The organism is bacterium, assembly GCA_026708055.1.
In the GTDB taxonomy this organism is placed as follows: domain Bacteria; phylum Actinomycetota; class Acidimicrobiia; order Acidimicrobiales; family CATQHL01; genus VXNF01.
Map to the genome: position 1 here is coordinate 1 of JAPOVS010000060.1, position 57,671 is coordinate 57,671.

The 57,671-nt window shown below is 69.4% G+C and carries 54 protein-coding genes (1 of these 54 running past the window's edge); 31 read left to right on the forward strand and 23 right to left on the reverse strand.

Annotated features, from left to right (window positions below; translation table 11 throughout):
* From OXG55_13415 to OXG55_13440, 6 genes are all read left to right on the forward strand, one after another.
* The coding region (locus tag OXG55_13415; protein ID MCY4104237.1) for a hypothetical protein at positions 1 to 360 on the forward strand (360 nt) is incomplete at its 5' end.
* A gap of 521 nt (positions 361 to 881) precedes the next feature.
* Positions 882 to 2,300 (forward strand): putative DNA binding domain-containing protein, encoded by a 1,419-nt coding sequence (locus OXG55_13420; protein MCY4104238.1) that lies wholly within the window; start codon positions 882 to 884, stop codon positions 2,298 to 2,300.
* 216 nt (positions 2,301 to 2,516) lie between these two features.
* Positions 2,517 to 2,645: a hypothetical protein gene (locus OXG55_13425; GenBank protein MCY4104239.1), complete on the forward strand. Its 129-nt coding sequence runs from the start codon at positions 2,517 to 2,519 to the stop codon at positions 2,643 to 2,645.
* A gap of 196 nt (positions 2,646 to 2,841) precedes the next feature.
* Complete coding sequence (locus tag OXG55_13430) at positions 2,842 to 3,156, forward strand: hypothetical protein (GenBank protein MCY4104240.1); 315 nt, start codon at positions 2,842 to 2,844, stop codon at positions 3,154 to 3,156.
* Positions 3,157 to 3,164: 8 nt separating this feature from the next.
* Entirely contained in the window at positions 3,165 to 3,608 is a 444-nt protein-coding gene (locus OXG55_13435) for a putative toxin-antitoxin system toxin component, PIN family (GenBank protein MCY4104241.1), read from the forward strand.
* Between the two features lie 113 nt (positions 3,609 to 3,721).
* Positions 3,722 to 3,943: a ribbon-helix-helix domain-containing protein gene (locus OXG55_13440; GenBank protein ID MCY4104242.1), complete on the forward strand. Its 222-nt coding sequence runs from the start codon at positions 3,722 to 3,724 to the stop codon at positions 3,941 to 3,943.
* 51 nt (positions 3,944 to 3,994) lie between these two features.
* Here OXG55_13440 and OXG55_13445 read toward each other — a convergent pair whose 3' ends face one another.
* Together OXG55_13445 and OXG55_13450 are read right to left on the reverse strand one after the other, a co-directional pair.
* Entirely contained in the window at positions 3,995 to 4,996 is a 1,002-nt protein-coding gene (locus OXG55_13445; GenBank protein ID MCY4104243.1) for a nuclease-related domain-containing protein, read from the reverse strand.
* Positions 4,997 to 5,046: 50 nt separating this feature from the next.
* On the reverse strand, positions 5,047 to 5,985 hold the full coding sequence (locus OXG55_13450) for a nucleotidyltransferase domain-containing protein (GenBank protein MCY4104244.1): 939 nt from the start codon (positions 5,983 to 5,985) through the stop codon (positions 5,047 to 5,049).
* 283 nt (positions 5,986 to 6,268) lie between these two features.
* On the opposite strand from OXG55_13450, the gene OXG55_13455 reads away from it, so the two are divergent.
* Both OXG55_13455 and OXG55_13460 read left to right on the forward strand, forming a co-directional pair.
* Complete coding sequence (locus OXG55_13455; GenBank protein ID MCY4104245.1) at positions 6,269 to 6,574, forward strand: transposase; 306 nt, start codon at positions 6,269 to 6,271, stop codon at positions 6,572 to 6,574.
* 269 nt (positions 6,575 to 6,843) lie between these two features.
* On the forward strand, positions 6,844 to 7,140 hold the full coding sequence (locus tag OXG55_13460; GenBank protein MCY4104246.1) for a hypothetical protein: 297 nt from the start codon (positions 6,844 to 6,846) through the stop codon (positions 7,138 to 7,140).
* A gap of 44 nt (positions 7,141 to 7,184) precedes the next feature.
* Here the strand turns inward: OXG55_13460 and OXG55_13465 are convergent, their stop codons facing one another.
* The 10 genes from OXG55_13465 to OXG55_13510 form a co-directional block, all read right to left on the reverse strand.
* Positions 7,185 to 7,325 (reverse strand): hypothetical protein, encoded by a 141-nt coding sequence (locus OXG55_13465; protein MCY4104247.1) that lies wholly within the window; start codon positions 7,323 to 7,325, stop codon positions 7,185 to 7,187.
* Positions 7,326 to 7,553: 228 nt separating this feature from the next.
* Positions 7,554 to 8,888: an amidohydrolase family protein gene (locus tag OXG55_13470; GenBank protein MCY4104248.1), complete on the reverse strand. Its 1,335-nt coding sequence runs from the start codon at positions 8,886 to 8,888 to the stop codon at positions 7,554 to 7,556.
* The gene (locus OXG55_13475; protein MCY4104249.1) at positions 8,885 to 10,057 is read right to left on the reverse strand and encodes an NAD(P)/FAD-dependent oxidoreductase; all 1,173 of its coding nucleotides are present in this window, start codon (positions 10,055 to 10,057) and stop codon (positions 8,885 to 8,887) included. The genes OXG55_13470 and OXG55_13475 overlap by 4 nt, the downstream gene beginning before the upstream one ends.
* Entirely contained in the window at positions 10,057 to 10,881 is an 825-nt protein-coding gene (locus OXG55_13480; protein ID MCY4104250.1) for an alpha/beta hydrolase, read from the reverse strand. The genes OXG55_13475 and OXG55_13480 overlap by 1 nt, the downstream gene beginning before the upstream one ends.
* A 66-nt stretch (positions 10,882 to 10,947) precedes the next feature.
* Entirely contained in the window at positions 10,948 to 11,358 is a 411-nt protein-coding gene (locus OXG55_13485; GenBank protein ID MCY4104251.1) for a RidA family protein, read from the reverse strand.
* A 28-nt stretch (positions 11,359 to 11,386) separates the two neighbouring features.
* Entirely contained in the window at positions 11,387 to 12,742 is a 1,356-nt protein-coding gene (locus tag OXG55_13490; protein MCY4104252.1) for an amidohydrolase family protein, read from the reverse strand.
* Complete coding sequence (locus tag OXG55_13495) at positions 12,739 to 13,143, reverse strand: RidA family protein (protein MCY4104253.1); 405 nt, start codon at positions 13,141 to 13,143, stop codon at positions 12,739 to 12,741. The genes OXG55_13490 and OXG55_13495 overlap by 4 nt, the downstream gene beginning before the upstream one ends.
* 2 nt (positions 13,144 to 13,145) lie before the next feature.
* Complete coding sequence (locus OXG55_13500) at positions 13,146 to 13,991, reverse strand: alpha/beta fold hydrolase (protein MCY4104254.1); 846 nt, start codon at positions 13,989 to 13,991, stop codon at positions 13,146 to 13,148.
* A gap of 3 nt (positions 13,992 to 13,994) precedes the next feature.
* Entirely contained in the window at positions 13,995 to 14,738 is a 744-nt protein-coding gene (locus tag OXG55_13505; GenBank protein ID MCY4104255.1) for an SDR family NAD(P)-dependent oxidoreductase, read from the reverse strand.
* A gap of 11 nt (positions 14,739 to 14,749) precedes the next feature.
* Positions 14,750 to 15,874 (reverse strand): amidohydrolase family protein, encoded by a 1,125-nt coding sequence (locus OXG55_13510; protein MCY4104256.1) that lies wholly within the window; start codon positions 15,872 to 15,874, stop codon positions 14,750 to 14,752.
* A 107-nt stretch (positions 15,875 to 15,981) separates the two neighbouring features.
* On the opposite strand from OXG55_13510, the gene OXG55_13515 reads away from it, so the two are divergent.
* Positions 15,982 to 17,124 carry an NAD(P)/FAD-dependent oxidoreductase gene (locus OXG55_13515; GenBank protein MCY4104257.1) on the forward strand — a complete coding sequence of 381 codons (1,143 nt, stop codon included), beginning with the start codon at positions 15,982 to 15,984 and terminating at the stop codon, positions 17,122 to 17,124.
* A gap of 153 nt (positions 17,125 to 17,277) precedes the next feature.
* On the opposite strand, the gene OXG55_13520 is transcribed toward OXG55_13515, so the two are convergent.
* The 4 genes from OXG55_13520 to OXG55_13535 are packed head-to-tail and all read right to left on the reverse strand — an operon-like array spanning position 17,278 to position 22,127.
* The gene (locus OXG55_13520; protein MCY4104258.1) at positions 17,278 to 18,384 is read right to left on the reverse strand and encodes an ABC transporter permease; all 1,107 of its coding nucleotides are present in this window, start codon (positions 18,382 to 18,384) and stop codon (positions 17,278 to 17,280) included.
* A complete protein-coding gene (locus OXG55_13525) occupies positions 18,368 to 19,426 on the reverse strand; it encodes an ABC transporter permease (GenBank protein ID MCY4104259.1) in 1,059 nt (352 codons plus the stop codon). Before OXG55_13525 ends, OXG55_13520 begins: the two co-directional genes overlap by 17 nt.
* 56 nt (positions 19,427 to 19,482) lie before the next feature.
* Positions 19,483 to 21,048, reverse strand: a complete 1,566-nt coding sequence (locus tag OXG55_13530; GenBank protein MCY4104260.1) for an ABC transporter ATP-binding protein — start codon at positions 21,046 to 21,048, stop codon at positions 19,483 to 19,485.
* Positions 21,045 to 22,127 carry a BMP family ABC transporter substrate-binding protein gene (locus OXG55_13535; protein ID MCY4104261.1) on the reverse strand — a complete coding sequence of 361 codons (1,083 nt, stop codon included), beginning with the start codon at positions 22,125 to 22,127 and terminating at the stop codon, positions 21,045 to 21,047. Before OXG55_13535 ends, OXG55_13530 begins: the two co-directional genes overlap by 4 nt.
* Before the next feature lie 139 nt (positions 22,128 to 22,266).
* On the opposite strand from OXG55_13535, the gene OXG55_13540 reads away from it, so the two are divergent.
* The 7 genes from OXG55_13540 to OXG55_13570 all read left to right on the forward strand — a co-directional run bounded on the left by OXG55_13540 (position 22,267) and on the right by OXG55_13570 (position 30,208).
* Complete coding sequence (locus tag OXG55_13540) at positions 22,267 to 23,484, forward strand: ROK family transcriptional regulator (protein ID MCY4104262.1); 1,218 nt, start codon at positions 22,267 to 22,269, stop codon at positions 23,482 to 23,484.
* A complete protein-coding gene (locus OXG55_13545) occupies positions 23,481 to 24,758 on the forward strand; it encodes a M20 family metallopeptidase (protein ID MCY4104263.1) in 1,278 nt (425 codons plus the stop codon). Before OXG55_13540 ends, OXG55_13545 begins: the two co-directional genes overlap by 4 nt.
* Before the next feature lie 10 nt (positions 24,759 to 24,768).
* Positions 24,769 to 26,046: a substrate-binding domain-containing protein gene (locus OXG55_13550; GenBank protein MCY4104264.1), complete on the forward strand. Its 1,278-nt coding sequence runs from the start codon at positions 24,769 to 24,771 to the stop codon at positions 26,044 to 26,046.
* A 39-nt stretch (positions 26,047 to 26,085) separates the two neighbouring features.
* The gene (locus OXG55_13555; GenBank protein ID MCY4104265.1) at positions 26,086 to 27,084 is read left to right on the forward strand and encodes an ABC transporter permease; all 999 of its coding nucleotides are present in this window, start codon (positions 26,086 to 26,088) and stop codon (positions 27,082 to 27,084) included.
* Between the two features lie 181 nt (positions 27,085 to 27,265).
* The gene (locus OXG55_13560) at positions 27,266 to 28,471 is read left to right on the forward strand and encodes an alanine racemase (GenBank protein ID MCY4104266.1); all 1,206 of its coding nucleotides are present in this window, start codon (positions 27,266 to 27,268) and stop codon (positions 28,469 to 28,471) included.
* Positions 28,468 to 29,226, forward strand: a complete 759-nt coding sequence (locus OXG55_13565; GenBank protein MCY4104267.1) for an ATP-binding cassette domain-containing protein — start codon at positions 28,468 to 28,470, stop codon at positions 29,224 to 29,226. Before OXG55_13560 ends, OXG55_13565 begins: the two co-directional genes overlap by 4 nt.
* Before the next feature lie 214 nt (positions 29,227 to 29,440).
* Positions 29,441 to 30,208 carry a glucosamine-6-phosphate deaminase gene (locus tag OXG55_13570; GenBank protein MCY4104268.1) on the forward strand — a complete coding sequence of 256 codons (768 nt, stop codon included), beginning with the start codon at positions 29,441 to 29,443 and terminating at the stop codon, positions 30,206 to 30,208.
* Positions 30,209 to 30,607: 399 nt separating this feature from the next.
* Here the strand turns inward: OXG55_13570 and OXG55_13575 are convergent, their stop codons facing one another.
* A complete protein-coding gene (locus tag OXG55_13575; GenBank protein ID MCY4104269.1) occupies positions 30,608 to 31,861 on the reverse strand; it encodes a methyltransferase domain-containing protein in 1,254 nt (417 codons plus the stop codon).
* Positions 31,862 to 31,989: 128 nt separating this feature from the next.
* Between OXG55_13575 and OXG55_13580 the strand changes: the two genes are divergently transcribed.
* From OXG55_13580 to OXG55_13590, 3 genes are all read left to right on the forward strand, one after another.
* A complete protein-coding gene (locus OXG55_13580; GenBank protein MCY4104270.1) occupies positions 31,990 to 32,178 on the forward strand; it encodes a hypothetical protein in 189 nt (62 codons plus the stop codon).
* 117 nt (positions 32,179 to 32,295) lie between these two features.
* Positions 32,296 to 34,683, forward strand: a complete 2,388-nt coding sequence (gene cutA, locus OXG55_13585) for an aerobic carbon-monoxide dehydrogenase large subunit (protein MCY4104271.1) — start codon at positions 32,296 to 32,298, stop codon at positions 34,681 to 34,683.
* A gap of 10 nt (positions 34,684 to 34,693) precedes the next feature.
* Positions 34,694 to 35,923, forward strand: coding sequence for a DUF1116 domain-containing protein (locus tag OXG55_13590; protein ID MCY4104272.1), 1,230 nt, complete (start codon positions 34,694 to 34,696; stop codon positions 35,921 to 35,923).
* Positions 35,924 to 36,109: 186 nt separating this feature from the next.
* Here OXG55_13590 and OXG55_13595 read toward each other — a convergent pair whose 3' ends face one another.
* From OXG55_13595 to OXG55_13620, 6 genes are all read right to left on the reverse strand, one after another.
* Positions 36,110 to 37,273: a M20/M25/M40 family metallo-hydrolase gene (locus tag OXG55_13595; GenBank protein ID MCY4104273.1), complete on the reverse strand. Its 1,164-nt coding sequence runs from the start codon at positions 37,271 to 37,273 to the stop codon at positions 36,110 to 36,112.
* A 169-nt stretch (positions 37,274 to 37,442) separates the two neighbouring features.
* Positions 37,443 to 38,666 (reverse strand): LLM class flavin-dependent oxidoreductase, encoded by a 1,224-nt coding sequence (locus OXG55_13600; protein MCY4104274.1) that lies wholly within the window; start codon positions 38,664 to 38,666, stop codon positions 37,443 to 37,445.
* Between the two features lie 11 nt (positions 38,667 to 38,677).
* Positions 38,678 to 39,244 (reverse strand): hypothetical protein, encoded by a 567-nt coding sequence (locus tag OXG55_13605; protein MCY4104275.1) that lies wholly within the window; start codon positions 39,242 to 39,244, stop codon positions 38,678 to 38,680.
* Between the two features lie 37 nt (positions 39,245 to 39,281).
* Positions 39,282 to 40,880, reverse strand: a complete 1,599-nt coding sequence (locus OXG55_13610) for a GMC family oxidoreductase (GenBank protein MCY4104276.1) — start codon at positions 40,878 to 40,880, stop codon at positions 39,282 to 39,284.
* A gap of 158 nt (positions 40,881 to 41,038) precedes the next feature.
* Positions 41,039 to 42,067 (reverse strand): LLM class flavin-dependent oxidoreductase, encoded by a 1,029-nt coding sequence (locus OXG55_13615; GenBank protein ID MCY4104277.1) that lies wholly within the window; start codon positions 42,065 to 42,067, stop codon positions 41,039 to 41,041.
* A 43-nt stretch (positions 42,068 to 42,110) separates the two neighbouring features.
* A complete protein-coding gene (locus OXG55_13620; protein ID MCY4104278.1) occupies positions 42,111 to 43,025 on the reverse strand; it encodes an ABC transporter permease in 915 nt (304 codons plus the stop codon).
* A gap of 276 nt (positions 43,026 to 43,301) precedes the next feature.
* On the opposite strand from OXG55_13620, the gene OXG55_13625 reads away from it, so the two are divergent.
* From OXG55_13625 to OXG55_13680, 12 genes are all read left to right on the forward strand, one after another.
* Positions 43,302 to 44,111 (forward strand): alpha/beta hydrolase, encoded by an 810-nt coding sequence (locus tag OXG55_13625; protein ID MCY4104279.1) that lies wholly within the window; start codon positions 43,302 to 43,304, stop codon positions 44,109 to 44,111.
* The gene (locus OXG55_13630; GenBank protein MCY4104280.1) at positions 44,111 to 45,253 is read left to right on the forward strand and encodes an LLM class flavin-dependent oxidoreductase; all 1,143 of its coding nucleotides are present in this window, start codon (positions 44,111 to 44,113) and stop codon (positions 45,251 to 45,253) included. The genes OXG55_13625 and OXG55_13630 overlap by 1 nt, the downstream gene beginning before the upstream one ends.
* A 125-nt stretch (positions 45,254 to 45,378) precedes the next feature.
* Positions 45,379 to 46,491: a BMP family ABC transporter substrate-binding protein gene (locus OXG55_13635; protein ID MCY4104281.1), complete on the forward strand. Its 1,113-nt coding sequence runs from the start codon at positions 45,379 to 45,381 to the stop codon at positions 46,489 to 46,491.
* Between the two features lie 64 nt (positions 46,492 to 46,555).
* On the forward strand, positions 46,556 to 48,091 hold the full coding sequence (locus OXG55_13640; protein ID MCY4104282.1) for an ATP-binding cassette domain-containing protein: 1,536 nt from the start codon (positions 46,556 to 46,558) through the stop codon (positions 48,089 to 48,091).
* Complete coding sequence (locus OXG55_13645) at positions 48,088 to 49,128, forward strand: ABC transporter permease (GenBank protein ID MCY4104283.1); 1,041 nt, start codon at positions 48,088 to 48,090, stop codon at positions 49,126 to 49,128. The genes OXG55_13640 and OXG55_13645 overlap by 4 nt, the downstream gene beginning before the upstream one ends.
* A 145-nt stretch (positions 49,129 to 49,273) precedes the next feature.
* A complete protein-coding gene (locus tag OXG55_13650; protein MCY4104284.1) occupies positions 49,274 to 51,346 on the forward strand; it encodes a hydantoinase/oxoprolinase family protein in 2,073 nt (690 codons plus the stop codon).
* Entirely contained in the window at positions 51,343 to 53,196 is a 1,854-nt protein-coding gene (locus OXG55_13655) for a hydantoinase B/oxoprolinase family protein (protein MCY4104285.1), read from the forward strand. Before OXG55_13650 ends, OXG55_13655 begins: the two co-directional genes overlap by 4 nt.
* A gap of 303 nt (positions 53,197 to 53,499) precedes the next feature.
* The gene (locus tag OXG55_13660) at positions 53,500 to 53,925 is read left to right on the forward strand and encodes a MarR family transcriptional regulator (protein ID MCY4104286.1); all 426 of its coding nucleotides are present in this window, start codon (positions 53,500 to 53,502) and stop codon (positions 53,923 to 53,925) included.
* Complete coding sequence (locus OXG55_13665; protein ID MCY4104287.1) at positions 53,922 to 54,998, forward strand: ABC transporter permease; 1,077 nt, start codon at positions 53,922 to 53,924, stop codon at positions 54,996 to 54,998. The genes OXG55_13660 and OXG55_13665 overlap by 4 nt, the downstream gene beginning before the upstream one ends.
* A complete protein-coding gene (locus OXG55_13670; protein ID MCY4104288.1) occupies positions 54,998 to 55,825 on the forward strand; it encodes an ATP-binding cassette domain-containing protein in 828 nt (275 codons plus the stop codon). Before OXG55_13665 ends, OXG55_13670 begins: the two co-directional genes overlap by 1 nt.
* 51 nt (positions 55,826 to 55,876) lie before the next feature.
* A complete protein-coding gene (locus OXG55_13675) occupies positions 55,877 to 57,109 on the forward strand; it encodes an ABC transporter substrate-binding protein (GenBank protein ID MCY4104289.1) in 1,233 nt (410 codons plus the stop codon).
* A 43-nt stretch (positions 57,110 to 57,152) separates the two neighbouring features.
* Positions 57,153 to 57,671 carry the 5' portion of an ornithine cyclodeaminase family protein gene (locus OXG55_13680; GenBank protein ID MCY4104290.1) on the forward strand. It continues 498 nt past the right edge of the window, so only the first 519 of its 1,017 coding nucleotides appear in the window; its start codon is at positions 57,153 to 57,155; its stop codon lies beyond the right edge, outside the window.

Below are 57,671 nucleotides of genomic sequence, written 5' to 3' on the forward strand. Positions count from 1 at the left end.
GGATCGCTCGCGGGTTCGGGCCTCGGGGCGGCTATCCTCGCCGCGATGAGCATTCTCGCCGTGGATTCGTTGCCGCCAAGCCCGTTGGCGGCCCTTCGGGAATTGGTGTCCAGCGAAGCGCATCTTGACCGGATCCGGCGCGACCAGATCGCAGCGGCGCTCTCCGAGGGCGCAAGTTGGGATGATGTCGGCGACGCGCTAGGGGTCAGCGCCCGAGAGGCGTCGGAGTACTACTGCGCCGATGTGTGGCGGCGACTCGAGGCGAACGCGGCGCGAAATGCTGATATCTCTGACGAGGAAGCAATGGGGATCGCAGTTACAGAGGTACGAGCGGTCCGGCGCGGACTCCACTTGACCTAATCGCCGCCATGCGCGCCTCCCTCGGCGACGGGTTGCATGCTGCCGACCCGGTCGAAGAGCTGATCGGCTGGCTCGATGTGGAACCCGATGACGACCTCGACGCCGTGATCTACGGGCTCGACGGGTGAGGTTCGCCGACACTTCCTAACGACGTGTGACCAACGTCCGCGGTGGCGGAGCGTTCGGTCCTTCGATGTCAATCCGACGAGGCGGTCTTCAGCACACTGGAGGTCAGCGGCGGTGCCGTCTGGTCGAGGTTCCCCATAGGAGCATCCTCATTGGCGTAGCCAGCTCACCGCCGGGGTCGTACACCTCGCACCCAATGACCTGACTAGGACCGGTCCTACTGTAAGCAGCGTTCAGAGCAGGCCATTGGCAAGCGCTCTGACCTGGGATTCTTCAATGGCCACTTACTCTAAAGTCTTTAGAGTAAGTGCATGTGGACAATGGACGTGGTGCACGGCGCAGTCGGCCGGCCCTGGTTGCGACGCGTGTTGCTGTAACTAATTTATAGTAGTTCCATGACCACGGGCGCGGTGGAGCGGGCACTCGGGGGGCGCTCCGACAGTCGTGGGAGCGAACTCCTCCGCCTTCCCGAAGACCAATGGTTCGACCGCAAGAGCGCCCGCGTCGGTGAGCGGGAACTCGCTGACACCCTTATCGCATTCGCCAACGCGGAGGGCGGAACGGTGGTCGTCGGGCTGTGGAACGGCGTCGTGGAGGGGATCGCCGCGGCGGGTCCGGCCAAGTTGGCCAAGTGGCAGCAGGCGGCGATCGACTTCACGGTGCCCCCGGTACCTCACAAGGCCCGACTCGTGGAATGCTGCAATTCCCGGGGCGAGGGAGACCGGCTACTCGTCGTGGAGGTGAATGTCTCAGAGCAGGTCCACGCCAACCGGAAGGACGACGTTTATCTGCGGGTCGGGGATGAGAACCGCCGACTCGCCTACTCCCAGCGGCAGGAGTTGCTCTATGACAAGGGGCAGGCGTGCTTCGAGGCAACGCCTGTCGCCGGTGCCGGAATGGAAGATCTGGATGGCGGTCTCCTGGCCGACTACGCCGAGGCCGTCAACCATCCCGACCCGGAGCGGCTGCTCGACGCCCGTGGCCTGCTGAGCGCCGCTGGGGATGTCACCGCGGCGGCCGTGCTGCTCTTCGGGACCCATCCGCAGCGCCGGCTGCCCGAGGCGTGCGTCCGTGTGCTCCGCTACCGGGGCGCCGAACGCGGCACCGGGGCCCGCCAGCAACTCCTCTCCGATGTCCGCATCGAGGGTGCGATCCCGCGGCTCCTCGAGGAGGCTCGCCAGGCGATCGCCGATCTCCTGCCTGCCCGTCGTGCACTGGCGGGCAGCGGGCGCTTCGAACGGACACCGCTCGTTCCCACCGATGCCTGGGTCGAGGGCGTCGTGAACGCGGTGATCCACCGTTCCTACAGCGTGGGCGGCGACCACATCAGGGTCGAGATCTTCGACGACCGCATCGAGATCGAGAGTCCCGGACGTTTTCCGGGCGTCGTGGACGTGTCGGATCCGCTGCACATCTCCCGGTTCGCGCGCAATCCGAGGATCGCCAGGGTCTGTGCCGACCTCCGCTTCGGGCAGGAACTCGGTGAGGGCATCCGGCGCATCTTCGAGGAGATGAGACTCGCCGGCCTGGCCGAACCGGCCTACACCCAGACCGCCGGCAGTGTCCGCCTGACGCTCTCCTCGGTCCTCGTGGACAGGGCCCTGGAGGAGCGGCTCCCCCGGTCTGCCCGGAGCGTCCTCCGACTGATCCGCGAAGCCGGCCGCCTGAGCACCGGAGAAGCGGTCGAGGCGACCGGCAGCTCTCGCCCTGCTGTGCTGCGACAACTCCAGGCGCTCGAGCGGGAGGGGCTCATCGAGTGGGTGGGCAAGTCGAAGAAGGACCCGCGGGCTTACTGGAAGCTCCGAGTGGGCTGAGACTTTAGAGCGGCGGTCGGATGCGACAGCGGCCGCGAATGCGATCTGATCTGCCGCCGCGCCGGCCGACTCACCGCCATCGAGATCAAATCGGGCGCGACCGTCGCGTCGGACTGGTTCAAGACACTCGTCAGAATCTCCGAGGACCTGCCGGCGGTCACATCCAAGGCCGTCGTCTACGGCGGAACTGAACGCCAACAGCGAACCGCCGCCGACGTGGTCCCCTGGGCCGGCTTCGCGGACTACCTCGGACAGATCGACGCCGCCCCGTACCCGCCGCCCGCGCCGGGCCACGGCGAAGGACCGACGCCTCCGGAGCCCCCGCCCGGCGACCTCACCCTCTGAACCGACTCGCCTCGGCGGTTCCAGCGGCGCGGCCCGCGCGTCGGCGACGCCGCGGCATGAGATATATCTCGCCCCGAGAAGCTAGCTGCTAGCCGCCGCGGACGAAACCCCAACCCGCGCCGCGCCCGTCCGGCCGCGCTGCGTGGCAGCTGGATCGCTCGCGGGTTCGGGCCTCGGGGCGGCTATCCTCGCCGCGATGAGCATTCTCGCCGTGGATTCGTTGCCGCCAAGCCCGTTGGCGGCCCTTCGGGAATTGGTGTCCAGCGAAGCGCATCTTGACCGGATCCGGCGCGACCAGATCGCAGCGGCGCTCTCCGAGGGCGCAAGTTGGGATGATGTCGGCGACGCGCTAGGGGTCAGCGCCCGAGAGGCGTCGGAGTACTACTGCGCCGATGTGTGGCGGCGACTCGAGGCGAACGCGGCGCGAAATGCTGATATCTCTGACGAGGAAGCAATGGGGATCGCAGTTACAGAGGTACGAGCGGTCCGGCGCGAACTCCACTTGACCTGATCGCCGCCATGCGCGTCATCCTGGACGCGAACATCTTCATCTCCGCCGCGATCGCTGCTGGGCCGCCACTGAAGGCGTTGAGTGCGTGCATCGAGCGGCCCGACATTGACCTCATCGTATGCCCGACGCTGTGGCGCGAGGTTGGGCGCTCCCTCCTTACGAAACCAGGGCTCCTGAAGCGCATCCCGCCCGACGAGACGCGCGAGTTCATGCGCCGTATCAAACCACTCGTTCATCTCGTCCCCGATCCCGTTGCGGTGGAGGAGTTCACCGAAGACCCCAAGGACAACTACCTGATTTCCCTTGCTCGGGAACAGGGTGTAGCCCTCATCGTGAGTGGGGACAGGGACCTGCTTGATTGGACCGAGCAGAGGCCACCAGTCGTGCCCCCCGCCGCGTTCGTCGTATCCCTTGAACCGGACGTCGACACCCCTCCAGACTTGACCCCGTGAGTCGCTGGGCTCGGTCGCGACGCGTGAGCGCCGGCACCCGGAGCGTCCGTTCGCGCGCTGCGAGCCGGGATCCTCCCGGCTCCGGGGCGGTCCTTATGGTGTACATCTCAGAGATGCGGCGTATCCAGCTCTATGTGGACGCGGATATGGATGATGCGCTCACCGCTCAGGCGGCAAAGCGTGGCACGAACCGCTCGGCGCTGGTCCGCGACGCCGTGCGCGCCTCCCTCGGCGACGGGTTGCACGCTGCCGACCCGGTCGAAGAGCTGATCGGCAGGCTCGATGTGGAACCCGATGACGACCTCGACGCCGTGATCTACGGGCTCGACGGGTGAGGTTCGCCGACACTTCCTTCTGGTCGGACTCCATCCCATTCAGCGCTCAGGCTACATCCAGATCGGCTCGGAGGAGCCGCACCTTTGGCAGTTGAGCAAGTATCGACTCCCATCTTTGCGAATCTGTACCTGCTTGTCCCGTCTTGCGCAGGCTCCACAGGCAGAGCACTCCGTGGGCATCGGCGTGTTCGCCTGGCACGCATTGCATTTCCAGTAAAAGCTGTAGCGCTTTCGAGCCGTGAGGTCCTTTGAACCGCAGTGCCTGCATGTCGCATGTGCCCGCCGTGCAGGCGAAGCACCAGAGCGATCAATATGCCTCTCGGCAAGAAATCCGGCCACCTGCTCGGCTTCCTGTTCCTCCATTCTCCACCTGCTGCCGTAGTCTCCGTAGACTCTTCTCTTATTCGATTTTGCACCCTGGCGATGCCGCTCAAGTTCCTCGCTCATCTTCGCGGGCACTAGATCGGCTTTGGTCACGAACATCCGAAATGGCTCTTGGGGTTCCTTCCACTCGTCGAGCCGCTTGATCATTCCCCCGTCGGACACAGCAACAATGAGTTGGATTGGCGCTCTTTTGAAGCCCTGCTGATCTGTCCCGTGGATGAATCTGCCGATCGTGCGTAACCCCACGGGGAATCTTCCAAGCAAGTCTTCCCGATTGCGTTGCAGGAAGGCTCGAAGGAAGTCGCGCTGCAACTCAGCTTGCCGGATCGGCGACGGCATTCCCGTCTCCCTGCTGCCCCACACGCGAGTCCACTCATCTCCTCCCGAGCCATCAGGGCGCACTCGCACCTCTCCTGAAACCGCCTTGCTCTCGATGATGAAAAACCCGAAGCGATGTACGAGCAGATGATCGATCTGGCACACCCCCGCGGAGCCATCGTGTTCTGGCTGGTCGGGATCCTCGAGCCGCAGGCCGTGCAACACGAAGACATCCGGGTCTTCAGAGAAACTTCGGTGCAGGTAGTGCGCCATTTGCCGCTCAGCCGTGACGCCAGCCTGTTGGCGCGGATCGCTCGGCCGACCACATTGTTCGTATGGCTTGACGATCATCTGAGCTTCTCGGCGTTCATCTCGGCGAGCATCCTGGGGTGAAGCGGCGGTCAGACGGGCTCGCCGGTGAGTAGGTCGGCGGTGTTGAGGCGGTCTTGGATCGTCGTGAGGATGGCGTGCGTCTCGGCGGCGAGGCCGGTGGCCACACGGCGCGCCTCGAATTCGGAGACGGCGATGTGTGCCACCGAGCATGCGGCGCCGGCGAGCCGGCGGGCCAGGTCGGCGGCTTCGTCGACGGTGACTTCGGGCCGGTCGGCGGCGTAGGCGCCCGCGCGGCGCCACATCGACACTTCGTCGTATGCGAGGCCGGCCAGGGCGCGGTCCACGGCAGGCCTCCGCGCCGGGATGTCGTCGAGCAACTTGTCGACGTCGTGAACATACCGGACCGGTTTGCCGTCCAGGGCGGTGAGCGCCTTGAGCGAGTGCTCGACCACCATCGCGGCCTTGGCGCACACATCGATCAGCCGGGCCCGTTGAAGCCGCTCGCATTCCTCGATCCGTCCCGCTTCGGCTGCGCCGGTCTCCCAGTCGCTGGGCTTCAGACAGTTCCGCAGCAGGCTCATCTCCCGATGCGCGTCGTCGAGGCGCTGCGCGGCCTCCTTGTCGTTCGTGTCCGGCAAGCCGATCTCCTTGTCCCAGTTCACGTTCCCGGCAGGACGGTCTACCAGTGCCACTGCGCTGGGGGCTATTCCCGCCTCGAACGAGGCCGACACCCGAGCCACGCGGCGGGCCCACTCGGGGCGGTCGGTGACATGCACATCCACGCTGTGGCCGCACGCCTCTCCGGCGGTGCGCGCCAGTTCGCCTCGGAGCGCCCACCTCCGGGCGTAGTCCAAGTCGTCGAAGATCGCCACGAGGTCGATGTCACTGTGGAGACGCTGGTCGCCCCGCGCCACCGAGCCGAACAGCAGCACCTTCCCCGCGCCGGCGGCCACGAGCGCATCGGCGGCACGTCGCGCCGCCACCTCCGACGGGACGGCAACGTCCATCCCGCAACTCTATCGCCCGGCCCGATTCGCCCGGGACCTGACGCCATCGCGGTGGCGGAGCGTTCTGACCTTCGAGGTCAATCTGACGAGGTGGTCTTCGCGGAGGCACTCGCAGACGCTCGGGTGATCGTCGCCGAGAACGTCGTCGACTACTGGCCCCTGGGTCCGCCGCGTTGCGAGCCGGCCGTACCTCTCCGACCCTCATGTTCACCAGCAACCGCACCTATCCGACAGCAACCTGAGGTTCTCCCTGCTGGCTTGGCATCTCGATTAGGGGGTGGTCATGTCTGTGATGCGGGAGCACACCCCGCCGTCGGGGGGGACTCGGCGGCGGTTCGCGAAGGAGTTCAAGGCCGACGCGGTGGCGTTGATCCTCGACGGTGACCGGTCGATCGCGTCGGTGGCGCGGGGTCTCGGGATCGGGGAGACGAATCTGGGGAGCTGGGTTCGCCGGGCCCGCATCGATCGGGGCGAGAAGCCGGGGCTCGCGAGTTCTGAGCGCGCCGGGTTGGCGCGGCTGCGCCGGGAGGACGCGCGGCTGGGTATGGGGCGTGAGTTGCTCAAGCGAGCGGCGGCCTCCTGGGTCTAGGAGTCGGGGCAGTGACCCGTTGTCGGTGGGTCGCTGCCCGGAGGGCCGAAGGGTTCCCGGCAACGATGGTGCGCCGTGTCGCGCAGGTGGCCCGCCGGGGGTTCTACGCCTGGTGTGGCCGCTACAACACCCAGCGGCTCCACTCCAGCCTCGCCTACCAGACCCCGACAGAATGGGAGGACCACCACCGGCCGACACACGAACCAGACCAGCCGCATCAACCACGTGTCAACCCAACGGGGGGAAGCTCAGAGCACTAGGTATTACGTATGGAGCGACACCCGGGGATCGTGTTCCGCATCGGACCCGCTGGGCGTCGAGCCGGCTTGGCTGGGGGTCCCGATGTCTGGGAGGTCGTGCAGGCGTGTCTCGGGGACGACGCTGACGATCCGCTGACGCCCGCGGCAGTCGCCGAGCAGATGGGGTTGACGGCCGACCAGGTCGGCGTGGCGTTCCGGTACGCGGAGTTCAGGGACGAGATCGACGCCCGGATCCGCATGGTGGCCGAGGACGCGGAGCGAGCTGAGGCGGCGTGGCGAACTGAGCGGGAACTTCTCGGTAGATGAGGCTGCTGATCGACGAGATGTGGCCGCCCAAATGACGGGTTAGTTCATGTGCCGGAGGATGGCCGCAGACTGCTCGGCAGGTCTCCTTGGGGCTCGTAGTTCTCGAGCGCCCGCTGGGCGGCGCTGTGCCATTGCTTGATGAATCGCTGCTCAAGAACACTCGTCTTCTCGGATACGTAAGTCATGAACCAACCCAACAAGCCATCTCAGGCATGCAGCGATCCCGGCGAGTGACGACGCCAGCCGAGTTCCTCCAGCGTCCAATGACCCTTCGCGCCGTTCCCGAGCATCGAGGTGCGCGCCGATGCCGCTGCGCAATCGGGTGAATCGCCGGAAATCGTGTTACAAATCCGCTCGACCACCTCAGAGTCATACATGGTCGCGGAGTCCGTCCGCTGAGACCGGCCGCGGGGTCAGTCGGTGTTGACGTGGAGGCCGTCGTAGTAGACGTGTTGCTTCTCGAAGCGCTGCTGGATGCGGTCGGGCATGGGGGTGAGGTCGACTTGGCGGCCGGCTTGCATGACCATCTTGAGCAGCTTGCGGCGGCCGAGCACGGAGATGTCCTTGGAGGGGTCGCCGTCGACCACGATGACGTCGGCGAGCTTTCCGGGCTCCAGGCTGCCGATCTCGTGCTCCCAGCGGGGGAGCGTGACCGCTGCCTTCGACGTGCCGCACGAGATCGCCTCGATCGGCGTGAGACCGCAGTGCGTGACCAGGATCTCCATCTCCTTGTGGTGCCAGTGGCCGTAGGGGGTCAGTGAGAAGCCGGACTCCGATCCGGCGATGATGGGAACCCCGGCGTCGTAGGCCTGCCGGATGTTCTCGGCGCCCTCGTCGATCTCCCGCTTGAGCCCGTCGCGCGAGGCGGCCGACATCTCCGCGTCGAGCGCGTCGAGCGCGTTCACCAGCAGCGGCAGCGTCGGGCAGATCGGGATCTTCTTCTCGGCCACCACCTCCAGGCCCTCGTCGTCCATGAACGAGGCGTGCATGATCCAGTCGAAGCCCGCCTTGGCGGCGAACGTGACCGACTCCGCAGAGCGGGCGTGAATCGTGCACTTCCTGCCCAGCCGGTGTACCTCGTCGGCGAGCAGTTCCAGTTCGTCGAGGCGGAACGAGCAGCCGACCAGCGGGTTGTAGTAGCTGGTGGCGTCGCCGGAGCCGGCGACCTTGACGAAATCCACGGTGTCCTTGATCTGCAACCGCACGGTCTCGAGGATCTCGTCCTTGTTGCGCACCAGGACGCTGGCGTTGCCGACCGGGTTCTCGATCCAGTTGGGGAAGGCGTCGCCGAGCCCCTGATGGGTCGTGATCTCCGGTCCGGCCACGCAGAAGCGCGGCCCCTCCACGAGCCCGGCGTCGACGGCGTCGCGCACGGCGATCGGCACGCGGTACACCGCCGCGGGATCCGAAGCGCTCGTGACGCCGGCGCGCAGGACCTTCCCGGCGTTGTAGCCGGCGAGGATGGCCCGCCACTCGGCGGAGCCGTACATCGCCAGCTCCTCCTCGCTGCGCGGCTCGCCGTAGGAGATGTGGCAGTGCGCATCCACGATGCCGGGCAGGACCGAGCCGTTCCCGGCGTCGATCACCTCGGCCGCGTCGTTCTGCTTCCATTGCTCGGGCAGGTCGTCCTTCGGGCCGACCCAGGCGATGCGGTCGCCGAGCACCGCCACAGCGCCGTCCTCGATGGCCGGCGCGCCGGTGCCGTCGATCACCCGCCCGTAGAAGAGGTACTCATCGGATCCGCTCATGGCGAGCCCCCCAGGTGTTCCGTGCCCGTCGGGATGTGCGCACTGGTCTTGCCGAGGTTCACATAGACCCACTTCCGGCGGCCCATCCACGCTACGAAAGGCGATCGTACCCGCTCGAATCCGGGCGGGCAGGTTGTCGAGAGCAGCCCCCAGAACGCCGACCAGCGCTGCGTGTGCTCGACCAGCGGCCGCTCGCGCGCCTCCCATTCGGCCAGACCCCGCTCGACGTCGTCCCGGTGGCGATCAGCCGAGACCGCCAGCGACAGCATGTTGGACATCGCCAGGCACGCTCCCTGGCCGAGGTTCGGCGGCTGTGAGTGGGCGGCATCCCCGCCGATCGCCACGCGCCCCTTGTGCCAGGACTTGAGCCGCACCATGGAGAACGAGTCCCAGCGTGCCTCGGTCTCGGGTGTCACCCGCCGGAACCAGGACTCGAGCCGGGGGAACGACGAGATCCAGGTGTCGTGATCGATCGGAACCCGACGGGCCTTGGTGTCGTCGTTGCGGGCGCAGACCGCGAAGTACACCCAGTCGTGGTGGCAGGGCGTGTACAGCACCCTGCGGGTCCTCGACCAGTACTCGATGCAGCGCTGCGTCTCGGGATCAACCCGCTCGGCCTCGGTGCGGGGGATCAGCATCCGGGTGGCGCCGTCTCGCAGGATCCGCTTCTGGCGCCCCAGTCCGACCGAGTCGCGGATCTGCGAGTGAAGGCCGTCGGCGCCGACGACGAGGTCGGCCTTCACGGTGCGGCCGTCCTCGAAGGTGAGTTCACCCGTCGGTGTGGCAGCGATCGCTCTGGCGCCGGTCACGAGCTCTGCGCCGAGGTCGGTGGCTCGCTGCGCCAGCGCGCTGTGCAGCAGCGGTCGCAGCATGGTCGTCAGCCGATCCCCGGGCTCGTGGGAGTACTTGAAGCTCTCGACCGTCCGGGCCCACTCGTCCCGCACGTCGAACCGGTGGACCGGGTGCGACGTCGGCATCAACTCGTCGTAGACGCCCAGCGCCTCCAACGTCCGGAGGCCGTTCTCCCACACGTAGAGCCCGGCGCCCAGTTCCCGCAGCGTGGGGGACTGCTCCCAGACGCGTGTCCGCCACCCCCGCTCGGCGAAGGCGATGGCGCAGGCCAGTCCCGCCAGGCCGCCCCCGGCGATCTCGACGGACGGTCCGGACATCAGGAGGCGCGCTCGATGAAACGCCGCTGGATCCCGTTGAACGCGGCCGATTGCTCGAGCGAGGCCATGTGGCCCGCCCTGGGCAGCTCCACGAACTCCGCGCCGGCGACGGCCTCGGCCACGGCACGGCCGTAGGCGGGGAGTGTCACGAAGTCCGACTCGCCGACGGTCACCAGTGTCGGCATATCCAGTGAGCCGAGTTCGTCAGTGACATCGTGGGCGAGACCGGCGTCGTACTGGCCCATGTGCGATCCCGTTCCCATCCGTCTGATCAGTTCCGCCACCTCGCCGAGGGCACCTGACGTGAACCCGTGGCGGGCGAAGTGCTGCGGCGACACCAGGAAGAACGCGTCGCGCATCCAGAGGTCGGGGTTGTTCGCCGCCGCAGTGGCCTGGCGAGCCTGGAGCCAGGCGCGGATGTGCGGGGCGGCCGAAGTCGCCGCCCAGGTGCTGTGCAGGGAGAGCGAGGCGACCCGCTCCGGTTCGGAGGCGGCAAGGGCCAAAGCGATGGCTGAACCCAGCGAGTGTCCTGCTATGTGTGCGTCGGGCCAACCGACCTCGTCCAGGACGGCGACGACGTCGCCGGCCATGGCGTCCGGGGTCCAATCCCCGTCCGGGAGCGGATCGGACCGGCCCGTACCGGCATTGTCGACGAGGAGGCAGGTCGCCCACTCGGCGAATGCCGCTGTCTGGGCAAGTGTCCAGTAGGTGCCCGGCAGGCCGGTCCCCGCCACGAGGACCAGCCGCGCCGGGCCGTCTCCCGCGAGCTGATAGGAGATCGCCCGGTCGCCGCGCCGCGCGTAGTCGGCCGTGTTGTCGGTCACCTGGTTGTGCCCCGTGCCGGCGGCCGCGATCGCGCCGCGCCGCGCCGGGCGTCGTGCGCGCTGTTGTCAGTCACTCTGGGGGATGATCGCCACGCCGTCGACCTCCACCGTGAGCCCCTCGAGGGCGAGCGCGGTGACGCCGAGAAGTGTCGAGGCCGGGTACGGCGCCTTGAAGTACTGCTTCCGGATCGCCAGGATCCGCTCACGGTCCCGCAGGTCGGTCAGGTAGAGCCGGAGTTGCACTATGTCGTTGAGCGTCGCACCGACCGTGGCGAGGGTGGCGGCGATGCCGTCCAGCGTGTAGCGCATCTGCGCCTGCGGGTCGCCGGGAGCGACGACCGATCCGTCCGGCGCGAGTGCGGTGTGGCCCGCGATGTACACCGTGTCGCCGACCACGCGGGCGAACGAGTACAGGCCGACGGTCAGCTGGCCTTTCGGTGAGGCGACGACACCGTCGACGCATTCGAGTTCGGTCATCTGCTTCTCCCTCGACTTCTGGCTCGTCTCATAGGTCCGTCACGAAGCCCTGCTTGAGGGACTCGTCGTAGCGGAACCGGCCCTGGAGGTAGATCTTGTTCTTCTCCCAGGAGTACTCCCTGCGCTCGGGGATCGGCGTCTCCCGGTCGACGGGGGAGCCGCCCTTGAGGATCATGGCGATCTTGGACGGCGACTGCAGCACGCGGATGTCGGCGACCGGATCGGCGGCGAGCACCAGGACGTCCGCGAGCTTGCCTGCCTCGAGCGTGCCGATGCGGTCGGCCCACTGCGGCACGGTCACGGCGGCCGCGCCGGTGCCGGCGTGGATGGCCTCGAGGGGCGACAGGCCGAGGTGGGTCACCAGGATCTCCATCTCGAAGGCGTGCCACTCGCCGAAGGGCACCAGCGACCAGCCGGTCTCGGACCCCGAGATGATGGTCGCCCCCTGCCTGAAGGCGCCGCCGAGGTTCTCGCTGGCGGCGTCCACCTCGCGCTTGAAGACGTCCAGCGAGCTGGCGCCGGCATCGCCAGCGGAGGCCAGCAGGTTCACCAGCAGCGTCAGCGCCGGCACGATCGGGATGTCCTTCTCGAGGATCAGGTCCAGACCTTCGGAGTCCATGTACGAGGCGTGCTGGAGCCAGTCGAATCCGGCTGCGGCGCAGGCCCGGACCGACTGCGAGGTGCGGGCGTGCACGGTGCACTTCCGCCCCAGCCGGTGGGTCTCCGACGCCATGAGCGTGAACTCGTCCTCGGTGAAGGCCATCCCCTCCACCGGCCCGGAGGTCACCGCCGAGTCGTTCGACCCGGAGACCTTGATGACGTCGACGCCGTCCTTGACCTGCAGGCGGATCTCCTCGACGATCTCGTCGGGGCTCTTGACGAGCACCCCTGCCTGGCCGGGGGGGAACTCCATCCAGCTGGGGAAGGCGTCCTCCAGACCCTGGCGGCTGGTGATCTGCCGGCCGGCGGCGGCCATGCGGGGGCCCTCCACGATCCCCGCGTCGATGGCGTCGCGCAGGCAGGCCGAGATGTTGAACGTCGTGGCGGGGTCCGAGAGGCTCGTGACGCCGGCGCGCAGCACCTTGCGCACGTTCCAGGCGGCCAGCATCGAGCGGTACTCCACCGGCGTGTAGAGGGCCAACTCCTCCTCCGATCGGGCCTCCCCGAATGAGGTGTGGACGTGGGCGTCGACGATGCCGGGCATGACCGTGCGGTCGGGGCCCGTCACGTGGGTGAGTTCCATTGCCGCGTACTTCTCGGGCACGGCGGCCGCGTCACCGACCCACTCGATGGTGTCGCCGACGACGATCACCGTCCCGTCGGCGATTGGGGCCCCGCCGGTCCCGTCGACGACCTGGCCGTCCAGTCGGTATCCGTTGCTCATGGCTGCGCTCCTTCGGGGATGCCGGCGATGGCTTCGATCTCGACGAGCATGTCCGGAATGGCGAGCGCGCTGACCTCGAACAGCGTGCTGGCCGGCTTGGCGTCGCCGAAGAACTCCTTGCGGACGGGGTTGATGGCCGCCCGGTCATTGATGTCGGTCAGGAAGACCGTGACCTTCAGCACGTCGCCCATGTCCGCTCCGACGGCTTGCAGGGCGTCGCGGATGTTCTGCAGTATGACCCGTGTCTGGGTGACCGGGTCGCCCTTGCCGACCACGTTGCCGTCGCTGTCGAAGGCAGCGGCCCCCGACACGAAGAGCAGGTCACCGAAACGGACCGCGTCGGTGTAGTGGCTGATCGGCTCCGCGGCGCCCTCGACTCTGATCTCCTGTCTCGTTGCCACGGTCAGCTCCTTTGTTTGTTGGATTCAGCTTGTTCGGTGGATTCCACATCGCTCAGAAACTCGTCGATCACCTCGTTGAGTTCCGCGCCCCGCTCGACCCACATGAAGTGTCCCGCCTTGGGGATCACGTGGCGCCGCGCCCCCGGGATCGCCGCGGCGACGGTCTCGTTGTAGCGGGGCAGCGTGATGAGATCCTCGTCGCCGTAGACCACCAGCGTGGGGCAGGTGATCCCTCCGAGGCGGTCCGTGGTGTCGTGGCGCATGTCGGCGTCGAAGTGCCCGATGTAGGCGTGCACGGGCTGGGCGCTGGAGTTGGCGGCGAAGCACGCCTCGACCTGCGCCTGGACGTCGGGCTCGAGGTCGATGACCGTGTGTCCCGACATCCAGAACGAGAACGCCCGGAAGACCTCGATCGGCGCCTCGGAGCGGAGCGTGAGCAGCCGGGCCTCGAACCAGCGGCGGATGTGGTGCTCGCGGACGGTCGAGGACCACGTGGATATCAGCGTCGCCGAGCGGACGAGTTCGGGCCATCCCAGCGCCAGTTCCTGGATGATCGCCGAGCCCAGGCTGACGCCGGCGAAGTGGGCCGGCGGCAGGTCGAGATGCTCGACGAGGCCGACGACGTCGCGGGCGAAGGTGCGCACCGAGTAGCCGTCCTCGGGCGAGTCGCTCTTGCCGGCGCCGCGCAGATCGAAGGTGACGCACCGGTAGCGCTTCTCGAAGTGCGGGGTCTGCCAGACGTCCCACACGCCACCGCCGATGCCCGTGCCGGCTACCCAGACGAGCGGATCCCCCTGACCTCGCTCGGTGTAGTGCAGCCTGATCCCGTTGACGTTCACGTACGGCATGGTTCACCCGATCGCTCGTCCACCGTCGACATTGAACTCGGTGCCGGTGATCCATGTCGAGGACTCGGACACCAGCAGGGCCACCATCCCGGCGATGTCGTCGGGCTCACCGACCCGCCCGAGCGGGAAGATGGAGGTGAGCTCGTCCAGCATCCGGTCGTACACCTCGGGGTCCATGCCGGCGTCGATGTAGATGTCGCTGCGCACCAGCGACGGCCGGACCACGTTGACCCGTACGCCGTGGGGCGCCAACTCGGCGGCGAGCGCCTTGGACAGCCCCTCGATCGCCCCCTTGGTGGAGGTGTAGCCCACGGCGTTGGCGAGCGGCCGCTGGGTCAGCATCGAACTGAAGTTGACCACGGCGCCGCGTGTCGCCTTGAGGTCGTCGAGGCACTGCTGGATCATGATGAGCGTTCCCTCCACGTTGGTGCGGAACTGCTCACGCAGCGCATCGAGGGTCAGATCCTCGATGGACTGCTCGATGATCGTCCCGGCCGAGTTGACCAGGCCGTACACGGGCCCCAGCGACGCTCGGATCTCCGTGAGGCAGGCGGCCACCCGGGTGGGCTCGCGCACGTCACAGCTGAAGGCCCGGATCCGGCCGCTCGTGGTGTAGCCGCGGAGCTTCCCGGGGCGCCGGCCGAGGGCGGCGACGGGATGACCCGCGTCGGCCAGGACTTCGCAGCACCGGCGCCCGATACCGGTTCCTGCGCCGGTGACAACGACAACCCCGCCTTCGGTTGCCATCGAATCGCGGTTCAGACGGTCACGGGCAAGTCGATGCTGTAGAGCTCGGCCGCGGTCTTGTAGGCGATCCTGTCGATCGTCTCCTGGGCCAGGCCCGCCACGCGGTCCTCCACGATGCTGCGCGAGTCCGGGAACGTGCAGCGCACGTGGGGGAAGTCCGACCCCCACGAGAGGCTCATGTCCTCGCCCAGCAGATCCACCACGTGACGCATGTAGGGGTCGTCGATGGCGGTGTGGTAGCAGCGCTTGAGGGCGAGGTCGCGGACCGGGGTGTTGAGATCGCGCAGGCCCCAGTCCGGCGGGTAGTCGTTCTCCAGCTGGTCGAGGCGGTACATGAAGTTCGGCAGCCAGGCCACCTCGTACTCGCCGAGCTGGACCTTCAGTTCGGGGAATCGGTCGAGGACGCGGCCGAAGACGAACTCGTTGGCCAGGGTCGGCTGGACCTCCTGCAGCACCGCGATCGTCATGGCGGCGGCGTCGCCGATCTCGTCGGTGCCGAGCGTGAAGGGGTCGCGCTCGTTGCCGGTGATGATGTGCAGGATGATCGGGTTGTCCGTCTCGACCGCCGTCTGCCAGAGCGGGTCGTAGGCGGGGTCGCGATAGGGCGGGGCACCGGGCACGTTGGCGCAGAAGATCATGGTGCCCTTCATCCCCCGGGCGGTGGTGCGTTCGACCTCGGCGCAGGCCCAGGCAACGTCGTCGGTGGGGACCATGGCGGTGGCCAGGAACCGGTCCGGGTGGGCGCCGGCGAACTCGGCGGCCCAGTCGTTGTAGGCCCGTGCGCAGTCCCGCCGCAGGTCGGGATCGGTGATGCGCATGCCGTAGAGCATCCAGGTGGAGTTGAGGATCTCGAAGGCCACCCCGTCGATGTCCAGCGCCTTCACGCGTGCGTCGGGGTTCGCGCCGGCCTGCAGAACCAGGGCGTTGATCTCGGGATCATCGTTGGTCTGGTCGATGATGCCGCCGCCGATGGGGATGTATTCGAGCCCCGTGAAGAAGAGCGGACCGCCCTCGACGTCGGTGATGAGCCGCGGCAGCACCTCGTCGTCCCAGGTCGAGCCCAGCGCCTTCTGCCACAGGTCGTAGGGCTCCACGAGGTGGGAGTCGGCCGAGATCAGGTGCTCGAACATCGTCATGAACTTCCCCTCCGCTCGCTGGTTCGGATGGGCGATTTGCGCCTCACCGGCGGCAGACGCTATCCCTAATCCGCATCGCTGGTGAGTGTCAAACCGGGCATGCGGAGATCGCCGGTGCGGGCTTGGCCGGTCTGGCCACGGCGATTGCATTGGCTCATCGCGGTTGGACCGTGCGCATGCACGAGGCCGCTCCGGAGTTGCGCGAGATCGGCGCCGGGCTCTACATCTGGGAGAACGGGCTGCGCGTGCTCGAGGCCCTCGACATGTACGACAAGATCGAGGCGCGGGCGCATCGGGTGCCGGCCTTCGACGTGGTTGACGAGCGCTACCGGTTGGTGCATCGCATGGAGTTCTCCACCAAGCCCGGCGAGCGTCTGTTCATCGTGCTGCGCCCGGAACTGCATCGGGCACTCGTGGACTACGCGCAGTCGCTCGGCGTCGAGATCCAGACGTCATCCCGTGTGCTGAGCGCCGACCCTTCCGGGAGTATCCGACTCGAGGACGGCGCACGCCACAAGGCGGACCTCGTCGTCGGCGCCGATGGGCTCAACTCGGCGGTCCGAGACTCGCTGGGGATGCTCAGGCGCAAGCGGGATCTCATCGACGGCGCAATCCGCCTTCTGATCCCGCGGCGGGCCACCGAGCGGGTTGACCCCCATTTCCAGCGCTGCATCGAGTACTGGCGCGGCCCGCGGCGGATCCTGTACACGCCGGCCGGACCGGACGACGTCTACCTCTGCTTCACTTCCCAGGCGTCCGATGAGGCGGCCACACAGATCCCCCTCGACCTGGACATGTGGCGGCCGAACTTCCCGCGCCTGGCCGATGCGCTGGAGCGGGTGACCGACAAGACGCCGGCCCGCTGGGATCGTTTCTCGATGGTCAAGGTCAAGGCCTGGTCGCGGGGCAGGGTGGCGATCCTGGGCGATGCCCTGCACGCGCAGCCCCCGAACCTCGGCCAGGGTGCCGGTCTCGGCATGCAGGGAGGCTTGGCGCTGGCGCACGCGCTCTCGCAGTCATCCGATGTGGAGTCCGGGCTGGCGCTCTGGGAGCAGACCGAGCGGGAGATCGTGGCGCACACGCAGCGGTGGACCTGGCTCTGGGGACTGTCCTCGGCGGCGTTCCCCCATCAGATGCAGCGGGCGCGGTCGCGGTTCGTGAGTTGGCTGGCGAGCCGTGAGCGGGTCGGGCGCAATGTCAGCCGCACCGCCTTCCACGTCCCGACGGGCGGCCTTCCCACCGGCGGCTAGCCACGTATCCGTCGTTCCTGCGAAGGCCGGAACCCAGTTCGGTCCGAGAGTGCGGATCGTGCGACTGGATGATGGATTCCGGCACCCGCCGGAATGACGGGAGGGGGTTCCGTGGCGCCGAACGCCGGCTTCGCCGACCTGCTCAGCGTTCGCCTAGCCGCCCCGGACGAACGGGATTCCCAGCGCCGCGGGTTGGCGGACCCGGACGATGAGGCCTCCGAGCACGGCGATCGTCAGGGCGTAGGGGAACGCCAGCCACAGCAGCGACGGCAGGCTCACCTCGGGCTCGAATATCACCAGCAGGAAGACGCCGACGAACGACACCAGGGCGACGGTCAGTTCGGGCGTGAACATCCGGTGCTCGGCCGCGAGGTAGGCGGGCCGGCGGCGCTCCAAGGTCAGGCGCTGCACGATGAACGCAAGGATCAGCGCGGCCAGCACGATCCAGACGCTGCGCGGCACGAAGGTCTCGGCCTGCAGGCGCAACTGCAGGGCGTCGGCCGCGCCGAACAACGCAGCGGCGGCCGCCACCCCGAGCGGGCGCCATCCGCCCACGATCACCGCGGCGAGCGCCAGGAACCCCCGCCCGGCGGTCATGCCGTCGAGGAAGGTGCCGACGAGGCCGATCGACAGGAAGGCGCCGCCGAGCCCGGCGAAGCCGCCGGCGATCAGGACGCCCTGCCAGCGAAGTGCCCGCACGCTCACGCCGGCGGTCTCGTCGGCCTCGGGAAGCTCGCCTGCCGCCCGCATCTGGAGTCCCCACGTCGTCTTGTAGAACAGCACCCACACGACGGGCACCAGCAGCAGCGCGATGTAGACGAGCGGGATCTGGCTGAACAGCGCCGGCCCGATCACCGGGATCTCCTTCAGGCCGGGTATCTCGAGCCGCGCCATGCGGTCGATGAAGAGATCCGGCTGGTTCTGCGAGTACTTCTGGAAGGCGAAGGCGGACAGGCCGGCGCCGAGGATGTTGAGCGCCACCCCCACCACGATCTGATCGGCGCCCGCCTGGATGGATGCGAACGCCATGATGACCGCCAGGAGCACGCCCGCCAGGACGCCGGCGAGCACGCCGAGCCACGGGTTCCCGAGTTCGCCGCCCGCCCAGAAGCCGGCGAAGGCCCCAACCAGCATCATGCCCTCGAGCCCGATGTTGAAAACACCGGCGATCTCGGAGATCAACTCGCCAAGGGCGACGAGAATCAGCGGGCTGGCGATCAGGATCGCGGCGCGCAGGAACTCGCTATCGAACGGCGTCATCTTCCCGCTCCACTGCGGCCCGCCGGGTCGTGGCCCGGGCGTCCATCCAACGGGTGAGGATCACGGACGTGGCGACGAGGACGACGATGATGCCCTGAGTGATGAAGATCATCTCCGAGGGCACGTCGGCGCGGACCTGCATGACGCTGCCGCCCGTGTCCAGGATGGCGAACAGGGCGGCGGCCGCCACGCAGCCGACAGGGGAGTTCCGGGCGACGAGGGCGACCACGATGCCCGTGAAACCGATGTTTCCGGCGAACCCGCCGGAGAGGACGTTGCGTTCACCGCCGATGACGAGACCGGTGCCGCTCAAGCCGGCCAACGCCCCCGACAGAACGAAGCTGACAACGATCGTGCGGATGGTCTGGACGCCCGCATGGCGCGCCGAGGTGGGATTCTCGCCCGCCAGCCGGAGCTTGTAGCCGAACACGGTCCGGTTCAGGACGAAGACGATGATGACGACCGCCGCGACCGTCAGGAAGATCTCCATCGTGAAAGGCGTCCTGTCGACGAGAGCCGGCCATCGGTACTCCGACGGCAGCGGCCGGGACTGGAATGCGGAACTGGACAGGTCGTGGAGCGGCCCGCGCACGATCCAGAGCAGCACCTGGGTGGCGATGAAGGTGAGCATCAGGGTCGAGACGATCTCGTTCACGCCGCGCTTGGCCCAGAGAACGGCGGCGATGCCGGCGAAGAGCGCGCCTGCGAGCATGCCGGCGAGGGTCGCCAGGATGAGGGCGAGCGCCGGTGGCAGCGAGGGGCCCTCCAGGGCGATGTACGCCGAGACGATGCCCCCGGCGATCATCTGGCCCTGGAGTCCCAGGTTCACCTTGGCGCCGCGGAACGCCACGATCCAGCCGAGCGCGATGAGCACCAGGGGGGACATGCGCGCCGCGGTGATGGCGATGCGCTCGCGGGTGCCGAGCGAGCCGTCGAGCAGAGCCAGGAGAGCGTCGACGGGCGATCCGCCGGTGGCGGCGATGATGCCCAGCGAGATGGCGACACCGGCGATCACCAGGACGATCGCCAGCAGGACGTTCACGGCGGGGTCGCGGACCCGCCCGGAGGTTAGAAACCGATGGATTGCGGCCGAGGAGGTCAGCGCTCCACCGCTTCCAGCATGGCCTTGTCCTCCTCCTCGATCGCCTCCCCGCCCATCAACAACCCGAGTCGTGCGTACGTGGCCTCGTTGCGATCCAGCGTGGCCAGGAACCTCCCGTCCACCATCACGGCAACCCGGTCCGAGAGCAGCAGGATCTCCTCGATCTCGGTGGAGAACAGGACGATGGCGCAGCCGCGCTCACGCTCGGCCTGCATGCGGGAAAGCACCGTCTCGGTCGCACCCACGTCGAGGCCTCTCGTCGGCTGGGAGGCGATGAGCAGCGGCGGCCGGCGGCACAACTCACGTGCCAGCACCGCCTTCTGCTGGTTGCCGCCGGAGAGATGCCGCATCTTCACGCGGGAACCGGGCGTGCGAATGTCGTACTCGCCGATCAGGTCGGAGCAGAACTGGTCCACGGCCGGATCGTTGATGATTCCCCAGCGCTGCATCCGGCCGAGCGCCAACTCCTTCATGACGAGGTTGTCGCGGACCGAGAGCTCCAGCGCCAGTGCCGTGTGGTGGCGATCCGCAGGGATCGCCGACCCGCCGAGGCGGTAGAAGTCCAGCGGCGACATCACGGTGAACCAATCATCGCCGTATCCCAGCCGACCGCTGGTCGGGGCCCGCAGGCCGGTCAGCACCTCGGCCAGCTCCTGCTGGCCGTTGCCGTCGACGCCGGCAATGCCGAGGATCTCCCCCGCCCGGACCTTGAGGGAGATCCCGTCGAGAGCCAGACGGCCGTCCTCGGAGACCAGGCTGATGTCCTCGGCCACCAAGGCCACCGGGCCGCGTTCCCGCTCGGTGACCTGCACGTCGAACATCACGTCCCGGCCGATCGTCATCCGGGCAAGTTCGGCCTTGTCGGTGTCGGCGACATTGACGGTTCCCACGACATGTCCCTGGCGCAGGACCGTGCACCGGTCGGCGATCCCCATCAGCTCGTCGAGCTTGTGGGTGATGAGGATGATGGAGTGGCCCTGGCCGGCGAGGTTCCGGAGTATCCGGACGAGGTGCTCCCACTCCAAGGGTGTGAGCACCGAGGTGGGCTCGTCGAGGATGAGGATCTCGGCGCCCCCGTAGAGCAGCTTGATGATCTCGACGCGCTGGCGGGCGCCCACCGAGAGATCCTCCACGAGGGCGTCGGGATCGACGTCGAGATGGTAGGCCTCGGACATCTCGCGCACGCGGGTGCTGATCCCCCCGATGTTGGCGAAGATGCCCTTCGAGCCGATGCTGCTGAGCGCCAGGTTCTCGGCGACCGTGAGGGTCGGTGCGAGGGCGAAGTGCTGGTACACCATGCCGATCCCGAGGTCCTGGGCATCGGCCGGCTTGCGGATGCGAGCCGGCCGGCCGTCGACCTCGATCGAACCCTCGTCGGGGTCCAGCATCCCGCTGACGATGCTCATCAGCGTGGACTTGCCCGCGCCGTTCTCCCCGAGGATCGCCAGGATCTCGCCGCGACGCACGTCGAGCGAGATCCCGGCGTTCGCCGTGACCCCCGGGAAGTGCTTTGTTATTCCGGTCAGTCTGAGCCGGATGCTGTCGGTTTGGTCCGAGGTCACCTCGCGGTGACTTCGGAGGGCAGCTGCAGCGAGCCGTCCTTGATGGCCGCGACCGTGTCCTCGGCCAGCGCAACCAGCTCAGCGTCCTGGTAGCCGGAGCAGAGGTTGAAGAACTGGATGGACTCGTCCTCGAGGCCGTACGCCGCGGTGCGGGGCGGCAGCGTGCCGTTGGCGAAGTCGCCGATGGCCGCGGTCACCATTGCGGGGATGTCGGAGACGTTGTTGCCCACGATGTTGTCGCCGCGATCGCACCGGTCGACCACCGGGCTGAACAGCAGCACCTCGCCGGCGGCCTCGTCAGCAGCCTGCTGGAGGCCGACGAAGCCGGCGTCCACGAAGCCGTAGAGCACGTCCACGCCGGAGGCGATCTGCGCTGTGGCCGCCTGCTGGGTGCCGGGCACGTCGGAGTAGCTGGAGACGACGGTCTCGACGACCTCGATGTCGGGGTTGACCGACTGGGCGCCCTGGGTGTACCCGGCGAGGGCGGTGCGCTCGATCGGGAACGTGGGGCCGGTGATGTAGCCGATCTTGCCGCTCTGGGAGAGTGTCCCGGCGATGACGCCCATCGGGTAGGTGGCCCAGCCGTAGACCGTGACGTAGCCGTAGACGTTGTCGGGCACGTCGCCCTGTGCGAAGAAGCCCGATGTGATGATGTAGGTGGTGTCGGGGTTCTCCTCGGCGATGGGCAGGAGTGCGCCGAAGACGGTGATGTCGGCAACCACGAGATCGTGCTGCTCGGTGAGGTTGCGGATGGCGTCACCCGCAGCGGTCTCGTCGCCGAGATTGTCGACGATCGACGGGCTGCCGCCGTAGGCGACGACGCCCTCGTAGACGCTCTGGAAGTACGCCTGGTCGTTGCGCGGTCCGCCGAGTGCCAACCCGAACGAGATCCCCTCGTCGGCCGGCGGTGGCGGGGGCTCGGGTGCGGGCGGCGGCGGTTCGGCGGGAGCCGGCGCCGGCGGCTCGGGTGCGGGCGGCGGTGCAGACGCCTCCTCGTCGTCGCCACAGGCAGCGGCGACCAATGCCAGGATCGCCAGGAGAGCAATCAATATCTTGCTAGTAGTTCTACGCTTGTTCACGCGTTTTCCTTTCATTTTGCAGCCAGGTCAGGCCTGTCCCCTCGGAAGCCTGCGGCAGTCTAGGGCGAACGGTTTCGGGCGATCAAACGGCGGGAAGGGGGCCTTGACAGAAATAGTTAGTAAGCTAAACTGACAAATAATGCGAGGCCGATCGGACTCCAGCCTGCTGCGGCTGATCAACAGCCGGAAGATCGTCGACACAGTGCTGGCGGTCGCCCCGCTCGGCATCTCCCGGGCCGAGGTGGCTCGAGCCACGGGCTTGTCCAAGCCGACCGTCTCGGCACTCGTGGGTGACCTGGAGGCCGCCGGTCTCATGCGGATGGCCGATCCCGGCAGCCCCAGCGGGGACATCGGTCGCCCCGCGGCGCTCTACGAGATCATTCCTGACTCCAGCCTCGTCATCGGGGCCGACATCGGTGCCACGAAGATCATCGTCGGAGTGGCCGACCTGCTCGGTCGGCCGATGGCGGAGGAGATGATCGAGACTCCTTCGGACGCCGCGGCCGCCGCCGACGCGGTCTGCGACGCCGCGCTGCGGCTGCTCGAAGACTCCGCCGGCGGTTCCGGACGACTCCGCAACGCCTGCGTCGGCGTGCCGGGCGTGTACCGCGCCGACACCGACAGCGTGGAGATGGCGCTGAACCTGCCCGGGTTCGAGGGCCTCAACTTCCATGCGCACCTGACGGATCGGTTGGGCGTGCCGGTGCAGATCGACAACGACGTGAACCTGGCGGCGGTCGGCGAGGCCGACGCCGGCGCCGATCAAACCGATTTCGCCGCCGTCTCCATCGGAACGGGCATCGGGTCGGGACTCATCATCGGCGGCGATCTCTACCGTGGCGGCACCGGTGCCGCCGGCGAGTTGGGGTCGCTGATCCTCCCGACGACCGACGGGATCGCGGGTGCCGGAGGACGCGTGACGCTGGAGGACGTCGCCTCCGCGCCGGCCATCCGGCGGATCTTCGACCGGGCGGTGCGCAACGGCCGATCCTCGGCGCTGGACGGCGGCGCGGAGGTCGCCGACATCTTCTCCGCCGCCGCCGCCGGCGACGAGGCGGCCGGCCACGCCCTGTCGACGGCAGCCGGTGCCATGGCCGATGCCGTGACCCACTTGTGCCTCATCAACGACCCGGCACTGATCATCTTCGGTGGTGGCGTCGGGGCCAACCCCGTCTTCGTGGAGGCTGTGGCCGCCGAACTCGACGGTCTCCTGGCGCACCCGCCGGCGTTGGCGCCGTCGACCCTGGGACGGCGTGCCACGTTCCTCGGGGCGATCTCGCTGGCATTGCGCTCGCTGCGGGAGTCACTGGTCGAGCAGGCGTTGGACGGCCGCGAGATTCGGGGGGCACGCCGGTGAGCGAAGCGGCCGCCGCAGCAGCCGTCGCCGGGGCGGTCGACGCCGAGAGCCTCGTGGACCTCGTGCGCGAGGCCGTTCGCATCCCCAGCGTCACGGGAGCCGAGGCCGACTTCGCCACCTGGGTACGTGACCAACTCTCGGCCGGAGGCTGGGAAGACGTGTGCACCGCTGACGCCGTCCCGGGGCGCCCCAACGTGTACGCAGGCGCCGGCGCCTCCGGCGAGGGTCGGTCACTGGTGCTCGCCGGCCACCTCGACACGGTGGCGGTCGACGACTGGCACCAGGAGTGGTCCGGAACCGACCGCGCCGATCCCTTCGGCGCTCACCTCATCGACGGCGAGATCTGGGGTCGCGGCGTGGCCGACCAGAAGGCCGGCATCTGCGCGGTCATCGAAGCCCTGCGCGCCGTGCGCCGTCGCGGGTACCGGCCCGGTGGTCGGGTCACGGGGCTGTTCGTGTGCGACGAGGAATCGGGCCGGCCCGGCACCGGCGTGTCGGCGGGGATGCGGGCGGCGATGAGCGACGTGTTCGGCGGAGCGGGCGAGGACGGTCCGGCCGACTTCGCCATCTACACCGAACCCACCACCTCAGCGGTCTACACGGCGCAGATGGGCTTCTGCATCGCCGACATCGCTCTCATCGGACGTTCGGCCTATTTCGGGACGCCCGAGTTGGGGGTGGACGCCCTGCGCGCCGGTCACACCTTGCAGACCGAACTGTGGCAGTACTCCGCCGAGCTCGGATCCCGGGGTGGCCACGAGCTGTTGGGAGAGGCGTTCCTGCTGGTCACCAGGGTTTCGGCGGGAGGCAACATCGCCGTTCCGGGCCGCTTCGAGTTGTCGCTGATCCGCAAGATCCTGCCTGGGGAGGACCTGGCTGAAGCGGCCTCCGAGATCGCTGCTATCACCGATGAGGTCGCCGAGCGCCACGGGGTGACGGCCGAGCTTGCGTTCACCGCGCCCCGTGACCACCCGGTCGGCGGCACCCCCGACGAGGTGCCGTCCAGCCACCCCGGCGTCGCCGGGCTGTGCCGCTCCATCGAGGCGACCACCGGACGATCCGCCCGTGTCGAGGGCGCGCCCTACTGGTCGGAGAAGCCTTTCCTGCGCGCCCTCGGCATTCCCGGCGTCTACTTCGCGCCGGGCGACATCGCCAACTGCCACACGCCGTTCGAGCGTCTCGAGATCGACGAACTCATTTCTGCAACCCGCAGCCTGGCGCACTTCGTGGCGTCGTGGTGCGGCGTACAGAAGCTGCAGACAACACCTGGTTAAGGAGGGGTGAATGAAAGCGAAATCCACACGACTGCGACTGCTGACGGCTGTTGCGCTGCTGGCCACGATCGGCCTGCTCGCCGCGGCCTGCGGGGGTGACGACGGGGCCGCGACGCCGGCCCCGCAACCAGCGCCCGCGCCGGGGCCGGAGCCGGTTCCCGAACCGCCGCCACCCGCGCCGGAGCCCCCGGCGCCCGCACCTGAACCGCCGGCACCGGCCCCGGAGCCGCCGGCGCCGGCGCCCGAGCCCCCGCCACCACCCGAGCCGCCTCCCGCGCCCGCCTTCGAGCCGCCGGTGACGCAGGGTCCCGGCGGTGAGGAGGCCACGTCGTCGGCGGAGATCAGCCTCACCGACGCCGAGGCCGACGAGGTGCGCGCCGGGGGCTACACCGCGGCCCTGCTGTGGCACACGGCGGGGGCGTTCACCGACGCCGTCAGTCAGGGCGCCCGCGACGCCTTCGCCGACCTGGGCATCGAGGTGATCGCCGAGACCAACGCCTCTTTCGACGCCGCACAGCAGGCCAACGACGTCGAGACCGTGATGGCCCAGAGCCCCGACATCATCATCAGCCTGGTGCTCGACCCGGTCTCGGGGGCCGAGGCCTTCCGTCCCGCCGTGGACGCCGGGGTGCAGCTGGTGTTCCTCTCCAACGTGCCCGAGGGCTATGTGCAGGGGGTGGACTACGTGGGCCTGGTGACCGACGACTTGGCTGCCATGGGCATCGCTGCCGCCGACCTGCTGGCCGACGCGCTCGGGGGCGAGGGCGAGGTGGGGTTCATCTTCCACGACGCCCCGTACTACGTCACCAACCAGCGCGACCAGGCCTTCAAGGCCTGGATCGAGGGCAACTACCCCGGTATGGAGATCGTGGCGGAGCAGGGTCTGGCCGACCCGGCTGCGGCGGAGGAGATCGCCTCCACACTGCTGACGCGCCACCCCGACCTCGACGGTATCTACGCCCCGTGGTCGGCGGGCCCCGCCGACGGCGTGCTGGCCGCCCTGCGTGCCGCCGGCGCCGCCGACGTGGCGGTGGTGACCCTGGACCTGGACACCAACGTGTCGCTCGACCTCGTGGAGGGCGGCAACATCGTCGGCATCGCCGCCGACGAGGCCTACGATCTGGGCCGGACGATGGCGGTCGAGGGCGCCTACGGGCTGCTGGGCAAGTCCGCCCCGCCGTTCGTGGTGGTGCCTGCCATCGCCGTCACGGCGGACAATATCGTCGAGGCGTATCGGCAGTCGCTCGCCACCGATCCGCCGCAGGTCGTGCTCGACGCGCTCGGGTGACAGCCTGAACCCACCTGCCCCGGCGCGCGGTCTGCTCGGGTGAGCAGTCCCCGCGCCGGGCGCGCCCGCCGGGTTGCTTCCCCCGGCAGCCGGCGGGCGCGCCAGCGCGACCGGGACCTGCAGCAGTACGTCGTCTACTTGGCCTTCGCGCTGATCCTGGCGGCCTTCGCCGTCATCCTGCACAACGACGGCTTCCTGAGCTCGGCCAACCTGCTGAACATCGGCCGCCAGGCTGCGCCCATCGCGGTCATGGCCGTGGGCATGACCTTCGCCCTGGCAGCGGCCGAGATCGACCTCTCGGTGGGTTCGGTGGTGGCGCTGTCGTCGTTGGTGGCTGCGGAGGTGGTGACCGCCGGGGGGTTCTGGGCCGGGACGCTGGCGGCGGTCGGCGTGGGGGTGGCCGCCGGGCTGGTGAACGGGCTGATCGCCGTGAAGGTTCGCATCCCGTCGTTCCTGGTGACCCTGGGCATGCTGGGGGTGATCAGCGGCATCGCCCGCAACATGAACAACCTGCAGTCCTACCCCATCCGCAACGACACGTTCTCCGCCGTCTTCGGTGCCGGGTCGGCCGGTCCGGTGTCGTCGCTGCTGATCTGGACCGTGGTGGCACTGGTCGTGGGTCACGTGGCGCTGCGGCACCTGCGCTGGGGGCGGCACGTGCTGGCGACCGGCGCCAACCGGGAGGCCGCCAACGCCCTCGGCATCCGCACCGACCGGGTGCGCATCGGGGCTCTGGTGGCGAGTGCCACGGCGGCGGCCTTCGCGGGCGTGCTGCTGGCGGGACGGCTGGCCATCGGCCGTCACGACTTGGGCGAGAACGACCTGCTCACGGTGATCGCAGCGGTGGTCATCGGCGGGACGAGCCTGTTCGGCGGGCGCGGCTCGGTGGCCGGGGCAGTGGTGGGCGCGGCCATCATGGCGATGCTGAACAACGGCCTGATCCTCATGGGACTCCGCGTGGCCGACCAGATGATCGCCCGCGGCGTCATCATCGTGCTGGCCGTCGCGCTCAGCATGCGCGAGCGCCGCGAGACTTGAGGGGCCGACGGATGCTTCGGATAGCGGCCGCTGCCATGCCGTCCGGCCTCGCCACGTCGTTCGACCTCGTCGTTCCGGCGAAGAGCCGGCCCCGGACTCGATCCGGGGCCGGAATCCAGGGGCCGGCGACCCGGATGGCGCCCGCAGTGGCCGGGCCGGCGGGGATCCCGGAAGTCCGCTGATGTTCCTGAATGTGCTGCTGCGGCGGAACCGGGCCTTCCTCGAGGCTGCGGTGGCGCTGCACCGGGCGGGCGAGATCCCCGCCGGCAGCTACGTGCTGGACATCGATGCCATCGCCGCCAACAGCGGTGCCTTCTGTGCCGAGGCGCACCGGCGGGGCCTGACCGTCTTCGCCATGACCAAGCAGGTTGGCCGGGCGCCCGGCGCTCTGGACGCCATGGCCGCCGGCGGTGCGGACGGGTTCGTGGCTGTGGACATGGCCTGTGGTCGAGCCATCGTGGCGAACGGCCACCGGCTGGGCCACTTGGGCCACCTCGTGCAGGTGCCTCAAGCCGAGGCGCCCGAGGCGGTCGCGCTGGCACCGGACTTCTGGACGGTCTTCAGCGCCAACAAGGCCGCCGAGGCCGCTGCCGCGTCGGTGGCCGCGGGCCGTACCCAGGACCTGCTGGTGCGGGTCTGCGCCGACGGCGACGAGTTCTACCCGGGCCACGAGGGCGGCGTCCCGCTGGGCGAGCTCAGCGCGTTCATCGGTCGGCTGGGCGAACTGGCGGGGGCGCGTTTCGCCGGGCTGACCACGTTCCCGGCGCTGCTGTTCGACCCCGCCACCGGCGGTGCCCGCACCACCCGCAACGTCGAGACCCTGGCGCGGGCCGCCGAACTGGCGCGCCGGTGCCTCGGGCCCGACGCCGCCGTGGTGATCAACGCCCCCGGCACCACCTCCATCGCCGTGCTGGACCAGCTCGCCGGCGCCGGTGCCACACAGGTGGAACCCGGCCACGGGCTCACCGGCACGACCCCGCTGCACGCTGTGGCCGATCTGCCCGAGCGCCCGGCGATCTGCTACCTCAGCGAGGTGTCGCACCTGCACGGCGGCGTTCCGCTGTGCTTCGGCGGCGGCTTCTACATCGATCCGGTCTTCGAGCCCTACAGCCCGAAGGCACTGATCGCCGCCGACCCGGCCGGCCTCGGCGAGGCGCCCGTGGCGATGGAGTTCCCCGATCCTGCCGGCATCGACTACTACGCCCGGTTGCACCCGCCACCGGGACGGCTGGTCGCCGAAGGTGACACCGTGATCTGCGGGTTCCGGGCGCAGGCCTTCGTGACCCGGGCCGCCGTGGTGGGGATCAGCGGGGTGGCGGCGGGCGTGCCGGCGGTCGCGGGCTGCTGGGACACCCTCGGCCGGACCCTGGAGAGGGGGAACCGATGAGCGCGCCCGCGCTGGTGGCCGAAGGGATCTGCAAGGCTTTCCGGGCGGTGCAGGCGCTGGAGGACGTGTCGATCGAGTTGCGGTACGGCCGGGTGACCGCCCTGCTGGGCGACAACGGGGCCGGCAAGTCCACGCTGGTGAAGTGCCTGGCGGGGGTGTACCAGCCCGACGCCGGCGCCCTCAGCATCGACGGCGTCCGGCGGGCGATCCCGACGCCCGATGCGGCACGCAGCCTCGGCATCGAGACCGTGCACCAGACGCTGGCCGTCATCGACACGCTCGACGTGGCGGCCAACCTGTTCCTGAACCGGGAGTACCTGCGGGGCGGTCCGATCGGCCGGCGCCTGGGGCTGCTGGACCACAAGCGCATGCGCGCCGAGTGCGAGGAGACGCTTGGTCGCCTGGACATCCGCATCCCCTCGCTGCGGCGGGCCGCCGGTCAGCTCTCGGGCGGCCAGCGCCAGGCCGTCGCCATCGGCCGGGCCGTGGCTTGGGGCCAGCGCATCGTGCTGCTCGACGAGCCGGCCGCGGCCCTCGGTGTCGAGCAGACGGCCCGGGTGCTGGATCTGATCCGCAATCTGCGCGACGGCGGCGTGGCCGTGCTGCTGATCACCCACAACATGGAGCGGGTCATCGACGTCTGCGATCACGCCGTCGTGCTGCGCCAGGGCCGCAAGACCGCCGAGGCCGCCGTCTGCGATGTCACGAAGAGCGATCTGGTGGCCTTCATCACCGGCGCGAAGACCACCGAGTGATCGGCACCCGCACGCGGCGCCGCGGCATGGGTCCGATCGCACCGGACGCCCGTGCCGCCCCGATCGGCTCCTCGCCGGCCGCGTCCGGAATCGTCGGTCTCCCTCGGCGGCTGAAGGTGCCCTGCACGGCAGCGGCACGGCCTCGTCGTAGACCGCATCGATGTCGTCGGTCTCCCTCGGCGGGGGAGAGTGCCCTGTGTGGGGCTCCGAGGTTGTGAGCGACCGACCGGTCTCGGAGAGCCTGCGCTTGCTCGTTGCACACGATGCCGGCGAGTTGTCCGCACTCGGGGCTGACTTGGTGCAGGACTGCCTGGCGAGGTCGGCGGCGCCGCTGCTGGGGCTCGCCACAGGCGGCTCGGTGGCGGGGCTCTACCGCGAACTGGTCCGGCGCCACCGCCAGGAGGGTCTGAGCTTCGCCGGAGCGCGGGCGTTCCTGCTGGACGAGTACCTCGGGCTGGCCGCCGACCATCCGAAGGCCTACCGCAACGTGATCCGGCGGCTGCTGGCCGATCACGTGAACTTGGCCCCCGGCGCGGTGACCGGACCCGACGCTGCGGCCGCCGACCTCGGAGCCGAGTGCGCTCGCTACGACGGACAGCTGGCGACCGGTGTCGATCTGCAGATCCTGGGCATCGGCCGCAACGGCCACATCGCCTTCAACGAGCCCGGTTCGTCGCTGACCGGGACCACCCGCGTCGTGACGATCAGTGAGCAGACCCGGCGCGACAACGCCCGCTTCTTCGGTCACCCCGACCAGGTGCCCCGACGCGCCATCACCCAAGGCATCGGCACGATCCTCCGGGCGGCGCAGCTGCTGCTGATCGCAACAGGCGAATCGAAGGCCGCCGCCCTGCACGCTGCGCTGGAAGGTCCGGTGAGCCCGGCCGTCCCGGCCTCGGCCCTCCGACTGCACCCTGCTGTCACCGTCATCGCCGACCAGGCCGCCGCCTCGGAACTTCCCGGTTGCCGCCACTCGCACTGAGCCTGCAGGGTCGAGCGGGCAACGCCTGGCTGTCGCTGGCCAGCCGCGGGCCCGGTGGCCGGTGCCGGGGTTCCGCCGGCGCAGTGGATCCCGGCTTTCGCCGGGATGACGAGGTGGGTGCAAGTGTCACTGGGGCCCGGCGGCCGGTGCCGGGGTTCCGCCGGCGCAGTGGATCCCGGCTTTCGCCGGGATGACGAGGTGGGTGCAAGTGTCACTGGGGCCCGGCGGCCGGTGCCGGGGTTCCGCCGGCGCAGTGGATCCCGGCTTTCGCCGGGATGACGAGGTGGGTGCAAGTGTCACTGGGGCCCGGCGGCTAGTGCCGGAGGTGCCGCTGGGCGGTGGATTCCGGCTTTCGTCGGGATGACGAGAGTGCGTGCGCGGTCAGTGGTGTTCAGCGTGCTATTGCAGGGAGGCCGCGGCGCGGAGGTGGGCGGTGAGTTCGGCGAGCGAGGTGCGGGCGTTGAGTCCGCTCGTGGACGGCATCACGTAGGCGGGGCGGCCGCCGATGCGGCGGGGCTGGGGGCCGGGGGTGGCCCGGCGGTCCACGGCGGCCCGCCAGCCGGCCAGGCCCACGAAGCACACCACGCCGGGCTCGAGGCGCTTCACGAGGCGCTCGAGGCGGGCGAGGCCCTCGGAGTACTCGGCTGCGGTGAGCTCGGCGGCCTGGCGGGTCGGCCGCTTGACCAGGTCGGTCATGCCGATGTTGTGGGCGGCGAGGGCGTGGCGGGGGTCGCGGTCGCGGCTCACCAGGCCGGCGGCGAGGGCTGCCCGCCAGAACCTGTTGGAGCCGCGGGCGAAGCCCACGCCAACCTCCGCGGCGTGGAGGCTGGGGTTGAGGCCGCAGACCAGCAGGCGCATGCCCGGGGCCACGGTGTCGGCGAGGGTGTGCAGCCGCGTGGCCGCCACCAGCAGCACCCTGTTGCGCTGTTCGACGCTCTCGACGGCCAGCCCGGCGCCCACCAGCACGTCCCGCAGCCACCCCTCGGGCCAGCGGGAGAAGCGCCGCCCCGGGAAATCGTCGTCGGCCCGCTCGTCCCACTCGGTGTCGCCGGCGAAGAGGTGAAGCTCGACGGCGGCTCCGGGCACCAGAACGCGGTGCAGGTCGGCCAGCGCCAGGGGCACCTCGGCCCGGGCCAGGTGGATGTAGGAGCGCGAGGCCCAGGCCGCCCGCAGGCAGCGGTCCCGCAGCGGCAGGGCGCGCAGGTCGGCGGCCACCCGCAGAGGGGCGGTGTCCCCGGTCGGTGCGCCGACCTCGGCCAGCATCGCCCGGCTGGCGTCCAGCGCCAGAGCAGGTTGCGGTAGGCCGTCGAGATGCCAGCCGGGCCCGCAGCCCAGGTCAGCGACCGGACCGGCACGCCGCGTGACGCTCTCGCCGGTGCCGGCGGGTGACGGTTGACGCCGAGAGCGTGGGGGCGAGGGGCCGGCGCGCCGCGTGACGCTGTCGCCGATGCCGGTGCTCCCCGGGTCGTTTCCGCCCGCCGGATCACTCGCAGCGTCACCGTCGCCGGGGCCGGGGCCTGCTTCCCCGCCGCCGGAGATCCGCGTCACCCGGGCCGCGAAGCGCTCCAGCCGGTCGCCGTACTGGCGCGTCCGCCGCTGCATCCAATCCTTCGCACGGGACTCATAGACCGCAACGCTGGGTTCATTGCCCATGTCTCACCCTGGTCCGATACTGTGGCATTCCAGACAGACAGCCACCGAACCGGGTGGTCGCCGGCCTGTGGGGGCAGGCAAGAACCGGCGCTCCGCACGGCACCGGCGCAAGGGAATAAGATCGGATCATGACAGAAACCGCCGCCCCCGTCACCACCGAAGAATCCACCAACCACGCTCAGGCGCTCGCCCTCATCGACGGCAAGCTGGGCGAGATCGGCGTGCGCGAGCTCGTGTCGCGCACCGAGTTCACGAACGTGCTGTTGGATCTGCGGCTGCTCCTGTCGGAGGATCCGGAGGCGGTTTCGGTCAACTGACCCGCCGGGCGAATCCGGGGGCGCCGGCGAGGAGGACGCGTCCGGATCCGCCGTCGTCATCGGGCGCGAGGCGGATGGCGGCAGGGCCACTGGGTAAGGCGAGAACGGGGGGCACCAGTGACGACGCGGCTGATCGGCGAGCGTGTTGAGCGTTCGGAGGATCGGCGCATCCTGGTCGGTCGCGGCACTTTCATCGACGACATCGAGCCGGCCGGATGCCTGCACGTGGCGATGGTGCGGTCTACCTGCGCCAACGGTCGCATCCTCGCTATCGAGACCTCCGCAGCGGCGGCCCGGGACGACGTCGTCGCCGTCTACACGGCCGCTGATCTCGGCGAACTCGGCCGGCAGCACCTTCCGCTGCTCATCCCCAACCCCAATCTGACCGAGCCGCGCACCCAACTCCCGCTCGCCTCCGACTATGTGCACTTCTTCGGCGAGGCCGTGGCGATGGTGGTCGCGACCAGCCGGTACGCCGCCGAGGACGCCGCCGAGTTCGTGGCGATCACCTACGAGCCGCTGCCCGCTGTCGTGGGTCCAGTGGCGGCCTTCGAGGGGGACGACCTCGTCCATGCCGACATGTCCGGCAATGTGGCCGCGCACTTCGTCCAGGAGCACGGCGACGTCCAGGCGGCCCTCGCGGCTGCGCCCCGCACGCTCGTGCAGCGGTTCTGGGTGGAGCGCAGCGCGGCCACCCCCATGGAGTGCCGCGGCGTCGTGGCCATACCCGACGAATTCGGGCACCTGCTCGTCTACGACACCTCCCAGGCCCCCAGCACCGTCCGGGCGGGCCTGTCCACCTACTTGAACCTCGCCGAGCACGAGGTGGACGTGGTGGCTCCCGACGTGGGCGGGGGGTTCGGGGTCAAGCTGCCCGTCTTCTATCCCGAGGAGATCCTGGTCCCGTGGGCGGCCTTGCGGCTCCGCAGCCCGGTCAAGTTCATCGAGGACCGTGTCGAGCACTTCGTCGCCTCCAACCACGAGCGAGCCCAGTGGCACGAGGTGCGGGTCGGCTTCGACACCGAGGGCCGCATCCTCGCTCTGCACGACGAGTTCATCCACGATGCCGGCGCCTACTGCCCCTACGGGATCATCATCCCGATCGTCACCGCCTCCCGCCTGCCCGGCCCGTACAAGCTCCCCAACTACGGCAGCGAGATGCACGTCGTGTACACCAACACGGTGCCGGTCACGCCGTACCGGGGTGCCGGTATGCCGCAGGGGGGATTCGTGATGGAGCGGGTGATCGACCTGATCGCCCGGGACCTCGGAATCGACCGGGCCGAGGTTCGCCGGCGGAACTTCATCCAGCCCGACGAGTTCCCCTACGTCGTCGGTCTGATGGACGAGGATGGCCTCACCACCACCTACGACAGCGGCGACTACCCCGCTGGTCTCGACAAGCTGCTCGAGGCGATCGACTACGAGGGGTTCGCCGCCGAGCAGGCCGCCGCTCGCGCCGAGGGGCGACGGATCGGCATCGGTCTGGGGTGCTACGTGGAGGGAACCGGCAGCGGACCCTACGAGGGGGCCCGCGTCCACGTGGAACCCACGGGCAAGGTCTTCGTCACGACGGGCATCTCCACCCAGGGTCAGGCGCACGCCACGATCCTCGCCCAGGTGGCGGCCGAGGTCCTCCAGGTTCCGTTCGAGGACGTGGTGGTGCGCACGGGGGACACCCGCCAGTTCAAGTGGGCGACGGGGACGTTCGCCAGCCGCATCGGCGTCGTCGCCTCCAACGCGGTCGCCCAGGCGGCCCAGCAGGTGCGGGACAAGGCCGCCGAGATCGCCGCCCGCATCCTCGAGGCGAACGAGGCCGACATCGTTTTCTCCGACGGCCACGTTTCGGTCCGGGGTTCGCCCGACGTCCGGGTGCCACTCCGCCAGATCGCCGTGCTCGCCAACCCGCTGCGCTACGCGTTCAGCAAGGAGGCTCTGGCGGCCACGCAGTTCGTCGGCGACGGCGGCGAGGCCGAGGCGCCCCCTGTTTCGGAGGTCGCGCCCGGCCTCGAGGCGACGGCCTACAACAGCCCGCGGCACGCCACGTTCGCCAGCGGCGCACACGCCGTCGTCGTGGAGGTCGAGGTCGAGACGGGCGAGGTCCGCCTGCTGCGCTACGCGATCGTCCACGATTGCGGGCGCATGATCAACCCGGCCGTCGTGGAGGGGCAGGTCCACGGGGGGACGGCGCAAGGCATCGCCGGGGCACTCTACGAGCGGATGCACTACGACGGGGACGGACAACTCCGGAACGCAGGATTCGCGGACTTCCTCATCCCGTCGGCGGCAGAACTGCCTACGTTCCGTGTGGAACATGTCGAGACGCTCTCGCCCTTGAATCCTCTCGGTGTCAAGGGCGTCGGGGAGGCGGGCTGCGTCCCCGCGGCGGCTGCGATCATCGGAGCGGTGTCCGACGCCGTCGGCATGGAGATCACCGAGAGCCCGCTCAGCCCCGAGCGACTGGTGGAGTTGATCGAGGAGTCGAAGCTGCGGGTCCGTCCGTGACTCCACGGCGATGATCGGACCGGCCACAGGGGCCGCACTCGAGGCGCTGGATTCGACGCAGGTGCGTGCGATCGGCGTCCGCCCGGCGCGCGACGTGACCGGCGCGGTCGGTGAGCGCCGGTACCTGCACGCCGGCCCGCCGCTGGGCGGCGGGGACATCGTCGGTCCCCTCCGCGGCGCCCTCATCGGGGCGCTGATGCTCGAAGGGGAGGCCGAGTCTCCCGAGGCGGCCGCCAGGATTCTCGACGGGGGCGGCTTGGCGCTGGCCTCCTGCCACGACAACGGCGGGGTCGGGGCCATGGCGGGGGTGGTCACGCCCTCCATTCCTGTCGTCGTGATGGAGACCGATCAGGGCTCGCGGGCGTTCTCGCCGCTGAACGAGGGACTGGGCAAGGCGCTGCGCTTCGGCTCCTACGATCCGGCGACGCTGGATCGGCTCCGCTGGATGGGTGCGGTCGCCGGCCCTGTGCTGGACGCGGCGCTCGGCGCCGTCGACGGGCTCGACATGGTCGAACTCTGGGCCGAGGGATTGCGCCGGGGCGACGAGTGCCACAACCGCAATGTGGCCTCCAGCGCCGCCGTGCTGGCCCGGCTGGCCCCGTCGATCGTGGCCGCCGCCGATCGCCAGGATGCGGTCGACGTTCTGTCCCATGTGGCCGCCAACCCGCACTTCTTCCTGGCCCTGTCCATCGCGGCGGCCAAGGTTGTCGCCGACGTGGCGCAGATGACGGGTGATCCGGGCGTCGTCACGGCGATGTCGTCCAACGGCGCCGACCTGGGCATCAGGGTCAGCGGTGCGGGCGACCGCTGGTTCCTGACCAACTCGGTGATCGGCGAGCCGAAGCTGTTCGAGGGCTACGAGCCGGCTGACGCCTCTCCGGTGCTGGGCGACTCGTTCATCGCCGAGACCGTCGGCCTGGGGGCCTTCGCCCTGTCGGCGTCGCCGGCCATCGTCTCGTTCGTGGGGGGCGATCCGCTGACCGCCTCGGACACCGTGGAGGAGTTGCGGGGCATCTGCCGGGGCGCCAGCTCCCGGTTCCTCATCCCAGCCGAGGGCTTCGGTGGGACGCCCATCGGGATCGACGTCCACAAGGTGGCGGCCACGGGGATCGCGCCCCTGGCAAACGCCGGACTTGCCCACCGCGAGCCCGGGCGGGGCCAGGTCGGCGCCTGCCTGATGCGCCTGCCACTGGAACCGTTTATAGAGGCGGCCGCTTTCCTGGATAGGCACGCGAACTAGCGTGACGAACCAGTTCGGCCGTCATTCCGGGCAGGCCGGAATCCAGCGCTGCGAGCGGTCCGGGTGGGGCTGCCGGTGGCGCTCCGGCGGCCTCTGGAAATGGCACGCCTGCGCTCGCCCCCGGCAGCCCCACTCTCGCGATCCGGCAGTCGCCGGCAGTCGACTGCTCGGGCGACCGGCAGCCTCTCAGGTCAGAAGGTCCAGGGCCGTCGCCGTGTAGACCTGCGCGGACAGCGCCACGGCGTCGAGGGCGACCGATTCATCGATCGTGTGCCACATTCCCTGCTCGCCCGCTCCTAGCATGACGGCGGGGATGCCGCGGCTCGAGAACAGCCCGGCGTCGATGCAGCCGTGGGAGTAGGTGAGTGGGGGACCGGGGTGCCCGGCCGCCGCGAACGCCGCCCGGAGGGTGTCCACGAAGGGGGAGTCGGCGGAAACCTCTGACGGGTACATCAACGGGCCGGGCTCGACGTCGATGTCCCAGCCGTCGATTCCCTCGACTGCCCGGCGGATGTCCGCCAGGGCCTCTTCGGGATCGTCGCCAGGTAGGAGTCGCCGGTCGACGGTGATCTCCACGAGATCGGGAACGGTGTGCGTGGCGTTGGGGCTGCTGTGCACGGCCGTGGGGGTGAGGGTCGGTCGCCCGAGATGCGGGTGGTCGCCGGCGAGCGCGATCCCATCGAGGACGGCCAGCACGCGGCGGGCACCCTCGATGGCGTTCTTGGTGCGCCAGGGCATGGAACTGTGTCCCGCCAGCCCCGCCACGCGGATGGTGGCGTCGACTCGCCCCTTGTTGGCCACGCAGATGGCGTTGTCCGTGCCGATCCCCACGATGCACGCCGCCGGCGCCGTCCGCTCCTCGTAGCCGGCCAGAAAGCTCCGGGCCGTATCGTGCCGCCCGGTCTCACCCGCCGGCGACACGCACAGCACCAGCGGCCCCGCCAGGTCACTCTCCCTCGCCGCCACGGCGCCGACGGTAAGGATCGCCGCAGCCAGCGCCCCCATCTGCTCACTGGCACCACGCCCGCGCACCCGAGTCGCGCCGTCCGCACCCACGATCCGGCTCGCGACGAACGGATCCACCATCCGGCCCGCGGGATGCGTCATCGCATAGCAGAACAGAACCAGCCCCCGCGCCTCACCACCCCCGACCTCGCAGATCACATTGCCGGCCTCGTCGGTTGTCGTGTGCAGCCCGAGTTGCTCCAGTTGGGGGACAACCACCTCCTGCAGGAACGCCCGGATCTGCGGGTCGTCCTCGAAAAGGTCCGTCTGCTCCGAAGGCGTCTCCAGCAAAGGCCGCAAAACCCGCTCCACGCGGCCCTCGCCAAATGCGGAAATGTCGGTCATTTCAGATCACTCCCAATGACGTGAGGCGCGTCTGCCGGGACCCGCGCGCGAGGGTGGGGATGCCGGGGGCAAGCGCAGGCGTGCCATTTTCAGAGGCCGCCGGAGCGCCACCGGCATCCGCACCCGGACACCCGCGGACCACCGGCAGCCCCACCCGGACAACCGCGGGCTAGCGGCGCAGGCCCATCTTCTTGAGGCGGGGGAAGATCTCGTCCTCCATCTGCTGCAGCCCCAGGAACGGGTCGAAGAACGAGATCAGGGCGCTCTCGATTCCGGCCTCGTACAGCTCTCGCAGCTGCTCGGCCACGGTGTCGTAGCTGCCCACGAACTGGTGGGCGCCGATGCCCAGACCCATGCGCATGAAAAGGTCCCGACCGATGCCGCCATAGGGGTCGGCGCTCTCCTCCTCCGCCTCGATCCACCCGAACGTCGACGAGATGTGCTGCCGCTTGGCCGACTGGATGAAGTTCATCGTGGCCTGGTGGTCGATCTCCTCGGCGATCCATTCGGCGGTGGCCTGCGCGGCTGCGTCGGTCTTGTCGATGATGGGCCACAGCTGCGTGGCCACGAGCACCCTCCGGCCGTAGGAGGCTGCCTTGTCGTGGATGTCCTTGGCGACGGTCCGGTAGTTCTCGATCTGGGGCTGGATCTGGAAGATCCATTCGGCGTGCCGGCAGGCGAAGTCGATGCCGACCGGGGACTGCCCGGCCTGCATCAGCAGCGGGCGCGGCTTGCGGGTCGGCTTGGGGTTCACGTAGGCGCCGTAGCACTGGTAGTACTCGCCCTCGAAGATGATGGGCACGTCGGAGGCCCACAGCGCCTTGACGAGGGTGAAGAACTCATCGGCGCGCCGGTAGGACTCGTCGTGCTCGGGCGGCTCGATGTGGCCGAACGCCGCATATTCCTTGGCCGAGTAGCCGGTCACCATGTTGAGTCCCCAGCGCCCGTCGGAGATGTGGTCGACGGTGACCCCGAACTTGGCGAAGTGGAACGGGTGGAACTCGTAGTTGCTGTGTGCCGTGGAGAACTGGAGCATGCGACTCGTGATGGAGGAGGCGGCTGCCGCTGCGGTGAGTGATTCCAGGCAGGTCTCGTTCCAGTCGGTGTCGCCCCCCTGGCCGATCCAGCGGGCGAACGGCACCTGGTAGTCGAAGCCTATCCGCTCGGCCTCGGTGATCAGTTTCGAGGCCAGCGGCCACTGCCAGTAGTTCTGGTACCGGTCGGGGTCGGCCAGCACGGCCTTGGAGCCGGTGGAGCCCCCCTGGATGTTCCAGGCGAACAGCCCGAGCTGGAGGGGCTGGCCCAGATGGGGGTCGGGCTGCCCATTCGGTTCGTACGGACCGGTGAGTTGTTCGATCTTCTGTGGCTTGGTCCCGTAACGAGTCGTGACCACGATGTCCCCCTTTAGTTCTGCGAGTTCTGCGTTTCGTCCGGTGGAGTTGTTCGGTAGATCGGGCCCCGGTCGATCACCTCGTCGAGGAGTCCCTCCTCGATGTAGGCCGGAAGCTCCCCGATGTCGATGCGGAGTGCCTCCTGACCCGCGTAGTGAAGCAGTTTCCTGACTTCGGTGCTGATGTAGTAGCCGCCGAGCACCAGGACCATGAGCGCACCGAAGCCGTCGGGATCGGTGGCGGCGAGTTGCTCGAGCACCTCGGGGCTGGGAGGGTCGGCGCAGGCGGTCACGGCGCGCCGGCAGTCGGCGGCCAGGTCGGGTCGGGCCCGCAGCGCCTTGTCCAGGAGTTCCCCGGCGATCCCCACGGAGCTGGCCGCGGGCATCTCCCGGTAGGCCGGCACCAGCACGTCGGCGATGCGTGCCAGCCGGGCGCGGAACGCCTCGTCGAAGTCCTCGGGGCGCCGCGGGTCGGTCACGGCAACCGCCGCGGTGGCTGCCGGCGCCTGGATTCCGGCTTGCGCCGGAATGACGACGTGTGCGTCGTCGTGGCTTGGGAGTGCGGGGGGTGAACCGACCACGGCGATCGTCTTCGTCCGACTGGCGAGCGCGGGGTCCTCATGGCACCCGCTGCTGCCGGCGCGTCTCGATCAGGCGCTCCGTGGCCCGGAGGGCCAGCGCGGAGATCGTGGCGGTGGGGTTGACACCCCCGGAGGTGACGAAGACGCTGCCGTCGATCACGTACAGATTCTCGACGTCGTGGCTCCGGCACCAGCGGTCCACGACGGAGCACTCCGGATCGTCGCCCATCCGGGCCGTGCCGAGGAGGTGCCAACCGGTGCCCCGCACCTGCGGGGTGACGACCGTCTCGTAGGCGCCCGCCTCGCTGAGCGACTCGGCGGCCCGGGCCGCCTGGAAACTCAGCAGCCGCCGGGAGTTCTCCGACACCCGGTACTGGATCCGGGGTGCCGGGACGCCGTCGGGGTCTGCCAACTCACCGTCGAGGGTCACCCGGTTGGCGTCGTCGGGCAGGTCCTCGCCGATGATGCCCCACATGATCGAGTGGCCGAGGTTCGTGCGGACCCGCTCGTGCAGCGCGGTGCCCCAGACCGGGTCGCCGCCGAAACCCAGGGCGGCGCCCAGCGGCCCGCCCGTGGGTTGCAGCCCCCACTTGGCGCCGCGCACGAAGTCCCGTCGGGGGTCGGTCTCGTAGAACTCCATGCACTGCAGGCTCTGGCCCCAGTGCCCCTGCCAACTCGGCCAGTGGCGGTCGAACAGCCCGATCACGGTGCCGAACGGATGCATCATGAGCCGCTTGCCGACGAGGCCGGAGCGGTTGGCCAGGCCGTCGGGGAAGCCGGTGCTCGTCGAGAGCAGCAGCAGGCGGGGTGTCCCGATGCCGTTGGCCGCCACGAGCACGACCGATGCCGGCTGGTGCCGCTCGTGGCCGTCGCGGTCCACGTAGATCGCGCCGGTGGCGAGGCCGCGGGCATCGAGCGTGATCTGGCGCACCCGGGCACCGGTCACGAGGCGCGCACCGAAGCGCTCGGCGTCCGGCCAGTGGGTCTGGTCGGTGGAGCCCTTGGCGCCCTCCCCGCAGCCCCAGGCGCAGGTGCCGCGCTGGACGCAGGGCCGCCGCCCCCGGTAGCGCCGGGAGGCGATGGCGTTGGTGCCGGGCCACCAGTGCCAGCCGAGACGGTTGTGCGCCCGGGCGATGTCGGTGGCCACCTCGGGTAAGGGCAGCGGGGGCAGGGGAGGCTCGGCTCCCGGCGGGTAGGCGGGATCGCCGCCGATCCCCGAGACGCCGAAGTCGACGTCGGAGCGTTCGTAGTAGGGCTGGAGCTCCTCGTAGGTCAGGGGCCAGTCGTCGGCCACGCCGTCGAGGGTGCGGACCCTGAAGTCCGACGGCGCCAGGCGGGGCCACTGCGCGGCGAACTGCACGGTGCTGCCGCCCACGCCGTTGAACATGAGCGGGTCGATGTCGGACTCGCTGACCTCGACGGGATAGTCGGCGCGCGCCCGGCGGATGTTCGGGTCCCAGGTCCACTGTTTGAGCCCGGTGAGCTCCCAGTCGTCGTAGGCGCCGCGGTAGGCGCCCGGATCGGACCGCTCGCCCTGCTCGAGGCACACCACGTCGAACCCCGCCTCGGCGAGGCGCCGGGAGGCGACCGCTCCCGAGGCGCCGGCCCCGATGATCAGGACGTCGGCCGCGCTCACGTGACCGCCGGGATGATGTGGGATCCGAACACGTCGATCAGGTCCAGGGGGATCAGGACGTCGGTCACGCTCACGTGACCGCCGGGATGATGTCGGATCCGAACACGTCGATCAGGCCCAGGGGGATCAGGCCCAGGGGGTCAGGACGTCGGTCGCGCTCACGTGACCGCCGGGATGATGTGGGATCCGAACACGTCGATCAGGCCCAGGGGCAGCTCGTAGGACGGGAAGCCGCGGATGTAGAAGTTCCTGACACCTGCGTCGCGGGCCCGGCGGATCTTCTCGGTGCACTCGGCGGCCGTGCCCACGACGCAGAACCGCTCGGCGTAGCGGCGGCCGTCGGTGTCGCTCACCCAGCGTCCGGCCACCTCGGCGGCGTGCATCCAGTCCTCGGCGTGGGTCATGTCGGGGTACACGTCGGGCACGACAGCGGGAACGTCGATCTCGATCCCGGCGAGTTGCAGGGCGCCGGTCGCGCCGACCTGAGCCAGGCCCACGCAGACCGGTTTGGCGACCCGGGCCGCCTCGGTCGGGTCGTCGGTGATGTGGCAGAACGTCCCGACGCAGATGTCCAGATCCTCGAGTGACCGCCCGGCGCGCGCCGCGCCGTCGCGGATGTGGCCGAGCGCCCGCTCGACCAGCGGCTGGGCGAGCCCGGCCAGCACGATGACCCCGTCGGCGATCTCGCCGGCCAGTTGCAGGGCCTTCGGGCCGGTGGCGGCCATGTAGACCGGCACCGGAGTGGGCACCTTGCCGTGGAGGTGGATCTCCCGCCCGCCGTAGTCCGCCGGATGGCCGTCGAGAAGCCGGCGCACGGCGCCGATGTTGCGGCGCATCTCGGCCAGGCGAGTCGGCTTCATGTCCAGCAGCTTGATGGCGCTGTCGCCGCTGCCCACACCGAGGATCGTGCGCCCGGGGGCGACCTCGGCGACGGTGCGGGTGGCGGCCGCGGTCACGCTCGGGTGCCGGGTCTCGAAGGTCGTGACACACGAGCCGACCCGGATGTTCCGGGTCTCGAGCGCGGCCACCGCAAGCGTCGCCCAGACGTCGCGCCAGAGGAACTGCGAGTCCGGGTACCAGGCGATGTCGAACCCGGCCTCCTCGGCCATCCGGGCCGCGGCGCCAGCCGTCCGGACATCGGTGCAGGGGGGTAGGCGGATTCCGAAGACGGGTGCCGGTGCGCTCACTTGCCGGGATCGCTCACTCAGAGGTCGCTCACTTGAAGGGCGCTCACTTGAAGAGATACAGGGGACGGCCCTCCTCGCGCGGCGGCAGCACCTTCCGGCCCGAGACGGCGATGGCGACGATCGTCACGATGTAGGGCAGGGCCAGCAGCAACTCGCCGGCCACGGGGATGTCCCGGGCCTGGAGCTGGAATCCGAGGGCGTAGGACGCGCCGAAGATCACCGCGGCCGCCGCCGCACCCGATGGGTTCCAGCGTCCCAGGATCACGATGGCGATGGCGATGTAGCCGCGCCCGCGCACGATGTCGTGCAGGAAGAGGCGGATGTCGGCCAGGACCATGTAGGCGCCGGCGAGGCCACCGAGAATGCCGCTGACCGTCATCGCCACGAGGCGGACCCGCAGCACGTTGACCCCGGTGGCCTGGGCGCCCTCGGCGTACTCCCCGCAGGCGCGCAGGCGGATCCCGACGCCCGTCCTGAACAGCACGTACCACGCCACGGGAACACACAGGTAGGTGAGGTAGGCCATCCAGTGCTGATCGGCCAGCACGCCGATGCCGGGAATGGCCGCCAGCCCGGGAATGCGCTGCGTGAACGAGCCCCGCGGGACGGACATGGCCTCCAACCCGCCGCGGCGGATCAGCACGTCGAACAGGTAGCTGGTGACGCCGAGAGCCAGGATGTTGAAGGCGATCCCCACGACGACCTGGTCCCCCCGCAACCCCACCGTGATCCAGCCCAGGAGCAGCCCGAAGACGGCGCCGAACAGCAGCGCGAACCAGAACCCCGCCTGCTCCGCGCCGAAGGAGGCGGCGGCCCAGGCCGCCACCCAGGCACCGACCAGCATCAACCCCTCCAGGCCGATGTTGAGCACGCCCGAGCGCTGGGCGATCACACCCCCGAGCGCGGCGAGCAGCAGCGGGACGCCCGCCACCACCGTGGCGTTCAGGACGTCACCCACGTGACGGATCCTCACTCACGGGACGGCTCCTCGCCCGATCTGAACCCGGTCTTCCGGGACCGGCATTCCCCCCATGCGGCGAATACTACAGATCACTTTCGGCGCCGTTGCCGAAGCCACCGATCCGGCCGGCGCCGGACCGCTGCACCGCGCCACCGGTGGCCTTCCCGCCGCGGCTCCCCGCCGGCGGCCGATCGGTCGGGGCGGTTCGCGGCGCCGGCGCATTATTCCGGCCACAGTGCCCGGTGTATAGTCCCCCGGCGGGGGAGTTCGGGTATGACCGGTCAGAACGGCCAGCACGCAGTGCAGCATCTCGAGTTGGGGGGCGGGCGCATCCACGTGATGCGGGCCGGCGCGGGTGAGGAGCTGCTGTTCCTCCACCCGGCCGCAGGTGCCGGATTCTGGCTGCCCTTCCACGATCTGCTCGCCGAGCGCTTCGACGTCATCTCCCCCGATCATCCCGGCTTCGGGGAGTCCGACCGGCTGGATTGGATCGACGGCATGGAGGACCTCGTCTACTTCTACCTCGACCTGCTGGATGCGCTCGATCTGGAGGCGGTGCATGTCGTCGGGGCCTCCCTCGGCGGATGGCTGGCGGCGGAGTTGGCCGTGCACCAGCCGTCGAAGGTACGCAGCCTGGTGATGGTCGACCCCATCGGCCTCGACCTGCCCGAGCACCCCGTCGAGGACATGTTCGCCATGAACCCCGACGAACTCCGGGCGGCGCTGTTCCTGGACCAGGAGCTTGCCCTGCAGTTCATCTCCCCCGAGCCCACCCTGGACATGCTGATGCGGGCCTTCAAGGAGAAGACGAGCTTCGCCCGCCTGGCCTGGAACCCGTTCTGCTGCAATCCGAAGCTCCACCTCCGGCTGCACCGCGTCACCGCGCCGACGCTGATCCTCTGGGGGAGCGACGATCGCCTCGTGCCGCAGGCGCACGGGGAGCGCTACGGGGAGCTCATCGCCGGGGCGCGCCTGGAGGTCATCGGGGACTGCGGCCACGCGCCGCTGCTGGAGCAGCCCGAGCGCACCGTCGAGGCCATCGGGCGGTTCCACGCCGAGCTTGCCGGGAAGGGGGGCTGCTGATGCAGTTCTTCATGTTCCACCTGATGCCGTACCCGTACCTGCCTGAGGACTTCGACGAGCGCGAGTCGGCGTGGGTGACCCTGTCCAACAGCAACTACGACCCCACCGTCGGCACGGGGCTCTACAACCGCTACCTGGATGAACTGGAGTACGCCGAGCAACTCGGCTTCGACGGCATCTGCGTCAACGAGCACCACCAGAACGCCTACGGCACGATGCCCTCGCCGAACCTCATGGCCGCCGCCCTGGTGCGGCGCACCGAGCGGCTGAAGGTGGCGATCGTCGGCAACGGCCTGCCGCTCCGCGACCACCCGCTGCGGGTCGCCGAGGAGGTGGCGATGCTGGACGTCATCTCCGGGGGACGCATCATCTCGGGGTTCGTGCGCGGCATCGGCGACGAGTACTTCTCCATGAGCATCGACCCGTCGACCTCCCGGGAGCGCTACAGCGAGGCGCACGACCTCATCATCAAGGCCTGGACCACCGAGGGCCCGTTCCGCTGGATCGGCAAGCACTACCGGCTCAACTACGTCAACGTCTGGCCGCGCCCGCTGCAGCAGCCGCACCCGCCCATCTGGATCCCCGCCTTCGGCAGCACCGAGACCATGTCCTGGGCCGCCGAGCACCACTACACGTACCTGTCGGTGTTCGCCCCGTCGAAGCTGCTGAAGCGCTGGTTCGACGGCTACCGGGAGGGCGCACGCGCCGCGGGCTACGAGGCGCCCCGGGACAAGATCGGCATCCTGCTGCCGATCTACGTGGCCGAGACCGACCGCCAGGCGCACGCCGAGGGGCGCCAGTACGTCACGTGGCTGTACCACAAGGGCCTGAAGCACAAGTTCGAGCACCTCTTCCCGCCCGGTTACATGACCGACCACTCGTGGGGCCGGTTCCTGCAGTCCGGCCTCGGCGCCTACTCCGATGTGAGCTACGAGGACCTGGTGGCCCAGGGCTACGCCGTCGTGGGCAGCCCGGCGACGGTGCGGGAGCGGCTGGCCGAGCTCGCCGAGGAGCTCGGCTTCGGTCTCGTCAACGCCCTGCTGCACATCGGTGACATGCCTCACGACCACACCATCCGCAACATGGAGCTCTTCGCCCGCGAGGTCATGCCTCATTTCCGGACCCAGAGCGCCGCCGCATGAGAGGCGCATCGCCGGGATCCCCGGAGACCGGCGGGTGCCCAACCGACAACAGACATCCGACCAGTTCGGCAACAAATACAAGGGGGGACCCAATGATCACCAGACGTACACCAGCCGGGAGGCTGATGACACTGCTCCTGGCCCTGCTCGCGACCCTGGCCCTCGTGGCCGTATCCTGCGGGGAGGACGAGGAGGAAGCGGCGCCGCCGCCTCCGCCTCCGGCCGAGCCCGCGCCGGAGCCTCCACCTCCACCGGAGCCGGCGCCCGAGCCGCCGCCTCCACCCGAGCCCGCCGCGCCGGCAGGCCCGGAGGTCTCCAAGGCCTCGCCGAGGATCGCGCAGCTGCACCCCGACGCAGTGAACGCGGCCGGCTGGTACCGCAACGGCTTCGCCGCCTTCGAGAAGATGGCGGCCATCCTCGACACAGAGCCGGACGTCCTCGAGCACATCTCCTACGACCAGGCACCCCAGACGCTGCGCCAGCTGGCCGAGGAGGGCTACGACATCATCGTGCCGCACTCCAGCGGGTACGAGGCTGCGGTGCTGGAAGTGGCTCCGGACTACCCGGAGACCTGGTTCATCATCTACTCGGACCTGTCGACCACCAACGACCTGCCCAACGTGGCGGGTTGGGCGGTCCACTGGAACCAGGTCGGCTACATGGCCGCCGCCATCGGCTGCGCCGCCTCCGACGCCAAGAGCATCGGCATGGTCGTGAGCGCCCCGATCCCGGCGTACACCCGCTGGACGGGCGGTTCGGGCCAGCTGAGCGACGACGCCGCGGACGTGCTGGGCTACGACTGCGAGTTCAACGACGTCTGGACAGGTGACTTCCTCGACGCCGCCAAAGCCAAGCAGGCCGCGCAGGCGCTGATCGACGGGGGTGCCGACGTGCTCTTCGACGGTGCGGACGCCGCGGGCGCCGGAGCCGTGGAGGCGGCCGTCCAGAACGGTGTCTGGTACGTGGGCGCCGTGGTGGACCAGTGCGAGCAGGCGCCGGACACCATGCTCACGAGCGTCACCTTGAACTTCGACATCGCCTATGAGCAGATGGGCGAGTTCTACAAGGACGGCTCGCTCGAGCCCGCGATCTACTCCATGAACCTCGCCAACACCGGGATCGACCTGTCGCCGCCCTGCAACGCCAACGCCGACGTCGACGCCGCCATCGAGACCGTGATCGACGGGGTTTCCTCGGGCGACATCGTCGTCGACCCGACGCGCGAGAAGACCCCGTAACCCGGGGAACGGTCGCCACTAGCGTCGCCGGTACGTGGGAGCGGCCATAGATCACGCGGGGCCGGTGACGGCCAGGGAGGCTTCGTCCCTGGCCGTCACCGGCCTGCACAAGCACTTCGGCCGGGTTCGCGCCAACGACGGCATCGACGTCACCTTCCGGGGCGGCGAGGTGCACGCCTTGCTCGGCGAGAACGGGGCCGGCAAGTCCACCCTCATCAAGTGCCTGACGGGCATCTACCGCCCCGACTCCGGGCTCGTCGAGGTCGACGGTCGGGAGGTCGACATCCGGGACCCCGCCGACTCCCGGCACTGCGGGATCGCGGTGGTCCACCAGAGTTCCACCCTGATCTCCCGCCTGACGCTGCTGGAGAACGTGGTCCTGCAGGAGGGACGCCTCGGGCGGATCCCCAGCGAACTGGCGGACCGCCTCGTCGAGAGCGGTGACCGGCTCGGCTTCTCCATCGATCCGAAGGCCCGCGTGGAGAACCTCTCGGTGGGGGATCTCCAGCGAGCCGAGATCGCCCGGGCGTTCATGCAGGACGCGTGGCTCGTCATACTCGACGAACCCACCGCCGTCCTGGCGCCGGCCGAGCGCGCCAGCCTCTTCGAGCTGTTCGGCTCGCTGACCTCCCAGGGCGTGGGGGTGGTGTTCGTCACCCACCACCTCGCCGAGGCGCTGTCGGAGAGCAACCGCACCACGGTCCTGCGGGAGGGGCAGGTCGTCGGTCGTCTCGAGCCCGGCCACCAGGTGGACGAGGCCGAACTCGTGCGTCTCATCGTCGGCGACGACGCGCCCCATCCATCGGTGACTGGCGCCGTCGACGGCGCTCCCGGGGCCGCTGTGCACACGCTGGCGGCGGGAAGCGCGGGCGACGTGCTCGTGGAGGTCCAGGGGGTGTCCGGCGCGCCGCGGTGGGGCCGGGCACTGCACGACGTGGACCTGACGATCCGCCGCGGCGAGGTGCTCGGCATCGCCGGGGTCGAGGGCAACGGCCAGCGGGAACTCTCCGCGCTGCTGACCGGTTCGTGGAGGCCTGACGCCGGCACCGTCATCCTCGACGGCAGGCCGCTGGCGAGCTACCCGCCGCCGGACCGCTCCGAGCTCGTCGGGGACGTGCCCGACGATCACTTCCTGGCCACGTGCGGGGAACTCTCGGTCTGGGAGAACATCGCCCTCGGAACGTTCGCCTGGCAAGAAGCGCCGACGCCCCGTCACAAGGCGCGCCAGCGCCGGTCGGCGACCGAATTGGTCGAGGAGTTCGACATCCGCACCGACGGGATCGGCGCCCCGGTGCGCCAACTCTCCGGCGGCAATCGTCGCCGTGTGATCCTCGCCCGCGAGTTGCGCAAGCACCCGTTGCTGCTGGTCGCCACCTACCCCACCCGGGGACTGGACGTCCGCTCGGCGGAGCAGGTCCGCTACTGGGTGCGCCGTCTGACCGATCAGGGGAGTTCGGTCGTCTACATGAGCACCGAGCTCGAGGAGATCATCGAGGTCAGCGACCGCGTGGCCGTGATGGTCCGGGGGCGCATCACCGGCGTGTTGAGCGAGGGGATCACGATCGGCGGCATCGGCAACCTGATGCTCCAGGAACGATGAAGCTCGCACTCGCCGGCCGGCTGCGCATGACGGAGGGGGCGGTTCCCGCTCTGGCGATCCTGGCCTCGCTGGTGGTTCTGGCGCCGCTGGTGCAGATCGGCGGCGCCGGCGTCGGCGAGGGCTACACGCAACTCTTCAAGGCATCGTTCGGGTCGATGGTCGGGGTGGGGTCGTGGCTCACGTCCTCGCTCCCGCTCGTGCTCGTCGGCCTGGGTGTGGCCCTTCCCTACCGGGCCGGCCTGTTCAACGTCGGAGGCGAGGGGCAGCTGTTGACCGGCGCTCTCGTCGGGGTGTACATCGCCACCTCGTTCGGCGGCGGCCCGGGTGTCTTCCTGCTGCCGCTGGTGGCGGCGTTCGGTGCGGCCGGCGCCCTCGGAGCGGTTGCCGGCTGGCTGAAGGCCCGCGGCATGCACGAAATCGTCACGACGATCATGTTCAACTTCATCGCGTTCTTCTCCCTCACGTTCCTGCTGCGCGGCGGGTTGAAGGACCCCGACCTGCCGTACGCGGCGAGCAGAGCGGTGCACGACGGGTTCCGGTTGGGTCGCTTCGCCGGCGATGACATCCCCTACGGCATCTTCATCGCCGCCGCCGTCGTGGCCGCCACCATCTACCTGGTCGACTACACACGCTTGGGATGGCGGTTGGGCCTGCTGGGCCAGAGCGACGCCGTCGCGGTTCGCCAGGGGATCAATCTGGCGCGCACCAGGACGGTGGCGATGGCGCTGGGTGGCGGCTTGGCCGGGCTGGGCGGGGTGGTGGAGCTGCTCGGCAACCAGTACCGCATCGGCGCCCACTTCTCGCCCGGTTGGGGCTTCACCGCCATCGCCGTGGCCCTGCTTGCGCGTGGGAAGATGCTGCCCGTGCTGCCTTTCGCCCTCTACTTCGGGTTCCTGCAGAACGGCGAGGTCCGGCTCCAGGCGATCCTGGGCCTCCCCGGCAACCTGGTGCTGATACTCGTGGCCGCCCCGGTGATCATCGTGGCCGCGGTCTACGGGTTCCGCGCCTATCGCAGGACGGTCATGGTGGGTACGTGACACTTGGGAGGTTGACAATGCTGCGAATCGACTGCCTCGTCATTCCGGCGGAGAGCCTGCCCCGGACTCGATCCGGGGCCGGAATCCAGTGCCCAGCGGCGCGGTCGGCTTTGCCAGAGGTTCGTTCAGCCTCTGGGAGGTCGCTGTGAGCGGGAACGGCGCCGCGGGAGCGGGCGAGGCGGTCGCGGTGGCGGTCGACATCGGCGGGACCTTCACCGACCTGGTGGCCGTCGGAGCCGGCGGGGAGATCGTGCTCGCCAAGCAGCCGTCGGTCCCGGCGGACTTCCTGGCCGGCGTGGACGAGGCGCTGCGGGGTCTCGGCGGCGCGGGGATCGTCGAATTCCGCCACGGCACCACCGTCGGGACCAACGCCATCATCCAGCGCAAGGGGGCCCGGATCGGGCTCATCACCACGCGGGGATTCCGGGACATCCTCCTGGCGGCGCGGGCCAGCCGCATGGATCTCTACGACTCGGTCTGGGATCCGCCGCCGCCGCTGGTGGCGCGCCGCGACATCCTCACCGTCACCGAACGACTGGACTACCTGGGGCGGACGGTCACGCCGCTGGATGCCGGCGAGGTCCGCCGGGCGATCGGCGTCCTGGTGGACCGCGGGGTCGAGGCGGTGGCAGTCTGCTTCCTGAACTCGTTCGTGAACCCGGCCCACGAGCTCGAGGCGCTGGAGATCATCGCCACCGAGGCGCCGGGGTTGTTCGCCTGCGCCAGCAGCAAGGTGGTGCCGGAGATCCGCGAGTTCGAGCGCATGAGCACCACGGTCGTGAACGCCTACCTCGGCCCGCCGATGGCGACCTACCTGCAGGGTCTGGACGCCCTGCTGGCATCACACGACTATGACGGCGACGTCCTGATCACGCATTCCGGTGGCGGGTTGATGACGTCGCGGGCGGCGACGCGCATCCCCGCCCGCGTCTGCCAGTCGGGCCCGGCGGCCGGTGTCATGGGCGGCTTGGCGGTCGCAGAGCGGGTGGGGTTCGAGAACGTCATCACCCTGGACATGGGCGGGACGAGCGCCGACATCTCGGTGATCGTGGACGGGGCGCCGATGTTCCGCTCGGAGTGGCACGCCCAGTTCAACGTGCCGATTATCTTCCCGGCCATCGATCTGGTCACCATCGGTGCGGGGGGCGGCACGATCGCCTGGGTGGACGCCAGCGGCACACCCCACAGCGGCCCCCAGAGCGCCGGCGCCGATCCCGGCCCCGCCTGCTACGAGCGCGGCGGCACCGAACCGACCAACACCGACGCCAACGTGGTGCTCGGGCGGCTGCGGCCGCAGGCGTTCACCGGCCGGCGCAGCGACATCACCATCAGCGCCGATGCGGCTCACGAGGCCGTCGAGCGCAGGATCGCCCCGGTTCTGGACTGTCCGGTCATCGACGCGGCCGCCGGCATCATCAGGCTCTCCAACGCCTCCATGCTGAACGCTGTCCGGCTCATGACCGTCGAGCGCGGCTACGACCCCCGCGACTTCTCCCTAGTGGCCTTCGGCGGCGCGGGACCGCTGCATGCGGCCGACCTGGCCCGCGAACTGCGGATCCCCACCGTGGTGATCCCGACCTATCCCGGCCTCGTTTCGGCGATGGGCGCCCTGCAGGTCATGCTGCGCCACGACCTCGTGCGGCCGGTGTTCCAACTGCACTCCAGCGTCGACCGGTCCGTCCTGGCGGCGGCGGAAGCGGAGCTGCTGTCCGAGATCGACGAACTGCGGGCCAGCGAGACGATGAAGACCGACTGGAAGGTGAACTGGCGGGCCGACATGCGCTACTACGGCCAGATCTCCGGGTACCTCACCTTGGACCTGCCGCACGGCATCGACTACCTGCTGGGCCGCGACAGCCTGGAGCGATTCCAGGCCGAGCACCAGCGGGAGTTCGGCTACGTGCTCACCGAGGACGTGACCGATGTCGAGATCGTGAACCTGCGCGCCGTGCTCATCGGAGACGTGGCTCCCGTGAGTCTTCCGGCACGTCCCGCGGGCGACGCGTCGCCCCCCGAGTCGGGCGAGGCGTACTTCTTCGAGTCGGGCGGGGTCGTCCCGACGGCCTTCGTGCAGCGCGAGGGGTTGTCCCCCGGCGATGTCGTGGCCGGCCCGGCGATCGTGGAGGAGTGGGACTCCACGACGGTGGTTCCGCCCGGCGTCGTGGCGCGCGTCGCCCCACTCGGAGAACTGGTCATGGACATGGGAGACAGCCGATGAACCGCGCAGAGACCGACCGGGCCGTCGACCCGATCACAGTCGAGGTGTTGAGCAGCGCCTTCCGGGCGATCTGCGACGAGGCCAGCGCGCTGCTGGCCAAGGGCGCCTACGGGGCCACGATCAGTGAGGGTCATGACCACTCGGGCTCCCTGCTGACGCGGGAGGCCCGTCTCGTGGCACACGGCCGCCGCGACCAGGCGGCCCACCTCGGCACGTTCGAGGAGTCCGTCAAGACGACCATCGAGCACGCCGGCGGGTTCAGGGAGGGCGACGTCTTCGTCTTCAATGATCCGTACCACGGGGGGACGCACCAACCCGACGTCAAGGTCATCCGTCCCGTGTTCGTGGACGGGTCTCTCTTCGCCTTCACGATCTCCTGCGGTCACTGGGCCGATGTCGGCGGTCCCATCCCGGGTTCGTTCAACCCCCTGGCCAGGGAGTGCTTCGCCGAGGGACTGCGGATCCCGCCCATGCTGCTGGTGGACCAGGGCCGACCGGTGCGGTCCACGTTCGAGATCATCAAGGCGAACGTGCGCGTGCCCGATGAGAGGATGGCCGATCTGCATGCTCAGCAGCGGGCCGCCGAGTTGATGGAGCGGCGCCTGCTGGAGTACGTGGCGCAGTTCGGTGCGGATGTCGTGGAGCACACCATGTACGCGCTCATGGACCGCAGCGAGGTGCTGTTGCGAGAGGGCATCCGGGAACTGCCCGACGGCGTCTACGAGTTCGAGGACTTCGGCGACTGCGACGTGCTGCATCCCGACAAGCCGCGGATCCGCGTCCACGTCAGCATGACCCTGGACGGCGACCAGGTCACGTTCGACTTCAGCAAGTCGGATCCGGCGCCCATCTCACCGTTCGGGTTCGCCCGTCCGGCATTGCTCTCGTCGGTCTACGACGGCACGATGCACTGCTTCCCCCATCTGGTGCCGCTGAACCACGGCATCACGCGATCCATCGAGGTGATCTCCGTCCCCGGCTCGTGCGTCGACGTGCTGCCCCCCACGCCGGTGCTGGGGTTCGCCTCGGGTGCCTACGAGAAGGTCGCCGCGGCGGTCATGGCGTGCTGGGCGCAGGCCTTCGCCACCGTCGACCCCACGCGGATGCATGCCGCGACGGTGAACCTGGCCAATCTGGCTCTGAGCGGCGACCACCCCGACAGCGGCGTTCCGTTCGTCTCGTACCTGTGGAACGAGGGCGGGCAGGGGGCGCGCAGCTACAAGGACGGCAACAGCTTCCAGCTGATGATCTTCATCGGCGGCGCCACCAACCAGCCCATCGAGGTCCTGGAGCGACTCAACGCCATCCGGGCGCTGTCGTGCGAGGCCGTGGGGGCCTCCGCCGGCCACGGGACCCATCGCGGCGGGTTCGGGATCGACCGCTCCTTCGAGGCGACCGGGGACATGATCCTCACGATGCACGGTGACCGGGCCGAGGTCACCCCGTTCGGCCTGGCGGGCGGCTGCAACGGCGGGGGCAACGTGCTGGTGCTGAATCCCGGCACCGAGTCCGAGCGGTGGCTCGGGATGCACGCGGTCGGCGAGCAGATCCGCAAGGGGGACGTGCTGCGCTACAGCTCCAACGGAGGCGGCGGGTTCGGTCCGCCCAGCCGGAGAGACCCCGACGCGGTGGCGCACGATGTTTCGGAGGGATACTTCGCCCCCGATCTGGCCGCTCGGATCTACGGCGTGGTGCTGACCGAGACCCCCTCCGGCTATGCGGTCGACCACGAGGCCACCGCCGAGCTGCGCGCGAACGGCATGGACGACCTGCCCGAGGGATACGGCCCCGGCGAGGTGCATCCGATGGGCCGCCGCGTGGTGCCTCGCCCGACCTGGGGAGACTCCTGAGCATTCCCGGATCAGCCGGTCTCCTGTTGCAAACACCCAGTTCAGGGACTTGTGAGGTCGGCGAAGCAGCCGTAGCTCAGCCGGATCCCTGACGGCGCCGATCCCGCGTTCGCACCCGAACGGCCGATAGGCCCCGGCTGTCGCCTGGGTGCCCTTGACAGCGTGCCGGCGCGTGGCTATGGTGTAAATTGCTAATGATCCAGTATCATTAGTAATCTGAATCATCGGGATGCGAATCATGGCGAACCACTCATGGTGAACAGCGGCCCAGAACCAGGCCCGGCACCAGCCCAGGACGGGGAGGTGGATCGGCTCGTCGGTCTCGTCGGCTACCAGCTGCGACGCAGCTACTTCCACTCGATCCAGCTCTTCGCCGCCGCCACGAACGGCCCGGACATCACGCCGCTGCAGTACGGGATACTCGAGACGATCCACGACAGCGAGGTCCTGGCCCAAAAACATGTGGCCGCCCGGCTCGGCTCGCCCCCGCAGTCGCTCGTTCCCTTGGTCCGCGACCTCGAGGATCGAGGGCTCGTCGAACGGGTCCGGTCGGAGGTCGACCGTCGCCGGCACCTCCTGACGCTGACAGAGGCCGGCCTCGACCTGCTCGTTGAGATCCGCGACCGCGTCACCGGCGTCGAAGCCGGCCTGACCGGCGGCCTCGCTGCGGGAGAGCGGGAACAACTGCTCGACCTGCTCTGCCGCCTCCGCCGAGGCACACCAGTATGAGCACCGCCGTTGCGAGGCCCGCAGGCCGGCGCCGGTCAGCGCCGGCGCTGTCGCGAGCCCTGCCGGGAGCGGTCACGGGCGGCGCTCTCGCTGCACTCTGGTTCAGCGCGGGCGGCGCCTCCTCGGCCGGCGTCTGGATCGGCGCCGTCGCTCTCGGGCTCTGCCTGGCGCTCGTCGCCGTGGGCGTCTACATCACCTTCCGCGTCCTCAACTTCCCGGACCTGACCATCGACGGCACCTACCCGCTCGGCGCCGCGGTGTCGGCGGTTCTGATCGTTCACGGGTTCCCCGCCTGGCCGACGCTGGCTGTGGCGTTCGTCGCCGGCGGATGCTTCGGCGCGCTCACCGCACTCCTCGCCACCAAGCTCCGACTCCACAGCCTCCTGGCGTCGATCCTCGTGGCGACCGCCCTGTTCTCCATCAACCTGCGGATCCAGGGCAAGGCGAACATCCCGCTGCTGAGCGAGACGACGATCTTCACTCCGATCAGCGACGGCGCCCGGCGTGCCACCGTCGCGGCCTTCGGCGACGGCGCTGCCCGACACTCGAACAACCTCCTCACCATCGTGCTCGTCGGGCTGCTCGTCGTGGCCGTGAAGCTCGTGTTCGACGCGTTCAACCGCAGCGAGATCGGCCTCAATCTGCGGGGTACCGGTGACAACCCGCAGATGATGCGGACCCTCGGTCGCAACACCGATCAATACGTCGTGCTGGGTGTCGCGATCAGCAATGCCCTGGTCGCCGTGGCCGGAGCGATCGTCGCCCAGTTCCAGGGATTCGCCGACGTCAACATGGGATTCGGCCTCATCATCGCCGGTCTGGCGTCGGTGATCCTCGGAGACGTGGTCTTCCGGCCCCGGCGCGTGAGCACCGGGACCCTGTCGGCGATCGCCGGAATGATTCTCTACCGCACGGCCATCGCTGCGGCGCTGGTCATCAGGGTCCCCGTCCCGGGAGGCGAATCCTTCCGCTTGGAGGCCGGCGACATCAAGCTCGCCACAGCGGTACTCGTCCTCGGGATGCTGTGGTTCAGCGGGTTCAGCGGGTTCAGCGCCACTCGAAAGAAGACGTGATGCTGCGCGTCCGCTCGCTGGAGCACGTCTTCAACGTCGGCACGGTCTCGGAGATCTCGGTTCTCCGCAGCATCGACCTCGACCTCGAAGACGGTGAGTTCGTCACCGTCGTCGGAAGCAACGGCGCGGGCAAGTCGACGCTCTTCAATGCGATCGCCGGAGCGCTCACCCCGACGGCGGGTTCGGTCACCCTCGACGGGAGCGAGATCACCGGATGGCCCGAGCACAAGCGCTCCCGCCTCATAGGTCGGGTATTCCAAGACCCGAACCATGGCACCGCACCTTCACTGACGATCGCCGAGAACGCGGCGCTCGCAATGAACCGGGGCCGGCGCTCGCGGCTCCGCAAGGCGATCGGTCCGGTGAAGCGGAGGCAGATCGAAGCGCTCCTCGAACCGATCGGCCTCGGGCTCGAGCGCCGCCTCGATGAGCGAGTCTCGCTTCTGAGCGGGGGTCAACGCCAGGCGATGACCCTCGTGATGGCGGCGATCGTCAGGCCGAGGCTCCTCCTTTTGGACGAGCACACAGCGGCGCTCGACCCCGAGACCGCTCGGCGTGTCCTGGAACTCACCGACGCCGTGGTCCGTGAGCACGGACTCACCACGCTGATGATCACGCACAACATGAACCAGGCGATCGAGTTCGGCACCCGGACCGTGATGCTCCACAAGGGCCGGATTCTGCTCGACCTGTCGTCGGAGCGGCGACGGGGCCTCACCGCGGACGATCTTGTGCAGCAATTCAGCCGCGCCGGCGCCGCGGAGTTGCTCTCCGGGGGGCTCGAACCCCCCGACACCGACCAGCCGGACAAGCCATCACAGGAGTGAGGCGACGCGAAAAGACCGACGAGAGATCACAGACGAGAAAGGACAACAGCAATGAGACAGCGGACGAAGACGAAGCCGAACCTGACAACGATTCTTCTGGCCCTTGTGGCGGTCGCCGCATTGGCGGCCTCCTGCGGGTCCGATGACACCGCGGACAGCGCCGAAGGGGCCCAGGCCGTGGCCGCTCCCGGCGAAGCCGCGCCGCCGCCGGAACCTCCGGAGCCGCCGCCGTCGGAGCCCCCCGCAGCGCCCGAGGAGCCTGAAGCGGATCTGGAGGAGCCCCCAGCGCCCGAGGAGCCACCAGCGCCCGAGGAGCCACCAGCGCCGCCGCCGGAGCCCCCCGCAGCGCCCGAGGAGGCGGGCGACCAAAAGCCCATCAAGATCGGCATGATGGTGTCGGTGCGGGTTCCGGCACTGGAACGAGTCCAGGGCGCGATCATCGCCAAGCTGGCCGAGGAAGGCTTCGTGGACGGCGAGAACATCACGATCGACAACGCCAGCGCCGACGGCGACATCGCCACCCTGTCGACGATCGCCCAGCAGTTCGTCAACGACGAGGTGGACCTGATCATCACGACCACGACCCCCGCCCTGCAAGCGGCGTTCAATGCGTCGAGTGACCTGCCGAGTCCGATCCCCATCGTCTTCTCCACCGTCACCGACCCGATCGGGGCGGGCGTCGTGGACGACCTCGTCGATCATCCCGAGTGGCTCTCGGGATCGCAGCTGCTGCCGCCGCTCGAGCAGACCTTCAACGCCATGTTCGAGGTCCTTCCCGAGGTGGCGAGGGTGGGGTACCTGTACAACCCGGCCGAAGCGAACTCCGTGACACAGACCGCCTGGATCGAGGAGATCGCCGCCGAACGCGGGCTGGAACTCGAGATCGCGACGGTCTCCAACAGCTCCGAGGTCAGGACCGCCGCCGAGTCGATGGTGGGCCGCGGTCTCGACTTCTTCTTCTACAGCCAGGACAGCACCGTCGCCCAAGGGGCGACCGCCCTCGTCGCCGTGGCCAACGAGGCCGTCATCCCGGTCATCACCAACGACGTGGGCAACATGGCGCTCGGCATCTCGCTCGGTGTCGGTGCGTCACTGGCCGCCGACGGGCGGCGAGCCGGCGAGATCGCCGCCGGACACCTGGCCGGAGAGCTCGACCTGGCGACGACTCCGATCCTCCCGGTCGAGGAGTTCGACCTCTTCGTGAACCTGGACGCAGCCGCGGTCCAGGGGCTCGACGTGCCGGCGAGCTACTCCGATCGGGCCATCCCGATCAGCACCTCCTGACCAGCACCTCCCGACCATGAGCACGACCGAAAGGAGTGCGCCGTTGAACGAAGTACTCGTCCTGAACCACGCAGACGTGACCGAGTTGCTGGCGATGGACGCCTGCATCGAGGCGGTCGAGGCCTCGTTCCTCGCCCACGGGCGCAACGACGTCATCCAGCCGTTGCGACCGTTCGTCACGCTCCCGGAGGAGGCCGGCATTCTCGCCATGATGCCGGGATACGTCGGCCCCCTCGACGCGGCCGGCATCAAGGTGATCACCATCTTCTACACCAACCACGGCACCGAATACGACTCCCATCAGGGCGCAGTGATGCTGTTCGACACCGCGAACGGGAGGCTGCTCACCCTCGCGGACGCGAGTTCGATCACCGCGATCCGCACCGCGGCGGCATCCGGGGTGGCCACCCGCCTGCTCTCCAACGAGAAGTCGTCGACGCTGGCGATCATCGGGTCGGGGACACAGGCGAGAACCCACGTGGAGGCGATGCTGGCCGTCCGCCCCATCGAGACGGTCAGGGTGTGGAGTCGCAACGGTGCCACCGCAGCCCGCTTCGCCGGG

Bases quoted from the DNA above. Each gene is read 5' to 3' on its own strand.
- OXG55_13420 (MCY4104238.1), top strand. From the start codon at position 882: ATGACCACGGGCGCGGTGGAGCGGGCACTCGGGGGGCGCTCCGACAGT.
- OXG55_13430 (MCY4104240.1), top strand. From the start codon at position 2,842: ATGAGCATTCTCGCCGTGGATTCGTTGCCGCCAAGCCCGTTGGCGGCC.
- OXG55_13435 (MCY4104241.1), top strand. From the start codon at position 3,165: ATGCGCGTCATCCTGGACGCGAACATCTTCATCTCCGCCGCGATCGCT.
- OXG55_13440 (MCY4104242.1), top strand. From the start codon at position 3,722: ATGCGGCGTATCCAGCTCTATGTGGACGCGGATATGGATGATGCGCTC.
- OXG55_13445 (MCY4104243.1), bottom strand. From the start codon at position 4,996: ATGATCGTCAAGCCATACGAACAATGTGGTCGGCCGAGCGATCCGCGC.
- OXG55_13450 (MCY4104244.1), bottom strand. From the start codon at position 5,985: ATGGACGTTGCCGTCCCGTCGGAGGTGGCGGCGCGACGTGCCGCCGAT.
- OXG55_13455 (MCY4104245.1), top strand. From the start codon at position 6,269: ATGTCTGTGATGCGGGAGCACACCCCGCCGTCGGGGGGGACTCGGCGG.
- OXG55_13460 (MCY4104246.1), top strand. From the start codon at position 6,844: ATGGAGCGACACCCGGGGATCGTGTTCCGCATCGGACCCGCTGGGCGT.
- OXG55_13465 (MCY4104247.1), bottom strand. From the start codon at position 7,325: ATGACTTACGTATCCGAGAAGACGAGTGTTCTTGAGCAGCGATTCATC.
- OXG55_13470 (MCY4104248.1), bottom strand. From the start codon at position 8,888: ATGAGCGGATCCGATGAGTACCTCTTCTACGGGCGGGTGATCGACGGC.
- OXG55_13475 (MCY4104249.1), bottom strand. From the start codon at position 10,057: ATGTCCGGACCGTCCGTCGAGATCGCCGGGGGCGGCCTGGCGGGACTG.
- OXG55_13485 (MCY4104251.1), bottom strand. From the start codon at position 11,358: ATGACCGAACTCGAATGCGTCGACGGTGTCGTCGCCTCACCGAAAGGC.
- OXG55_13490 (MCY4104252.1), bottom strand. From the start codon at position 12,742: ATGAGCAACGGATACCGACTGGACGGCCAGGTCGTCGACGGGACCGGC.
- OXG55_13500 (MCY4104254.1), bottom strand. From the start codon at position 13,991: ATGCCGTACGTGAACGTCAACGGGATCAGGCTGCACTACACCGAGCGA.
- OXG55_13505 (MCY4104255.1), bottom strand. From the start codon at position 14,738: ATGGCAACCGAAGGCGGGGTTGTCGTTGTCACCGGCGCAGGAACCGGT.
- OXG55_13510 (MCY4104256.1), bottom strand. From the start codon at position 15,874: ATGACGATGTTCGAGCACCTGATCTCGGCCGACTCCCACCTCGTGGAG.
- OXG55_13520 (MCY4104258.1), bottom strand. From the start codon at position 18,384: ATGACGCCGTTCGATAGCGAGTTCCTGCGCGCCGCGATCCTGATCGCC.
- OXG55_13540 (MCY4104262.1), top strand. From the start codon at position 22,267: ATGCGAGGCCGATCGGACTCCAGCCTGCTGCGGCTGATCAACAGCCGG.
- OXG55_13550 (MCY4104264.1), top strand. From the start codon at position 24,769: ATGAAAGCGAAATCCACACGACTGCGACTGCTGACGGCTGTTGCGCTG.
- OXG55_13560 (MCY4104266.1), top strand. From the start codon at position 27,266: ATGTTCCTGAATGTGCTGCTGCGGCGGAACCGGGCCTTCCTCGAGGCT.
- OXG55_13565 (MCY4104267.1), top strand. From the start codon at position 28,468: ATGAGCGCGCCCGCGCTGGTGGCCGAAGGGATCTGCAAGGCTTTCCGG.
- OXG55_13575 (MCY4104269.1), bottom strand. From the start codon at position 31,861: ATGGGCAATGAACCCAGCGTTGCGGTCTATGAGTCCCGTGCGAAGGAT.
- OXG55_13580 (MCY4104270.1), top strand. From the start codon at position 31,990: ATGACAGAAACCGCCGCCCCCGTCACCACCGAAGAATCCACCAACCAC.
- OXG55_13590 (MCY4104272.1), top strand. From the start codon at position 34,694: ATGATCGGACCGGCCACAGGGGCCGCACTCGAGGCGCTGGATTCGACG.
- OXG55_13595 (MCY4104273.1), bottom strand. From the start codon at position 37,273: ATGACCGACATTTCCGCATTTGGCGAGGGCCGCGTGGAGCGGGTTTTG.
- OXG55_13625 (MCY4104279.1), top strand. From the start codon at position 43,302: ATGACCGGTCAGAACGGCCAGCACGCAGTGCAGCATCTCGAGTTGGGG.
- OXG55_13630 (MCY4104280.1), top strand. From the start codon at position 44,111: ATGCAGTTCTTCATGTTCCACCTGATGCCGTACCCGTACCTGCCTGAG.
- OXG55_13635 (MCY4104281.1), top strand. From the start codon at position 45,379: ATGACACTGCTCCTGGCCCTGCTCGCGACCCTGGCCCTCGTGGCCGTA.
- OXG55_13645 (MCY4104283.1), top strand. From the start codon at position 48,088: ATGAAGCTCGCACTCGCCGGCCGGCTGCGCATGACGGAGGGGGCGGTT.
- OXG55_13655 (MCY4104285.1), top strand. From the start codon at position 51,343: ATGAACCGCGCAGAGACCGACCGGGCCGTCGACCCGATCACAGTCGAG.
- OXG55_13665 (MCY4104287.1), top strand. From the start codon at position 53,922: ATGAGCACCGCCGTTGCGAGGCCCGCAGGCCGGCGCCGGTCAGCGCCG.
- OXG55_13670 (MCY4104288.1), top strand. From the start codon at position 54,998: ATGCTGCGCGTCCGCTCGCTGGAGCACGTCTTCAACGTCGGCACGGTC.
- OXG55_13675 (MCY4104289.1), top strand. From the start codon at position 55,877: ATGAGACAGCGGACGAAGACGAAGCCGAACCTGACAACGATTCTTCTG.